This is a genomic window from Celeribacter sp., from assembly GCF_048270365.1.
Taxonomy (GTDB): Bacteria; Pseudomonadota; Alphaproteobacteria; order Rhodobacterales; family Rhodobacteraceae; genus Celeribacter.
The window spans coordinates 57,672-112,951 of the sequence record NZ_JBLWTA010000004.1; the positions used below are offsets into that span (position 1 = coordinate 57,672).

The 55,280-nt window shown below is 56.1% G+C and carries 60 protein-coding genes and 1 tRNA gene (2 of these 61 cut by a window edge); 26 read left to right on the forward strand and 35 right to left on the reverse strand.

Features of this window, described 5'->3' with window-relative positions:
- The 8 genes from gyrB to mutM all read right to left on the reverse strand — a co-directional run.
- On the reverse strand, positions 1–1,425 hold the 5' portion of the coding sequence (gene gyrB / locus ACN0X0_RS06800) for a DNA topoisomerase (ATP-hydrolyzing) subunit B (RefSeq protein ID WP_417262497.1). Its footprint begins 1,011 nt before the window's first position; 1,425 of the gene's 2,436 nt are visible here — the first part of the coding sequence; the start codon lies at positions 1,423–1,425; the stop codon falls past the left edge of the window.
- Between the two features lie 113 nt (positions 1,426–1,538).
- The gene (locus ACN0X0_RS06805) at positions 1,539–2,159 is read right to left on the reverse strand and encodes a LysE family translocator (protein ID WP_417278548.1); all 621 of its coding nucleotides are present in this window, start codon (positions 2,157–2,159) and stop codon (positions 1,539–1,541) included.
- Positions 2,156–3,265 (reverse strand): DNA replication/repair protein RecF, encoded by a 1,110-nt coding sequence (recF, locus tag ACN0X0_RS06810; RefSeq protein ID WP_417278549.1) that lies wholly within the window; start codon positions 3,263–3,265, stop codon positions 2,156–2,158. The genes ACN0X0_RS06805 and recF overlap by 4 nt, the downstream gene beginning before the upstream one ends.
- A gap of 34 nt (positions 3,266–3,299) precedes the next feature.
- Positions 3,300–4,418, reverse strand: a complete 1,119-nt coding sequence (gene dnaN / locus ACN0X0_RS06815; protein ID WP_417278550.1) for a DNA polymerase III subunit beta — start codon at positions 4,416–4,418, stop codon at positions 3,300–3,302.
- Between the two features lie 177 nt (positions 4,419–4,595).
- A complete protein-coding gene (gene dnaA / locus ACN0X0_RS06820; protein WP_417278551.1) occupies positions 4,596–5,990 on the reverse strand; it encodes a chromosomal replication initiator protein DnaA in 1,395 nt (464 codons plus the stop codon).
- A gap of 797 nt (positions 5,991–6,787) precedes the next feature.
- Complete coding sequence (gene rpsT / locus ACN0X0_RS06825) at positions 6,788–7,051, reverse strand: 30S ribosomal protein S20 (protein WP_417262492.1); 264 nt, start codon at positions 7,049–7,051, stop codon at positions 6,788–6,790.
- Between the two features lie 177 nt (positions 7,052–7,228).
- Entirely contained in the window at positions 7,229–8,005 is a 777-nt protein-coding gene (locus ACN0X0_RS06830) for an enoyl-CoA hydratase (RefSeq protein WP_417278552.1), read from the reverse strand.
- 59 nt (positions 8,006–8,064) lie between these two features.
- Complete coding sequence (gene mutM, locus ACN0X0_RS06835) at positions 8,065–8,916, reverse strand: bifunctional DNA-formamidopyrimidine glycosylase/DNA-(apurinic or apyrimidinic site) lyase (protein ID WP_417278553.1); 852 nt, start codon at positions 8,914–8,916, stop codon at positions 8,065–8,067.
- Positions 8,917–9,003: 87 nt separating this feature from the next.
- Between mutM and ubiE the strand changes: the two genes are divergently transcribed.
- A complete protein-coding gene (ubiE, locus tag ACN0X0_RS06840; RefSeq protein ID WP_417278554.1) occupies positions 9,004–9,753 on the forward strand; it encodes a bifunctional demethylmenaquinone methyltransferase/2-methoxy-6-polyprenyl-1,4-benzoquinol methylase UbiE in 750 nt (249 codons plus the stop codon).
- Positions 9,753–11,288, forward strand: coding sequence for a 2-polyprenylphenol 6-hydroxylase (ubiB, locus tag ACN0X0_RS06845; protein WP_417278555.1), 1,536 nt, complete (start codon positions 9,753–9,755; stop codon positions 11,286–11,288). The genes ubiE and ubiB overlap by 1 nt, the downstream gene beginning before the upstream one ends.
- Here the strand turns inward: ubiB and ACN0X0_RS06850 are convergent.
- The 3 genes from ACN0X0_RS06850 to ACN0X0_RS06860 form a co-directional block, all read right to left on the reverse strand.
- Positions 11,275–12,126 carry a phosphotransferase gene (locus ACN0X0_RS06850; protein ID WP_417278556.1) on the reverse strand — a complete coding sequence of 284 codons (852 nt, stop codon included), beginning with the start codon at positions 12,124–12,126 and terminating at the stop codon, positions 11,275–11,277. The two genes, ubiB and ACN0X0_RS06850, sit on opposite strands and share 14 nt — an antisense overlap.
- Positions 12,127–12,195: 69 nt before the next feature.
- Positions 12,196–12,888: a flagellar hook capping FlgD N-terminal domain-containing protein gene (locus tag ACN0X0_RS06855; protein ID WP_417262486.1), complete on the reverse strand. Its 693-nt coding sequence runs from the start codon at positions 12,886–12,888 to the stop codon at positions 12,196–12,198.
- A gap of 12 nt (positions 12,889–12,900) precedes the next feature.
- A complete protein-coding gene (locus ACN0X0_RS06860; RefSeq protein WP_417278557.1) occupies positions 12,901–15,009 on the reverse strand; it encodes a flagellar hook-length control protein FliK in 2,109 nt (702 codons plus the stop codon).
- Between the two features lie 152 nt (positions 15,010–15,161).
- On the opposite strand from ACN0X0_RS06860, the gene ACN0X0_RS06865 reads away from it, so the two are divergent.
- From ACN0X0_RS06865 to ACN0X0_RS06890, 6 genes are all read left to right on the forward strand, one after another.
- Complete coding sequence (locus tag ACN0X0_RS06865; RefSeq protein ID WP_417278558.1) at positions 15,162–15,404, forward strand: rod-binding protein; 243 nt, start codon at positions 15,162–15,164, stop codon at positions 15,402–15,404.
- Positions 15,391–15,744, forward strand: a complete 354-nt coding sequence (locus ACN0X0_RS06870) for a hypothetical protein (RefSeq protein WP_417278559.1) — start codon at positions 15,391–15,393, stop codon at positions 15,742–15,744. Before ACN0X0_RS06865 ends, ACN0X0_RS06870 begins: the two co-directional genes overlap by 14 nt.
- 228 nt (positions 15,745–15,972) lie before the next feature.
- Entirely contained in the window at positions 15,973–17,487 is a 1,515-nt protein-coding gene (locus tag ACN0X0_RS06875) for a flagellin (protein WP_417278560.1), read from the forward strand.
- A gap of 86 nt (positions 17,488–17,573) precedes the next feature.
- Complete coding sequence (gene flaF / locus ACN0X0_RS06880) at positions 17,574–17,945, forward strand: flagellar biosynthesis regulator FlaF (protein ID WP_226551495.1); 372 nt, start codon at positions 17,574–17,576, stop codon at positions 17,943–17,945.
- Positions 17,946–18,353, forward strand: coding sequence for a flagellar biosynthesis repressor FlbT (gene flbT, locus ACN0X0_RS06885; protein ID WP_417278561.1), 408 nt, complete (start codon positions 17,946–17,948; stop codon positions 18,351–18,353).
- Entirely contained in the window at positions 18,350–19,147 is a 798-nt protein-coding gene (locus ACN0X0_RS06890) for a DUF1217 domain-containing protein (RefSeq protein ID WP_226551498.1), read from the forward strand. Before flbT ends, ACN0X0_RS06890 begins: the two co-directional genes overlap by 4 nt.
- Positions 19,148–19,154: 7 nt before the next feature.
- Here ACN0X0_RS06890 and ACN0X0_RS06895 read toward each other — a convergent pair whose 3' ends face one another.
- Positions 19,155–20,477, reverse strand: a complete 1,323-nt coding sequence (locus tag ACN0X0_RS06895; protein WP_417278562.1) for a FliI/YscN family ATPase — start codon at positions 20,475–20,477, stop codon at positions 19,155–19,157.
- Positions 20,478–20,557: 80 nt separating this feature from the next.
- Between ACN0X0_RS06895 and ACN0X0_RS06900 the strand changes: the two genes are divergently transcribed.
- The 9 genes from ACN0X0_RS06900 to ACN0X0_RS06940 are packed head-to-tail and all read left to right on the forward strand — an operon-like array spanning position 20,558 to position 25,165.
- On the forward strand, positions 20,558–20,947 hold the full coding sequence (locus ACN0X0_RS06900; protein ID WP_417278563.1) for a FlgB family protein: 390 nt from the start codon (positions 20,558–20,560) through the stop codon (positions 20,945–20,947).
- Between the two features lie 12 nt (positions 20,948–20,959).
- Positions 20,960–21,352: a flagellar basal body rod protein FlgC gene (gene flgC, locus ACN0X0_RS06905; RefSeq protein ID WP_226551509.1), complete on the forward strand. Its 393-nt coding sequence runs from the start codon at positions 20,960–20,962 to the stop codon at positions 21,350–21,352.
- Positions 21,353–21,380: 28 nt separating this feature from the next.
- On the forward strand, positions 21,381–21,677 hold the full coding sequence (gene fliE, locus ACN0X0_RS06910; RefSeq protein ID WP_417278564.1) for a flagellar hook-basal body complex protein FliE: 297 nt from the start codon (positions 21,381–21,383) through the stop codon (positions 21,675–21,677).
- A 3-nt stretch (positions 21,678–21,680) separates the two neighbouring features.
- Positions 21,681–21,947 carry a flagellar biosynthetic protein FliQ gene (locus tag ACN0X0_RS06915; protein ID WP_167601100.1) on the forward strand — a complete coding sequence of 89 codons (267 nt, stop codon included), beginning with the start codon at positions 21,681–21,683 and terminating at the stop codon, positions 21,945–21,947.
- Positions 21,947–22,663 carry a flagellar hook-basal body complex protein gene (locus ACN0X0_RS06920; protein ID WP_417278565.1) on the forward strand — a complete coding sequence of 239 codons (717 nt, stop codon included), beginning with the start codon at positions 21,947–21,949 and terminating at the stop codon, positions 22,661–22,663. Before ACN0X0_RS06915 ends, ACN0X0_RS06920 begins: the two co-directional genes overlap by 1 nt.
- A gap of 14 nt (positions 22,664–22,677) precedes the next feature.
- On the forward strand, positions 22,678–23,463 hold the full coding sequence (gene flgG / locus ACN0X0_RS06925; protein ID WP_226551524.1) for a flagellar basal-body rod protein FlgG: 786 nt from the start codon (positions 22,678–22,680) through the stop codon (positions 23,461–23,463).
- Positions 23,463–23,894 carry a flagellar basal body P-ring formation chaperone FlgA gene (gene flgA, locus ACN0X0_RS06930; protein WP_417262536.1) on the forward strand — a complete coding sequence of 144 codons (432 nt, stop codon included), beginning with the start codon at positions 23,463–23,465 and terminating at the stop codon, positions 23,892–23,894. Before flgG ends, flgA begins: the two co-directional genes overlap by 1 nt.
- A gap of 14 nt (positions 23,895–23,908) precedes the next feature.
- Complete coding sequence (gene flgH, locus ACN0X0_RS06935) at positions 23,909–24,634, forward strand: flagellar basal body L-ring protein FlgH (protein WP_417278566.1); 726 nt, start codon at positions 23,909–23,911, stop codon at positions 24,632–24,634.
- Positions 24,635–24,646: 12 nt separating this feature from the next.
- Positions 24,647–25,165, forward strand: coding sequence for a flagellar basal body-associated FliL family protein (locus tag ACN0X0_RS06940; RefSeq protein ID WP_417278567.1), 519 nt, complete (start codon positions 24,647–24,649; stop codon positions 25,163–25,165).
- Between the two features lie 6 nt (positions 25,166–25,171).
- On the opposite strand, the gene ACN0X0_RS06945 is transcribed toward ACN0X0_RS06940, so the two are convergent.
- The 9 genes from ACN0X0_RS06945 to ACN0X0_RS06985 all read right to left on the reverse strand — a co-directional run bounded on the left by ACN0X0_RS06945 (position 25,172) and on the right by ACN0X0_RS06985 (position 34,520).
- Positions 25,172–25,546, reverse strand: a complete 375-nt coding sequence (locus ACN0X0_RS06945; protein ID WP_417278568.1) for a hypothetical protein — start codon at positions 25,544–25,546, stop codon at positions 25,172–25,174.
- The gene (locus ACN0X0_RS06950) at positions 25,543–26,634 is read right to left on the reverse strand and encodes an EscU/YscU/HrcU family type III secretion system export apparatus switch protein (protein WP_417278569.1); all 1,092 of its coding nucleotides are present in this window, start codon (positions 26,632–26,634) and stop codon (positions 25,543–25,545) included. The genes ACN0X0_RS06945 and ACN0X0_RS06950 overlap by 4 nt, the downstream gene beginning before the upstream one ends.
- Positions 26,634–27,410 (reverse strand): flagellar biosynthetic protein FliR, encoded by a 777-nt coding sequence (locus ACN0X0_RS06955; RefSeq protein ID WP_417278570.1) that lies wholly within the window; start codon positions 27,408–27,410, stop codon positions 26,634–26,636. Before ACN0X0_RS06955 ends, ACN0X0_RS06950 begins: the two co-directional genes overlap by 1 nt.
- On the reverse strand, positions 27,407–29,497 hold the full coding sequence (gene flhA / locus ACN0X0_RS06960) for a flagellar biosynthesis protein FlhA (protein ID WP_226551538.1): 2,091 nt from the start codon (positions 29,495–29,497) through the stop codon (positions 27,407–27,409). The genes ACN0X0_RS06955 and flhA overlap by 4 nt, the downstream gene beginning before the upstream one ends.
- 148 nt (positions 29,498–29,645) lie before the next feature.
- Entirely contained in the window at positions 29,646–32,030 is a 2,385-nt protein-coding gene (locus ACN0X0_RS06965) for a hypothetical protein (protein WP_417278571.1), read from the reverse strand.
- A complete protein-coding gene (gene motA, locus ACN0X0_RS06970) occupies positions 32,027–32,896 on the reverse strand; it encodes a flagellar motor stator protein MotA (RefSeq protein ID WP_417262469.1) in 870 nt (289 codons plus the stop codon). The genes ACN0X0_RS06965 and motA overlap by 4 nt, the downstream gene beginning before the upstream one ends.
- 76 nt (positions 32,897–32,972) lie before the next feature.
- Complete coding sequence (locus ACN0X0_RS06975; RefSeq protein WP_417278572.1) at positions 32,973–33,608, reverse strand: MotE family protein; 636 nt, start codon at positions 33,606–33,608, stop codon at positions 32,973–32,975.
- Positions 33,605–34,009 carry a hypothetical protein gene (locus ACN0X0_RS06980; RefSeq protein ID WP_417262467.1) on the reverse strand — a complete coding sequence of 135 codons (405 nt, stop codon included), beginning with the start codon at positions 34,007–34,009 and terminating at the stop codon, positions 33,605–33,607. The genes ACN0X0_RS06975 and ACN0X0_RS06980 overlap by 4 nt, the downstream gene beginning before the upstream one ends.
- Positions 34,010–34,019: 10 nt before the next feature.
- Entirely contained in the window at positions 34,020–34,520 is a 501-nt protein-coding gene (locus ACN0X0_RS06985; RefSeq protein ID WP_417278573.1) for a flagellar basal body-associated FliL family protein, read from the reverse strand.
- A gap of 127 nt (positions 34,521–34,647) precedes the next feature.
- Here ACN0X0_RS06985 and fliF point away from each other — a divergent pair, with 127 nt between their 5' ends.
- The 4 genes from fliF to fliP all read left to right on the forward strand — a co-directional run bounded on the left by fliF (position 34,648) and on the right by fliP (position 37,944).
- Positions 34,648–36,291, forward strand: a complete 1,644-nt coding sequence (gene fliF / locus ACN0X0_RS06990) for a flagellar basal-body MS-ring/collar protein FliF (RefSeq protein WP_417278574.1) — start codon at positions 34,648–34,650, stop codon at positions 36,289–36,291.
- Positions 36,292–36,425: 134 nt separating this feature from the next.
- The gene (locus ACN0X0_RS06995) at positions 36,426–36,929 is read left to right on the forward strand and encodes a flagellar biosynthesis protein (protein WP_417262464.1); all 504 of its coding nucleotides are present in this window, start codon (positions 36,426–36,428) and stop codon (positions 36,927–36,929) included.
- Positions 36,922–37,200 (forward strand): FliM/FliN family flagellar motor switch protein, encoded by a 279-nt coding sequence (locus tag ACN0X0_RS07000; protein ID WP_226551581.1) that lies wholly within the window; start codon positions 36,922–36,924, stop codon positions 37,198–37,200. The genes ACN0X0_RS06995 and ACN0X0_RS07000 overlap by 8 nt, the downstream gene beginning before the upstream one ends.
- Positions 37,201–37,206: 6 nt before the next feature.
- Positions 37,207–37,944: a flagellar type III secretion system pore protein FliP gene (gene fliP / locus ACN0X0_RS07005; protein ID WP_417278575.1), complete on the forward strand. Its 738-nt coding sequence runs from the start codon at positions 37,207–37,209 to the stop codon at positions 37,942–37,944.
- A 137-nt stretch (positions 37,945–38,081) separates the two neighbouring features.
- Here the strand turns inward: fliP and ACN0X0_RS07010 are convergent, their stop codons facing one another.
- The 9 genes from ACN0X0_RS07010 to ACN0X0_RS07050 all read right to left on the reverse strand — a co-directional run bounded on the left by ACN0X0_RS07010 (position 38,082) and on the right by ACN0X0_RS07050 (position 47,847).
- The gene (locus tag ACN0X0_RS07010; protein WP_417262462.1) at positions 38,082–39,185 is read right to left on the reverse strand and encodes a flagellar basal body P-ring protein FlgI; all 1,104 of its coding nucleotides are present in this window, start codon (positions 39,183–39,185) and stop codon (positions 38,082–38,084) included.
- Positions 39,185–40,192, reverse strand: coding sequence for a flagellin (locus tag ACN0X0_RS07015; protein WP_417262461.1), 1,008 nt, complete (start codon positions 40,190–40,192; stop codon positions 39,185–39,187). Before ACN0X0_RS07015 ends, ACN0X0_RS07010 begins: the two co-directional genes overlap by 1 nt.
- Before the next feature lie 2 nt (positions 40,193–40,194).
- On the reverse strand, positions 40,195–41,652 hold the full coding sequence (flgK, locus tag ACN0X0_RS07020; protein ID WP_417262460.1) for a flagellar hook-associated protein FlgK: 1,458 nt from the start codon (positions 41,650–41,652) through the stop codon (positions 40,195–40,197).
- Between the two features lie 29 nt (positions 41,653–41,681).
- Positions 41,682–42,977 (reverse strand): flagellar hook protein FlgE, encoded by a 1,296-nt coding sequence (locus ACN0X0_RS07025; protein WP_417262459.1) that lies wholly within the window; start codon positions 42,975–42,977, stop codon positions 41,682–41,684.
- 90 nt (positions 42,978–43,067) lie between these two features.
- Positions 43,068–43,916 carry an OmpA/MotB family protein gene (locus ACN0X0_RS07030; protein ID WP_417278576.1) on the reverse strand — a complete coding sequence of 283 codons (849 nt, stop codon included), beginning with the start codon at positions 43,914–43,916 and terminating at the stop codon, positions 43,068–43,070.
- Between the two features lie 255 nt (positions 43,917–44,171).
- A tRNA-Thr gene (locus ACN0X0_RS07035) sits at positions 44,172–44,247 on the reverse strand.
- A gap of 67 nt (positions 44,248–44,314) precedes the next feature.
- Entirely contained in the window at positions 44,315–45,805 is a 1,491-nt protein-coding gene (locus ACN0X0_RS07040) for a heme biosynthesis protein HemY (protein ID WP_417278577.1), read from the reverse strand.
- Between the two features lie 15 nt (positions 45,806–45,820).
- Positions 45,821–46,996 carry a hypothetical protein gene (locus ACN0X0_RS07045; protein ID WP_417278578.1) on the reverse strand — a complete coding sequence of 392 codons (1,176 nt, stop codon included), beginning with the start codon at positions 46,994–46,996 and terminating at the stop codon, positions 45,821–45,823.
- Between the two features lie 83 nt (positions 46,997–47,079).
- Complete coding sequence (locus ACN0X0_RS07050; RefSeq protein ID WP_417278579.1) at positions 47,080–47,847, reverse strand: uroporphyrinogen-III synthase; 768 nt, start codon at positions 47,845–47,847, stop codon at positions 47,080–47,082.
- 81 nt (positions 47,848–47,928) lie between these two features.
- Here ACN0X0_RS07050 and ACN0X0_RS07055 point away from each other — a divergent pair, with 81 nt between their 5' ends.
- The 3 genes from ACN0X0_RS07055 to ACN0X0_RS07065 are packed head-to-tail and all read left to right on the forward strand — an operon-like array spanning position 47,929 to position 49,595.
- Positions 47,929–48,897, forward strand: a complete 969-nt coding sequence (locus tag ACN0X0_RS07055; protein WP_417278580.1) for an NAD(P)H-dependent glycerol-3-phosphate dehydrogenase — start codon at positions 47,929–47,931, stop codon at positions 48,895–48,897.
- A gap of 3 nt (positions 48,898–48,900) precedes the next feature.
- Positions 48,901–49,176 carry a YciI family protein gene (locus tag ACN0X0_RS07060; protein ID WP_226551606.1) on the forward strand — a complete coding sequence of 92 codons (276 nt, stop codon included), beginning with the start codon at positions 48,901–48,903 and terminating at the stop codon, positions 49,174–49,176.
- Entirely contained in the window at positions 49,173–49,595 is a 423-nt protein-coding gene (locus ACN0X0_RS07065; RefSeq protein WP_417262450.1) for an EVE domain-containing protein, read from the forward strand. The genes ACN0X0_RS07060 and ACN0X0_RS07065 overlap by 4 nt, the downstream gene beginning before the upstream one ends.
- 275 nt (positions 49,596–49,870) lie before the next feature.
- Here the strand turns inward: ACN0X0_RS07065 and ACN0X0_RS07070 are convergent, their stop codons facing one another.
- The 3 genes from ACN0X0_RS07070 to ahcY form a co-directional block, all read right to left on the reverse strand.
- Complete coding sequence (locus ACN0X0_RS07070) at positions 49,871–50,212, reverse strand: DUF2853 family protein (protein ID WP_226551609.1); 342 nt, start codon at positions 50,210–50,212, stop codon at positions 49,871–49,873.
- Between the two features lie 154 nt (positions 50,213–50,366).
- Entirely contained in the window at positions 50,367–51,062 is a 696-nt protein-coding gene (locus ACN0X0_RS07075) for an extensin family protein (RefSeq protein WP_417278581.1), read from the reverse strand.
- Positions 51,063–51,121: 59 nt separating this feature from the next.
- Entirely contained in the window at positions 51,122–52,510 is a 1,389-nt protein-coding gene (gene ahcY / locus ACN0X0_RS07080; protein ID WP_417262448.1) for an adenosylhomocysteinase, read from the reverse strand.
- A gap of 161 nt (positions 52,511–52,671) precedes the next feature.
- Between ahcY and ACN0X0_RS07085 the strand changes: the two genes are divergently transcribed.
- Positions 52,672–53,274 carry an HD domain-containing protein gene (locus tag ACN0X0_RS07085; RefSeq protein ID WP_417262447.1) on the forward strand — a complete coding sequence of 201 codons (603 nt, stop codon included), beginning with the start codon at positions 52,672–52,674 and terminating at the stop codon, positions 53,272–53,274.
- Between the two features lie 270 nt (positions 53,275–53,544).
- Positions 53,545–54,438 carry a LysR family transcriptional regulator gene (locus ACN0X0_RS07090; protein WP_417278582.1) on the forward strand — a complete coding sequence of 298 codons (894 nt, stop codon included), beginning with the start codon at positions 53,545–53,547 and terminating at the stop codon, positions 54,436–54,438.
- Positions 54,439–54,560: 122 nt separating this feature from the next.
- On the opposite strand, the gene ACN0X0_RS07095 is transcribed toward ACN0X0_RS07090, so the two are convergent.
- A complete protein-coding gene (locus ACN0X0_RS07095) occupies positions 54,561–55,115 on the reverse strand; it encodes an ActR/PrrA/RegA family redox response regulator transcription factor (protein ID WP_219783301.1) in 555 nt (184 codons plus the stop codon).
- 85 nt (positions 55,116–55,200) lie between these two features.
- A protein-coding gene (locus ACN0X0_RS07100) for an SCO family protein (RefSeq protein WP_417278583.1) crosses the window boundary here: on the reverse strand, positions 55,201–55,280 show its 3' portion. It continues 550 nt past the right edge of the window; the window shows 80 of its 630 coding nt (coding positions 551–630); its start codon lies beyond the right edge, outside the window; it ends in the stop codon at positions 55,201–55,203.

A 55,280-nucleotide genomic window follows, 5' to 3' on the forward strand; every position in this document is an offset into this window, starting at 1 on the left:
CATCCGGTCAAACCGCGCCCGCTCGACGTTCAGGATTTTACCTTTGAGCGGCAGGATCGCCTGTGTCTGACGATCACGTCCGGTCTGCGCCGAGCCACCAGCAGAGTCACCCTCCACGAGGAAGACTTCGGTCTTGGACGGATCTTTTTCGGAGCAATCCTTGAGTTTTGCGGCGTTGAAATCCATGTCGAGCGCGGATTTACGGCGCGTGAGTTCGCGGGCTTTGCGCGCCGCTTCACGGGCCAGAGCCGCTTCGACAATCTTAGAGACGATCATCTTCGCCTCAGCCGGGTTTTCGTCCATCCATTCGGTAAGCTTTTCGCTCACAAGGTTCTCGACCGCAGGCCGCACCTCGGAGGACACCAGTTTGTCCTTGGTCTGGGACGAGAATTTCGGGTCCGGCACTTTGACGGACAGCACACAGGTCAGACCCTCACGCGCGTCATCGCCCGTAAAACTCACCTTTTCCTTTTTGCCGATCCCATGCTCTTGCGCATATTTCGTGAGCGTCCGGGTCAGCGCCCCACGGAAGCCCGCCAAGTGCGTGCCGCCATCGCGCTGCGGAATGTTATTGGTGAACGGCAGGACGTTTTCGTGGTAGCTGTCGTTCCACCACATCGCGACCTCGACCCCGATGTCGTCGCGTTCGCCGGTCACGAAGATCGGGTCCGACATCATCCCCGTTTTGTGACGGTCGAGATATTTGACGAATTCCTTCACGCCACCGTCGTAATGCAGCTCGGTCTTGAGCGGCTCTGCCGGGCGGTGGTCCTCGAGAATGATGCGCACACCGGAGTTCAGGAAAGCCAGTTCGCGCAGGCGTTTTTCCAGCGTCTCGAACGAGTATTCGAGGTTGGAGAACGTCCCCTCCGGGTCAGAGGTTTTGGCCGACGCCAGAAACCGCACCTCGGTCCCGGTCTCATCGCCCGCGTCCCCGATCACTTCGAGATGCTCGGAGGTTTCGCCTTTGACAAACTTGGCCTTATGCACCTTGCCATTGCGCCAAACCTTAAGCTCGAGCCACTCAGACAGCGCGTTCACAACCGACACACCCACACCGTGTAGACCGCCGGACACCTTATAGGAGTTGCTGTCGAATTTGCCGCCCGCGTGCAGCTGGGTCATGATGACCTCGGCGGCGGACACACCCTCTTCCTGGTGCATATCGGTCGGAATGCCGCGCCCGTTGTCGCGCACGGAAACAGAGCTGTCCTTGTGAATGATCACGGTCACATAATCGGCATGACCGGCCAAAGCCTCGTCAATGCCGTTGTCCACAACCTCGTAGACCATGTGATGCAGGCCAGAGCCATCATCCGTATCCCCGATATACATCCCGGGGCGTTTGCGAACGGCCTCCAAGCCTTTGAGAACCTTGATGGAATCTGCACCATATTCGGAGGGCTGCTGTGGCGTTTCGGACATGCGGTTTTCCCTATTCTTGCTTGCCTATTTTATACGCGAGCGCGCCGGGGATGTCACGCGAATGACACGGAAAAAGAGCGGGAAAACGCCGGACCATGCCGCCCGGATTCGGATCACACGAAGGGCAGGATCAGAGCGACGAAAATCAGCAGAGATCCTGCGGAGATATTCATCCGGCGCAGGGCCTTTGGCGAGGTCATGATTTTGCGCACCGCACCGACGGAAGCCCCCAAAATGAGGTTGCCGACCAGAGGGATCACAGCGGAAATCGCACAGATCGCGACGATGTCAGAGACGGTCAGGCTGGAGAGATCAAAGAAGCCGGGCAGAAAGCCCATGTAGAACAGGATCGCTTTCGGATTACCCAAAATCACCACCAGCCCCGCGACAAATCCGGCCCACATGCCGGGACGTGTCAGGCGGCTGTCGGCGGCGATTTGTTTGTCGGCATTGCGGATCAACAAGGCGCCCATGAGCAAGAACATCCCCACCGCAACCCAACGCAGGACGGTCAGAAACCCGTCGAATTCCGAGACGATCCAGGACACCCCCAAAATCGCCAAAAGCGACCAGAGCACATCCCCGATCACCACCCCCAACGCCAACGGCCAAGCCGCATTGAACCCGCCCGAAAGCGCACGCGCCAGCATCGCCAGCCACACCGGGCCGGGTGTCAAAAACAGGATCAAAAGCGCAAAGGCATAAAGCCCGAGATCGCCGGGAGTGATGGTCATATCCGTTCTTTCACACTGGAGCTTCCGCCCTCGTCCAACACCTCATAGGCGGCGGCGCGGGGACCGAGTTCCGCAAATAATTCCGGCCCCGTGCCGGTCATAAAAGCCTGCGCGCCCAAGGCGCAAATCTCATCGTAAAGCGCCGCGCGACGAGCCGCGTCAAGGTGCGCGGCCACCTCATCGAGCAAAAAGATCGGCGCAGCCCCGAAATCTTCGGCCAGCGCACGCCCATTGGCGAGAATAAGCGAGATCAAAAGCGCCTTTTGCTCCCCCGTAGAACATTGATCCGCAGGCACGCCTTTGGCGGCGTAGACGCCCTCAAGGTCGGCACGATGCGGTCCAATCAGCGTTCGCCCCGCCGCAAGATCGCGGGGACGCCCCTCTTGAAACGCCGCCAAAAGATCGCTCTGAGTTTCTGGCAAATCCATCCCGTCAGACGATTTCAACGTGAGCGCCGCCGAGGGAAAAGCGGTCTCCGCCCCCTCCTGCGCCTGCGCGATGCGCTCAAGCGTCGTAAGACGATACTTCATGATTGCCGCACCATGTTCGGCCATTTGAGCCTCAAGTGCTGCGTACCAATGCGCATCCCGCACCATGTCTTTGAGCAGCCGATTGCGCTCTCGCATCGCCTTTTCATAGGCCACAACGACCTCGGCATGACGCGGCTCGAAACTCATCACCATCCGGTCCAGAAACCGCCGCCGCCCTTCTGGCGCTTCGATCCAAAGCCTGTCCATCGCGGGTATCAGCCAAACCACGCGCGCGACACGGCCCAAGGCCACCTGCGCCGCCGCCTTGCCGTCGATCTTCACGGACCGAGACGTGCCACTTTCCGCCCAGGTTTCCAGCTCATGAAATTGATGCAACGAATGCAAATCCGCACGGACTTTCCAACCCAAAGCCTCAGGCTTGCGCGCAATCTCGTCGGGACTGGCGCGCCGTAGCCCGCGCCCCGGCGACAAAAGCGACACCGCTTCGAGAATATTGGTTTTCCCCGCGCCATTCGGCCCCCAAATGGCGACAGGCCGCCCGTCCAACTCGAGACGCGCGGCCCTGTGGGAGCGGAAATGCGACAGGCTCAGCTCTTCTATGAACAGGCCGCCCATCGCACTTCTCTGTCTTCATTGCAGCAAAAAATACTCAAACCCGCATCGGCATGACGACGTAGACGGCGGAGGTGTCATTGCCTTCGCGCATCAGGGTCGGATCACCCGAGGAGTTGAACAGGAACACCGCATTCTCGCGATCGACCTGCGAGGCAATCTCAAGCAAGTATTTGGCGTTAAAACCAATTTCCAGACGCTCGTCGTTATAGGCGACGGCCAATTCTTCTTCCGCCGCGCCGCTATCGGGGGCGTTCACAGAAAGCGTCAGCTTGTCTTCGTCCAGTGTCAGTTTGACGGCACGGGAGCGTTCGGAGGACACGGTGGCCACACGGTCCACGGCCTTGGCGAACTCGGCAGCATCGACTTCGAGCTTGCGGGTATTTCCGACCGGGATCACACGAGTGTAATCGGGGAAGGTGCCGTCGATGACTTTGGAAGTCAGGGTGATCTCCGGCGTCGCAAAGCGAATTTTCGCCTCGGACACGGAGACCGCGATCATCATGTCATCATCGTCGAGCAGTTTGCGCAATTCGCCCACGGTTTTGCGCGGCACGATCACGCCCGGCATCTCGGAGGCCTCAGGCGGCAGATCGGCGTCGATGCGTGCAAGACGGTGACCGTCGGTCGCCACACAGCGCAGCGCACGACCGTTTTCGCTGTCGGCGATATGCATGTAAACGCCGTTCAAATAGTAGCGGGTTTCCTCGGTCGAGATCGCGAATTTCGATTTGTCGAACAGGCGACGCAGGACCGGGGCGGCGATGGCGAAATTGCTGTCGTATTCGGCGGAGGCCATGACCGGGAAATCTTCTTTCGGCAAAGTTGCCAGCGAGAAGTTCGACCGGCCCGCTTCGACGGTCAGACGGCCATTTGCGCCATCGTCAGTCAGCTGAACCATCGCGCCGTCCGGAAGTTTGCGGACAATCTCGTGGAGCGTCACGGCGGACACGGTCGTCGCCCCCGCGCGTTCGACCATGGCGGCACATTTGTCCACCACCTCGATGTCCAGATCGGTCGCGCGGAAGGAAACGGTGTCGCCCTCGGCCTCGATCAGAACGTTGGCGAGGATCGGAATGGTGTTCCGGCGCTCGACAACAGATTGCGCCTGACCGACGGCTTTCAATAGCGTGCCGCGTTCGATGCTGATTTTCATACCACCCTCGTATGTCTCATGAGCCGGGGCGTTGAAGGTAAACGATCCATCGCCGGGCGCAATAGTTTGTTTGGTTGTGACTGTGTGGTGAACGAACCGGATCGTCAAGAGACGCAGACACCGCCGAGGACGATTGTCGCGGCGGTGCAGCGTTTTAGACTCAGGCTTCGGCCCAGATCAGGCCTCAAGCGTGCGGCGCAGCATTTCCAGATCGTCGGCGATCTGGCTGTCGGTGCCTTTGAGCTCTTCGATCCGCTTCACGCCATGCATGACCGTGGTGTGATCGCGGCCCCCAAAACGGCGACCGATTTCCGGCAAGGAGCGCGTGGTCATGTGTTTCGCGAGATACATCGCCACCTGACGCGGACGGGCAATCGAACGCACCCGCTTCGGGCCGATCATGTCAGAGAGACGAATGGCGTAATGTTCGGAGACTTTGCGCTGGATCTCTTCGACGGTCACCTTGCGCTCGGAGGCTTTCAGGATGTCGGCGAGACATTCTTGCGTCAGGTCGAGATCGATCTCACGACCGACGAGCGAAGCAAAGGCAAAGAGCCGCATCAGCGCGCCTTCGAGCACACGGACGTTGGTCGAAATGCGGTGCGCGAGGAATTCCAACACGCCGTCTGCGAATTTCAACTCCGGGTATTGCGCGCGGTAGCTTTCCGCCTTGGTTTGCAACACGCCGAGACGCAATTCGTAGTCGGTTGGGTGCAGATCGACGACAAGACCGCATTGCAGACGGGATTTGATCCGGTCCTCAAGGCCCTGGATTTCCCCCGGCGCGCGGTCGGCGGAGATGATGATCTGTTTGTTCTGATCGACGAGGGCGTTGAAGGTGTGGAAGAACTCTTCCTGCGTCGAATCCTTGCCCGCAATGAATTGCACGTCATCGACCATAAGCACATCGACAGAGCGGAAAATCTGTTTGAAGTCAATCATCTGACGATCCCGCAGCGCCTGGACGAAGCGGTACATGAATTGTTCGGCAGAGAGATAAAGCACGCGCAGGGACGGGTCGCGGTCGCGGATTTCATGGGCGATGGCGTGCATCAGGTGGGTCTTACCGAGGCCAACACCGCCGTAGAGGAACAGGGGATTAAAGGTCACCGGGCCACCTTCGGCGACACGGCGCGCGGCGGCATGGGCCAGTTCGTTCGGCTTGCCGACAACGAAATTGTCAAAGGTGAACCGCGAGTCGAGCGGCGCACCGGGCAAATCATCTGCGGGCGCGTCCTGAACCTGTGGCTCCGCAGGTTTTTGCGACGCCGGAGCGGCGGCTTTGGACAGAGGCTTAGACTCAGGCGCCTCGGCGGCAGACGCGGTCTGGTGCGGTTCGACGCGGAACTCCACTCGGGACGCGGGCGCATTCGCGGCCTTGAGGTGAATCAGAATGGTTTCCGAAAAATTGCGCGACACCCAGTTCGCCATAAAGCTCGTCGGGACGGAAAACACCGCAACCCCGTTATCCACTTTTTTCAGTTCGAGCGGCTCGATCCAGTTTGCGTAGTTGTTGCGGCCCACGCTTTCGAGAAGTTGCTGCTTAACACGTCCCCACGTATCGTTTTTCATTTTCTATTTTCGACCCATTATCGATATTCGTTATCGTTTTTATTCACGCCAACATATCGCTGACGACGGACCTTTGCGGTGTCCCGCATAGATCACGGCTCGTGCTTTTCGAGTCATCCTGGGCAGAAGGGACGGATAAAGCCATCGGCCACGCGGCTCCCTCACAAGTCGCATGATTGCCGATGCCGGCCCTAAATAGATCGCACCACGCCCGATGCCGGTCACTCATCAAAGACCTCACTCTTCGATGTCACGGCATTCCAGACGACGGCACGGGTGTTTTGGACAGACCAGACCTTTCCCTCGCATAAATCGGCGAGATCAGGACCGGACAGCTTTCCCCCGGATACCCCTATCCGAGAAACAGCCTCAGGATCGCGCAGCAAAAACATACCCAGGGGAGCGGCAGAGCTTCCCTGTAAGTCTGTATGTCTCAGCGACACGATTCCTGAATGTCCCCCCAAGACGACGTGAATCGCATGGGCAAGCTAGCAACCCCGCTGGGAGAGTCGCAATCGATCTTCTCGCTTGACTCTGTCTTTACGAAAACCGAATCCAAATTCTTCAATAACCACCCCTGTTAGCGTGGCGAATTTGCCTCATATACCTCGGCTCGGCGTCCCGGTTTGATTTGGGGAATTGCCCTGACAGGCGGGGATTTGCTAGCCGCGATTCCCCACAAGATTCGTTTGTGCAAGCTGCATAAATTTGCCGCACATCGCTCTGATTTTGACATGAAAAAACGCGCTCTGAGGCGCGTTTTCCTATTCTTATCAAGTCTCTGGACTGATCCGGACTTAGCCGATGGCTTTGACGCGAGCGGCCAGACGGGAGATTTTGCGCGAGGCGGTGTTCTTGTGAACGACGCCTTTGGTCACGCCGCGCATCAGCTCGGGCTGAGCGGCTTGCAGAGCGGCTTTCGCTGCGGCCTGATCGCCGGAGGCGATGGCTTCTTCGACTTTGCGCAGGAAGGTGCGGATGCGGGACCGACGGGCTTTGTTGACGTCGTTGCGACGGTCGGCCTGACGGGCGCGTTTTTTGGACTGGGGCGTATTTGCCATGGGATATTCCTCTTCGAGGTCGTGTTACAATTTCGATTGCGCGAACGGCCTCGCCACCCTTTCGGGGAGGATCATCATAGCCTAAGCGGGCTCCACACGCATGTAAGGCGTCCCTTTAGGCGAGAATCGCGCAAAAGGAAAGCCTGTTTTTCACTTCTGGCCCGATCAGAGCCCAGATCACTTGTCCCGGAACTGCGGCGCGCGTTTTTCGGCGAAAGCGGCCATGCCCTCTTTCTGGTCTTCGGTCGCAAAGAGGCCCTGAAAACTCGTGCGCTCGAACCGGATGCCTTCGGCCAGCGTCAGCTCATAAGAGCGTTTCACCGCCTCTTTCGCGGCCGCCACGGAAATCGCGCTCTTCTCAGCGATCTTGTCGGCAACGGCGAGCGCCTCCTCAACCAGTTTCTTGGCGGGCACGACACGGGAGACAAGGCCCGCGCGCTCGGCCTCTTCGGCCTCCATGAACCGCCCGGTCAGGATCATCTCCATGGCTTTCGATTTGCCGACAAACCGCGTCAGACGCTGTGTGCCACCGATGCCCGGAATGATGCCAAGGTTGATCTCCGGCTGGCCGAATTTGGCATTGTCAGCGGCAATGATGAAATCGCACATCATCGCCAATTCGCATCCCCCGCCCAGCGCATAGCCCGCCACCGCCGCGATCACCGGCTTGCGCGTCGCGTTGATGCGGTCGGCGTCATCGGCAAAGAGCCGTTCGTTGGCCATATCGGCGTAGCCTTTCTCCGACATCTCTTTGATGTCGGCGCCGGCGGCAAAGGCCTTTTCCGATCCGGTGATGACGATGGCGCGCACCTTCGGGTCGAGATCGGCCTTGCCCAAAGCATCGGCCAATTCCGACAGCAATTCGGAATTGAGCGCATTGAGCGCCTCCGGTCGGTTCAGCCGGATCAGTTCGACACTGTCCTTGATCTCGATAAGAAGCGTTTTATAGGCCATTGCGCCCTCCGGTTCTGGTCGTGTCTGGAAGTCCTAACAGCTACGCCCCCCGGATCAAGTCATCTTTGACAGCTTGGGCAAAAGAAGCTGGATCGCCCGGATTGGGTGATCCTTTTGACAACAGATGCACAATCCGGCGTCACACAGGGGTGGCCTTCGCGTCCGTAGACCCGGAAATTATGTTGGAAATAGCCAAGTTCGCCGTCGGCCTGACGAAAATCTTTGAGCGACGATCCTCCAGCCTCAATGGCCTCCAGAAGAACCTCCCGGATGATCGGAACGAGTGCGGCAATCCGCGCGTCAGAAATCCGCGACACTTTGCGCGCCGGATGGATGCCCGCGCGGAACAGCACTTCGCAGACATAGATATTGCCCAGCCCCGCGACGACATGTTGATCCAGAAGCGCCGATTTGATCGGGGTGTTTTTGCCATTCAGCTTGGCGACCAAGTGATCCTCGCTGAAGGCATTGCCCAGAGGTTCCGGCCCGAGTTTGGCCAGCAGAGGATGCGTCTCTTCCTCCCCGGTCGCCATCATATCCATCGCCCCGAAGCGCCGCGGATCGTTGAAGGTGACGCGCGCGCCGTTTTCCATGTGAAACACCACATGGTCATGCTTTTCCTGTGCTGGGTGATCATGCACGAACTGCCCCAAGGGATCGCCAGACACCGTCATCCGCCCCGACATGCCGAGGTGAATGAGCAAGGTTTCCTCTGTGTCCAAATCGGCAAGTATATATTTCGACCGCCTGCGCAGCCGCTCAACCCGCGCACCCGTAAGCCGTTCGGCCATCCGCTCCGGGAAAGGCCAGCGCAGATCGGGCCTATTCACGTCCGCCTGCGTGATCCGCACCCCCGCCATCGAGGGCTCCAACCCGCGACGAACCGTCTCGACCTCTGGCAATTCCGGCATTTTGCCCCCTTCGCTTTGCGACATCCGATTGTCACGCCCGATGTGAGCCCTATAAGAAGGGTAAGTTTCGAGAAAGGTTCAAGAGCGATGAGCGAGAACGGCAAAACCACCCATTTCGGTTTCAAAGATGTGGCCGAGGATCAGAAAGCCGGGATGGTGCATGGGGTGTTCACCTCCGTCGCCTCGAAATACGACATCATGAACGATGTGATGTCGATGGGCATTCACCGGGTCTGGAAGGACGCGATGATGGATTGGCTGGCGCCGCGCCCCGATCAGCACTTGCTCGATGTGGCCGGCGGCACGGGCGACATTTCATTCCGCTTCCTGAAACGCGCGCCGGGGGCGACCTCCGTCGTTTTGGACATGACCGAGTCGATGCTGGTCGAGGGCCGCAAACGCGCCGAGGCCGAACAGATGGCCGAGAGCCTGCAATGGGTCACCGGCGATGCGATGAAGCTGCCGTTCGAGGACAATCAGTTCGACGTTTACACGATCTCCTTTGGCATTCGGAACGTGACCCGCATCCCTGATGCGCTCTCCGAGGCCTACCGGGTCTTGAAGCCGGGTGGCCGGTTGATGGTGCTGGAATTCTCCCAGCTCCCGAACCCGATGATGCAGAAGGCCTACGACCTCTATTCCTTCAACGTCATCCCGCGCATGGGTCAGGCGATTGCGGGCGATTATGACAGCTATCAGTATCTGGTGGAGAGCATTCGCAAGTTCCCGGATCAGGATACATTTGCGCAGATGATCAAAACTGCCGGATTTTCCAACGTTAAGTATCGTAATTTGACGATGGGCATCGCAGCCCTGCATTCCGGGTGGAAACTCTGATGCGCGGTCCTCACAACATTTGGCGGCTCATCCGCACCGGCGCGACCATGGAGCGCACAGGCGCCATGACGCAGGCAATGGATGCGCTCGATGCGCCCAAAGCCTTTCGCGTTTTGGCGCGCACCGTGGTCTGGCCGTTTCAATGGTTGGGCTATAAGGGCGACCCCGAACAACCGCCTTTAACACGTGCTTTGACCGCTTTGGGGCCCGCTTATATCAAATTTGGACAGATTTTGTCGACGCGTCCCGATGTCGTCGGCGCCGATCTTGCCAAGCAGTTGCAGGTGCTGCAAGACCGGATGCCCGCCTTCCCTCGGGACGCCGCAATCAAGACCGTTGAGGCCGAGCTTGAAGCCCCTATTTCCGAGCTGTTCTCCGAGTTTTCCGAACCCGTCGCCGCCGCCTCCATTGCGCAGGTCCACAAAGCCGTGCGCGCCGACACGGGTCAGGCCGTGGCTGTCAAAGTGCTCCGCCCCGGGATCGAGCGCGCCTTTCGCACCGATGTGGACGCTTTCTATCTGATCGCCTCGCTGATCGAGAAACTCTCCCCCGCTTCGCGACGGCTGCGCCCGACCGAAGTCATCGCGCATTTCGAAGGCGTAGTGCATGGCGAGTTGGACCTGCGCCTGGAGAGCGCCTCCGCCTCGCAATATGCCGCCAATACGGTGGGTGACGAAGGTTTCTCGGTGCCTGCCGTCGACTGGGGCCTGTCGTCCAAACGCGTGATGACGCTCGAATGGGTCGACGGCATCACCGCCTCTAATGTCGATGAGATCACCGCCGCCGGACATGACCTGTCGGTCCTCGGGCCCCGCGTCTTGCAGATGTTCCTGACCCACGCGCTACGCGATGGTTTTTTCCACGCAGACATGCATCAAGGCAACCTCAAGATCGCGCCCAATGGCGACATCATCGCGCTGGATTTCGGCATCATGGGCATGCTCGATGAGTATACACGACGTGTTTATGCCGAGATTTTGTACGGTTTCATCAAAAAAGACTACAAACGCGTGGCCGAGGTTCATTTCGAAGCCGGCTATGTTCCCGCCGACCAGGACGTGGATGAATTTGCCCGTGCGCTCCGTGCTGTCGGTGACCCGATCTTTGGGATGGACGCCACGCGCATCTCTATGGCGCGGCTTTTGTCCTACCTGTTCGAGGTGACTGAGCGCTTCGGGATGCAAACCCGTACCGAGCTGATCCTCTTGCAGCGCACGATGGTGGTGGTCGAAGGCGTGTCGCGCTCGCTCGATCCGCATATCAATATTTGGGAAGTTTCCAAGCCGGTGGTCGAGGAATACATCAAGGCGAACATAGGCCCGCGCGCCCTGACCCGCGATTTGTGGAACACCGCACGGGTTCTGTCGCGGTTTGGACCGCGCCTGCCGCAATTGGCAGAGGCGCTTTTGATTGCTCAGAGCAAAGAGCCGGAAAAACCTACCAAACAACACAATCGCTGGCAGGTGCTCTGGCTCCTTTTTGGGGGGGCTGTCTCCGCAGGCCTCGGCGCCGCAGCCATTCTTATATTCGGCTAAGCTCAGCCTCAAAGGCGCGGGCATAGACGGCCTCGCCTTGCTCCACTTTCCACGCGCAATAGGCTGCCATGCGCCAATGGTAAAAAGGCTTGAGCGACAGATAGCGTTCGATAGTGGATGCGTCCGGATAGGCCTGAAGAGCCGTTAATTCGTCCGCTGGCGTAAGAGCGCCTGCTCCGTAGACGACATGCATGGCCGGGGAGAGCGCAATTGCGAGATCCGCAGTGGCGTCCCCGATCGCCGGGCATTGCCAATCGATCAGCATCCGCTTTTCTCCATAAGCCAGGACATTGGCCGGGACCGGGTCGCCGTGGAGAAAAACACTCGGCCCGGCCGGAATGTCTCGCGGCTCTGGCGCACATCGGTCCAACTCTTTGACGCCTTCGCCCCTAAGGCCCGCCAAAATCTTTCGGCCTTGCTGCAAAAGAGCCTTCGGCGTGCTCGCAAGGCGCCTCAGTTTCGGTGCCCGGACCTGATGAAGCCTTGCAAGCGTTCGAATTGTCTCCGCATCCGTGCAGCGCAAAGGCGCACCCACAACATATCGATAGACAATGCATATGCCGGCGCCTGTCGTAAAAGAGGTCTGAAAGTCGGGCGCAAGACCGGTGCCGACCAAAGCCTGAAGCGCCGCACTTTCTGCGGTTGGATCATTGGGAAAGAGGCGATTTGATCGGCCAGAATCAAACAACTTGAAAACCCAGGAGCCCTCTTCCGTCTTCAGACACCAAGACCGATTGCTGCGCCCTCCGGACAAGATGATCCATGTTTGATCCGCCCCGAAACTTTGCCGCGCGAACGCCCGCAGCTCATCTGGCGGACCGTCTGGATGTATAGTCAAAGTTGGCGCCCCCGGAAACAGATCGCCAAACTTAACGTCACCCTAAGAGGATCATCAAGAGGCTCTCAGCTAGTCTGAGTCTCGCAATGCGGTCACATCCGAAGACCCGATCTCATTGCCGCCTTCGAGCACAAGGACGATATCTCCATTATCGGCGCGGGCCTCGATGATTTTGGAATAGCTTTCAACCGATGTCGTCGAAAGATAATCATCGTTGAAATAATTCTCGATCTCAAAGCTGTAGAGCCCCGCACCTACCGGTGTGCCGCCATTCGCGGAGCCTGACCACTCGAATGTCTTTTGCTTCGGGTCGATTGGAACTTCTTGCACCACGTTGCCGCTCGCATCACGAACGATCAAAACGGCCGAGTTAGCCGCCGTCGCGAAGTCTCCCGACAAGGTGACCGGCGAGCTGCCATCAAAATACGCCGCCGCTTCACTGCGCGCTTCCTGGCCGACCCAACCGGACAATTGCGAAAAGCCCATCAAGCTAAGCTGAGAAGACAATTGTTCCAAAAGATCATTGGTCAAAACCGCCTGTTCAACCTCGGAGAAGGTCGCGAGCTGTACGGCATAGTCCGTCGATTCGATCGGATTGAGAGGATCCTGGTTTTGCATTTGCACCGTCAGCATCTTCAAAAACGTTTCGAAATCCGAGCTCATCATAGAGCTGGCGCTCGAACTTTCTGTGGCGGACGCGCTTGATGTGCTCGTCGATGCAGTGGTCGTAGCAGCGCTTGCTGCGGCAATCGTGTTGGTCATCAAAGCCTCCTGTTAAAGCCTAATATCCATTCCGGACGTCCCGCCCAAAGTCAGGCGAACCGGGTCAGGTCGTGTGTCGATGTCACCGCCAGAGCTCTCTGCCGCCCCCAGATCACCGAAGCCAGTGAACCGGGAAGAATCGCCCTGCTGCGTGCCCTGATCAAAGCTTTCAAAACTGAACCCGCTGTTGGCATATCCAAGGTCTTTGAATTCCGCAGCGAGGCTATCGATGTTGCGACGCAAAAGATCGAGTGTTTCAGGGCGCTCTGTCGCGATCACCACTTGCATCGCACCGTTTTCAGAGACGTGGAACGACAGGCGCACTTTGCCCAGTTCTTCCGGCGTCAGCGTGATTTCTACCGGCTTATCAGGCAATTGCCTTGCCGCATCCGCGAGTTGCATCGCGACCCGATTGGGGAGTTCAATGCGATTGGCGGCACTGGTCGGTGACGCCAGATCGCGCGCAATCTGATGGTCTCGGGATGTACCAGACAGACTGGTAAGCTCGTCCAACCCCTCCGAAATTTCCGGCTTTTCTTCACTGACCGAAAGTGACTCGTTTGCCGCGACTGCAACTCCCGCGATCGCAGGGGCCCCAGAGGTCTGCATCACAGCTTGGGCACGTGTGTCACGCACAGCCGTCGTGTCAGCATCCTCGCCAGCTGTGGTTTCTTCCGCCGAATTCGGCTGTGCATCGCTGAACTCTACAGGCTGGTCGCTAGACGTTTCGGTTTTGGTTTCCGCTTTGGCATCCAAAGGTTTGGCGGCTGTTTCAAGTCTCTGCTCCCGCAGCTCTTGCTTGGTGTCGCGCGGTTCGGAATCAGGCTGCTTCGCCCCCTCATTCATGCCCTGTGTGTTCAAGTCATCCGTCATCTCATTAGACATTGCGCTTTCAGGGAATGCATTCAATGTCGCTTGAGACACGACAGTGCTCGCCGTCTCCTTGGACGGTGTTTGAGAGACGCCTGACGCATTGGCGTTATGCTCCTGTTCAGGCTTCGCAATCAGATTGTCAGATTTTTTTCCCAACGATTCATTTGCCGGCCCCGTCCCCGTCGTTTCTACGGCTGAGGTCTGGTTCCCGACCTCAATTTTATCGACCGGTATCTCAGTTGCCTTTGATGCAGCTGTGGGCGAACTATCTTTCACAAAGGCCGCAGAAGCATAGGCCACCCGTCCCTTATTCTCTTTACGTTCTGTGTCTGAGGGCTGGCCAAAAGTCGTCCCCTTTTCACCCTCTGGCAAAGTGGAAGGTGGGGCAGAATCAGACGCGATCGCGTTTGTTTCAGGCTCGACTGTATCAACGCGCGCACTCTCTTTGCCCACCGTTTCACTTACAGCATCAGTCTCAGCACGTGCGTCTACAGGCATTCTCCCGGGCCCAGAGATCAAATCGACTGCCGTGCTATCCTGACGCCTAAAGGAGGGCTCATTTTTGGTGGCGATCATCGTGACAGAATCGCCCTCGGGGACCATTTTCTCTTCGTTGGTCATCGCGGGCGCTGCAGATGACACGTAGATCGATAGGACGCCCGGCGTCACTTCCTCGCCGCTGTCGCTCAGATTTTTGGGCGCAGCAGACGGGACGATAAGATCAGTCCCTGTCAGCGCCATGTCGGAAAGATGATCGTCAAAATCGAGAGTCTCACCTTCCTGTTTTACATCACTGTCGGCATCATCAGGCGCGTTAGCATCTGTGTCCGATACGACCTCAACGTTCAAAGTCGGCGCAATATCTGCCTCTTGTTCGGTCAGATTTTGCACGCCAAATACGTTTTGAAGCGTAGATTGTCCCTGCTGATCAAATAGGATTCTGGTTTGCGGAACAGGTGTCAGCGGAATGGCAGTCGCTGTTTTGGCATCTGCCGATGAAGGCACCACAGGACCTGTCTTAGACGAATTTTTACTGGTGGAATTTCCACGTACAAACACGTCTTCAAAAGACGTCTTGCTATCTTTTGCCACCGAGTTCTTCCCCGCGGCATCGGGCAAGGCCATCTGTGCAGAGGCCTGCTCTCTTTTCGCATCGACACGATCAACAGCCCCCGCAACAGAACGAAGCTGTGAACCGGCAACATCCGTCACCTGAAAGTCAGAGTTTAAAAATTGCATTTCTTGCATCCGGGATTTCTTTCGCCGTGATGCCAATATCCATGCAGAGGGTTACCGGTTCTTTACCGAATTGCGGTTAGGAGTCGAAAAATACTTCGAATTGGAGCGACCCCATGTCTTTGACATCCATAAATCCAGTCACGACACCTCAGACTCCGCAGATGAAACATGAGGAGAAGATGCAAGAGGCGGCCGACAAACTTGAGGCGGCCTTTCTTGCAGAGATGTTGAAGAGCGCAGGATTCGGCCAAACGCCGGAGACCTTTGGCGGCGGCTCCGGTGAGGATCAATTTTCATCTTTCCTCGTCCAGGCGCAGGCCGAAAAAATGGTCGAAGCCGGGGGAATCGGTCTTTCGGAACAGATTTTCAACGCTCTAAAGGAGAAATCACATGGCTCTTCTTGATGCTTTTCGCCCGGTTTCGGCCCTTACAGATTTGCTCGATAAGGAAAAAGAAGCGCTCCTTAAAAGCGATTTCTCTACTCTTCGGGCACTGGCCAAACCTAAAGAGAATCTGATGGCAATGATTGCCAAATCTCAGGTTCCCGCAGAGTCACTCAACGCATTGCAAAAGCACATTGAAGGCAACCAGCGCCTTCTAATGGCCTCCGCCAAGGGGCTTCGGATGGCGCGTGAACGGCTCAGCTCATTGAAATCGCCCTCGTCCGATTTCAACACCTATGGACCGGCGGGCACCACCACCTCAATGGTTCGTAAGTCATTAACCATGAAGAGAAAAGCCTGAGCAGATGCCCCATTTTTGCCTCAAATTGAAAGCATCTATCCTAGGCAGCTTAGGAAACTTTTAGCCTTTAAGCTTCAATGATCAGAGTGCATCCCGAGGGGGTGGCACGGTCGACCGGAAAAGGTCATCCGTAATCAGTCAGAATGACGATCCTGAAACCGCCCGTGGGGGCGGATCTCGAAACTCATGCGGCGCAAAATGCGTCCCTAGATCAAAGGAAATTATGCTATGTCCAGCATTCTGACCAACAACGGCGCAATGGTTGCGCTGCAGACCCTGAATTCCATCAACTCCGATCTCTCCAAAACCCAAAGCATGATCTCCACGGGTAAAGATGTTGCTTCTGCGAAAGACAACTCTTCCGTATGGGCCATCTCCAAAGTGATGGAATCGGATGTTGCTGGTTTCAAAGCCATTTCTGACAGCCTTGCACTTGGCGAATCGACCCTCGCCGTCGCATCCCAAGCTGCTGAAACCGTGACGGACCTGCTCACCGACATCAAAGAAAAAGTCGTCGCTGCGCAGGAAGAAAACGTTGACCGCGACAAGATTCAAACGGACATCGACGCCTTGATCGGCCAGGTGAAATCCGTTGTCGGCGCGGCTCAATTTAACGGCCTCAGCCTTGTGGAAGGCACCGACGACGTAAATGTGCTTTCTTCGCTCGACCGCGCCTCCGATGGCACGGTGACGGCGTCGGATATCACAGTGTCGCGCCAGGATTTGTCCACGAGCGCCGGTACATATGGTAGCGGAACTTCGCTGGCCTCCAATGCCACGGCCTCGGATACCGCAGTTTCCAATACGGCCAACACTGCCGTTGTCACTGTGGGCAACACATGGGCGGCTGACGACGTTGCAACCCTGAGTGTCGCAGGTGTCGAGGTGAGCTTTACAGCCACCGGCACCGCTGTAGCAGACGTCGCTGACGGACTTGCAGGGATGATCAACGGCCTTGGCCTTGAGGGCATTACCGCAACCGGCAACGGGGACGGCACCCTGACGATCAGCTCGACCAACGCCTTCGAAGATGTGGCCGTAACATCCGGTGAAACCACGGCTGGGGATGGTGATGTCCTGATCACCGCGCTCAACGGCACAACAGGTCTGAGCGACACCTCTGGCTCCATCGACGAACGCGCTGAAAGCGTTGCTTTCTCGACGTCCGCCGCCGTGAAGGAGGGTGACGGCTACAAAGTGACCGTCGGCGGCAGCTCCTACAACTACGTGGCGGGCAAAGGCGAGAGCATGGAAGACGTCGCCCGCGGTCTGAAAACTGCGATCGACTCTGCTGGCCTTGAGGATATTTCGACCACTGTGAGCAAAGACGCCGACACCGGACAATGGTCTCTGAAAGTTGACAACGACGGATCTTCTCTGGCGTTCTCCGTGACCGGCAACGAAGGCGGTGAAGCCTCCGGTGGTCTGTTCGGCCTCGACAGCATCGATGTCACCACGAATGCAGGGGCCGACGCTGCCCTCGGCAACATCGAAACCTTGATCAACAACTCGATTGATGCTGCCGCATCCTTTGGTTCTGCCCAAGGTCGGATTGAAACTCAGTCCAGCTTTATTTCCAATCTCACCGACGCTCTGACCTCCGGGATCGGGTCCATGGTGGATGCGGATATGGAAGAAGCTTCGGCCAAACTTCAGGCCCTTCAGGTTCAGCAGCAGCTGGGTGTGCAATCGCTCTCGATCGCCAACCAAGCTCCGCAAACCATCCTGTCGCTCTTCGGCTAAGAGCATTTTCCGGGCGCCTAAGCGGCGCCCGGATTCCTCGCGGAAAAACCGCGCGTTGAAATTCATTGTCACCGGAAGGATACGACGTGAACGCTCTTCAAATGGCCCGAACGGCCTACTCGAATACCGCCGCCCCTATCAGGACGCCACGCGGCACAGAATACGAGGCAATTGCCAGAATTACGCATCGCCTTCGTGAAGCCGCCAAAGACAAGAAACTGTCCTACTCCGCCTATGTTAAGGCGCTTTATGACAATCGTCGCCTTTGGACCCTTCTTGCGACAAATGTTGCTGAGAAGGACAACCAGCTCCCCAAAGAACTCCGTGCCCAGATATTCTACCTGGCACAGTTCACCGCAAAACACACATCAGACATTCTTTCCAAGAGAGCCGACGAGACGGCCCTGATCGACATCAACACCGCCATCATGCGTGGCCTGCAACGTGAGGGCCAATAAATGAGCGGTCTTGTCTTAAAACTTGGTCCCAAAGAGCGTGTTCTGATCAACGGGGCTGTCATTGAAAACGGCGACCGTCGCTCCCGCCTCTCAATTGTCACTCCGAACGCGAATATCTTGCGTCTGAGGGATGCAATCCATCCTGAAGAGGTCAATACACCCGTGAGACGCGTGTGCTATATCGCTCAGTTGGTTCTGTCAGGAGATGCTGATCCCAAGGATGCCAAAATTCAACTGATGCGTGGCGTCGAGCAACTCAGCCAAGTTCTGACGGATGCGGATAGCCGGAAAATTCTCAATACGGCCACATCAGACATCCAAAATGAGCAGTACTACCAAGCGCTCAAAACGCTTCGCAGCCTTCTCCCGAGAGAAGAGCGGCTCCTATCTGCGGCCCAATACCAATGAGTTATCAACCCATTGTCCCATTCAGCGGCTACGCTGGATGGGTTGTCCTCCAAAGAACCAAAGACACGCAGCAAGCTGCCTTCAACAACTCCGCTGAGATTCAACGCGAAGCAGATTATTTTCGGGAAAACATCTCGAAAATCAATTCTGCTGAGGAGCTCGTATCCGATTACAAGCTCCTCAAGGTGGCGCTTGGTGCATTCGGCTTGGATGACGATATCAACAATAAATTCTTTATTGAAAAAGTGTTGGACGAAGGCACTCTCGATAAAAAATCCTTGTCCAACAAGCTCTCTGACAAACGGTATTTTGAGTTCTCAAAGGCGTTTGGCTTCGGAGATTTTGACATACCGAATACTGTCATGAGCACGTTTCCGGATGAAATTCTCTCTGCGTATCAGGAAAAACAATTTCAGATTGCTGTCGGCAACCAAGATCAGAATATGCGCCTTGCCCTAAATCTCGATGATGATTTGGCCGCATTGGTTGAAAAAGACACGACTGACAATGGGCGCTGGTATTCGATCATGGGCAACGAAGCCCTGAGAACTGTTTTTGAAACCGCACTCGGGTTGCCAAATTCGATCAGCGGTCTGGATCTCGATCAGCAGCTTACGAGCTTTCGTGACAAAGCAAAACAATACCTCGGAAATTCTGAAGTGTCGCAATTCGCGGATCCGGAAAAGAAAGACGAGCTCGTTAAACTCTTCCTCATTCGTTCGGAAATCAATGCCGGTTCAACCGGAACATCAGCAGCCTCCAATGCTCTCGCACTTTTGACAGGCTCCTTTTAAAGGGGCGTCACGTTGTCTGTGCTGTAAAACAGGCCGCCAACCTTTGAAAACTTTGCTGCGTTCCGTCAGGTTCGGATTGAGCAAGAAACTGATCCAGTCGCGGCCATGTTTCGATGGCTTCATCAATTGCCGGATCTGTGCCGGCCGAATAAAGCCCCGCCTGAATCATCATTTCAGATCTGTCAAAAACACCAAGCAAACGTCGCGCTCTGGAAATTAGTTCGTTTTCTTGTTCGCTTGCTGCGTGCGGCAAAGCGCGCGACACGGAGCGGAGCAAATCAATCGCCGGGAAGCGTCCCCGCTCGGCGATTTGGCGATCAAGGACGATGTGACCATCGAGAACACCTCGCAGGATATCCGCAATAGGCTCTTCCATGTCCGAGCCTGCAACCAGCACGGAAAACACCGCCGTGATATCCCCCATATCACCAACACCAGGGCCAGCTCGTTCGCACAGCGTTGTGATCAGGTGGGATGTTGAGGGGGGGAAGCCGCGCAGGGAGCTCGACTCGCCTGTTGCCAGCGCAACCTCGCGGTGCGCTTCGGCGAAACGCGTGACAGAATCGGCGAGAAAGAGGACCTGTTTTCCTCGATCGCGAAAATGCTCTGCCACAGACATGGCTGTCCAAGCGCAACGACGACGAACCATCGGAGATTGATCTGACGTCGCAGCCACAATGACAGATCGCTTCAAGCCAGTTGGCCCCAAAACTCTGTCGAGAAACTCACGCACTTCACGACCACGTTCCCCGATCATCGCAATCACGACCACATCTGCCTGCAAGCCAGTGGCGAGCTTTGCCAGAAGTGTCGATTTGCCAACCCCGGAGCCCGCAAAAAGACCAACACGTTGTCCGCGGACGATGGGCAAAAGCGTGTTGAACACGGCCAGACCACTTTCCAAACGCCCACCGAGTTGTCTCCGCTCCGTGGGGTTCAACGGCTGCCCCCGTAAGGCGCGCGGTTTATTTCCTTGGAGAATTGGTTTTCCATCAAGAGCTTGACCAAAAGGATCAATCACCCGACCGATCCAGCTGTCATCTGGCGCGACGTGGTTTTTACCCACGTGCGAGACAGCATCCCCAATGGACAACCCATCCGGGCCGCCGTCCGGTAAAACAGTGACGGTTTGTTTGTCGAGCTGAAGCACTTCGCCGCGGCGGATGTCTTTACCATGCCCGATCTCCACGAGATCGCCCAGCGCCGCGATGTCACTCAGCCCCGACACGGTTAACACACCGCGCGACACTTCGATGACTCGGCCCACGGAATGCACCGGTTTGACCGCTGCAACCTCGGACAAAAGCAATTCGAATCCAACTCCGCTCATGAAGACCTCCAGTTTCGACAACTCTTTCTAAAGGAATCAGGGTTAAGCCTTGGTTGAGATAACTCGGAGGAGAAGCCCCGATGTTCGAGAATTTGGATATTTTCAAAATGGCGAGCGGCATGGCACGACATGCTGTGACCCGCCAGGAAGTGATCGCGAAAAACATCGCGAATGCGGATACGCCCGAGTATCGCGCAAAGGATATCGCATCCTTTGCCGATGCCTATGACACCACATCTTCTGACACGAAGATGCGCACCACGCGTGCCGGGCACGTGCTTGATTCTACGGCAACACCTTCTGGCTACGATCTGTTCGATGCGCCGGGCGCGACCTCTCCCAACGGCAATACGGTGTCTCTTGAAACCGAGATGATGAAATCGAGCCAGGTGCGGCACGAACATGAGCTCGCGCTCTCTGTCTACAAAAGTTCGATGAATATTCTGCGCACCTCAATCGGTCGCAAATAAGGAGGGAAGTGAATGTCTGATTTGCAAAATATTCTTAACCTGTCCGCCTCGGGCATGCAGGCTCAGTCCAATCGGTTGCGCTATGTGTCCGAGAACATCGCGAACGCAGACACACCCGGCTATCACCGTAAAACCGTTTCCTTTGAAGAGGTTGTCGATCAAGGCGCCAAAACCGGCGCGGTGGAAACCGGCCCGGTGGAGCTTGATGCCTCACCCCTGAGGGAAGTTTACGACCCCGGTCATCCGCTTGCCGGAGAAGACGGGTTTTACGACAGCTCGAATGTCGAGCTCATGATCGAAATCGCGGACGCGCGCGAAGCGCAACGCAGTTACGAGGCGAACCTCAAAGTTTTCGATCAGGCCCGACAAATGTCCTCATCATTGCTTGACCTACTGCGTCGGTAAAACGCCACGCATCATTTAGGAGACCAGAATGGATATCCGATCAGCATTTGCAGCCCAAGGCTACGCCGCCACACGCCCGGCGACCGCGGCACAACCCAAAACCAACGAACAGGCCGCCGAGAACCCTCTCGGCAAGGCCGCCGCGAGTTTTGCGGACACCCTGGCCCAAGGCGAAGAGGTCGCGCAGGCGACCATGGCCGGCAAAGCCGACAGCCAAGCGCTTGTTCAGGCCTTGGCACAGAGCGAGATGGCGATCGAAGCCGCCGTTACCGTGCGTGACAAGGTGGTCGAGGCCTATCAGGAAATCCTTCGGATGCCGGTGTAAGCCATGGATGAACTGGTCTTTTACGACACTCTGAGACAGGGACTTTGGATCGCGACGATGATTTCGACGCCGATCCTTGTCGTCGCGCTGCTCGCCGGTATCACCGTCGGTCTGTTTCAGGCCCTGACGAGCATTCAGGAAATGACGCTTACCTTCGTGCCGAAACTGGTGGCGATCCTGATCGTCTTCTGGATGTCGATGGGCTTCATGACCGAAACCCTGACCAGTTTTTTCCAGGACCGCATCATTCCCTTGATTGGAGGTCTGTGATGGACAGTGCAGGATATACCACACTCACACGCATGGTCGGTCTCAATCGCGAGCTTCAGGCCATTGCGAACAACATCGCGAACGTCTCGACGACTGGTTTTCGCAAAGAGGGCCTGCTGTTTTCCGAGCACATCAGCGCACTCGGCAAAGACGAGGACAGCCTGTCGATGGCGAATGCCAATGTGCGGCTGACCAACAACGCGCAGGGACCTCTGACGCCGACCGGAGGCACCTATGATCTCGCGATTGAGGGCGACGGGTTCTTTCTGGTCGACACCCCGGATGGCCAAGCATTGACCCGCAACGGCGCGTTTACCACCAATCAGCAAGGCGAGCTGACGACCCATGACGGGTATCAGCTTTTGGACAATGGCGGGGCGGCGATTTTCATTCCGCCGGATGCCCAAACCGTCGCCGTGGCCGCCGATGGCACGCTGTCTGCCGATGGTGTGCCGCTGTCGCAAATCGGCCTCTACATGCCGGAAGACCCGACCAGCATGACCCGCAACAATGGTGTCCGCTTCTACACCGACGGCGGGATCGTCCCCCAGGAAGAGGCGGTGATTTTGCAAGGCTATGTCGAAAATTCGAACGTCAATGCGATCACCGAGGTCGCCCGGATGATCGAGGTGCAACACGCCTACACCCTGGGTCAAAAATTCTCTGAGCAAGAAGACGAGCGGATCAAATCCGTCATCTCGACGCTCGGTCGTTAAGAAAGGAGACTGACATGCGTGCACTCCAGATTGCAGCCACGGGCATGAGCGCCCAGCAGATGCGCGTGGAGACCATTTCGCAAAACCTCGCGAACATGAACACCACCGGGTACAACGCGCGGCGCGCCGAGTTCGCCGATCTGCATTATCAACAACTGGCCCGGCCCGGCACGATCAACTCTGCGGATGGGACCATTCTGCCGACCGGCGTTCAGCTTGGTCTGGGTGTGAGGCCCTCTTCTGTCACCGTGGAACTGGCGCAAGGCTCGCTTTCGCCGACCGGCGGCGATCTCGATGTCGCCATCGAGGGTCTCGGTTACCTTGAAGTGACCCTGCCCTCCGGACAATCCGCCTACACGCGTGATGGTGGGCTGAAACGCTCTGCCGATGGTCTGATCGTCACCTCGGATGGGCATCCCGTGGTGCCCGACATCACGATCCCGGATGATGCGCGCGCTATCTCTATCAACGCCGACGGCGAGGTCTACGCCTATTTCAACGACTCGGTCGAGGCTGAACTTTTGGGTCAGTTCACCATGGCCGGTTTCTCAAATGCCAAGGGTCTGGAGGCCATCGGGTCCAACCTGTTTCTGGAAACCGAAGCCTCGGGGCCTGCGAATGTCTCCACCCCCGGTGTCGACGGGCTGGGCACGTTGCGGCAGGGCTATCTTGAGGATAGTTCCGTCGATGCCGTGCGCGAAGTGACCGAGCTGATCGAGGCCCAGCGCGGCTATGAGTTGAATGCCAAAGTTATCACCGCCGCTGACCAGATGCTCTCTGCCACCACGCAAATCCGATGATCAGATTTTTCCTCATACTCACCTCTCTCTGGCTCGCATTGCCAGCAAGCGCAGAGACCGTCGTCGCGGCGCGCACCATTCGTGCGCAGACCATTCTGAGCGCATCAGATCTCGCCATGATCGACGGCAATGTGCCCGGCGCCATCGCCACGATTGACGAGGCGGTCGGGCTTGAGGCGCGGGTCATGCTTTACACGGGCCGTCCGATTTCTCAGGCGGATATCGGGCCTGCCGCCATCATCGACCGCAACCAAATCGTGCCGCTTGTCTATAATCACGGCGGGCTGACCATCTCCGCCGATGGCCGCGCCATGAGCCGCGCCTCCGTGGGCGACGTGGTGCGCGTCATGAATCTTTCTTCAAGAACAACCGTTTCTGGCGTCGTCGCGCCAGATGGATCCATCCATGTCGGCGGAATTGCCGCACATTAATCAGGACTTATGCCATGCGTCTTCATCTTTTCCTGCCCGCTTTTCTCGTTCTGTCGGCGTGCTCCGATCTCAAAGAAGTCGGTCGTCTTCCCGAATTCACCCCGATTGAAAGCTCCTCCGAAACCGCAGCGATGCGTAATCCGTCCTTGCCCGATCAAATCGCGCCGCGCAGCCCGGCCGATGGCGCGTCGCTTTGGAACGCCTCTCGCCAATCTTTGCTTGGGGATCGTCGCGCCATTGAACGGGGCGACATTTTGACGGTCGTGATCGAGATCGATGACAGCGCCGAAATGTCGAACACCTCCAATCGCGGTCGCTCGGGTTCTGAAACCATGGGGATTTCCTCGCTGTTTGGCCTTCCTGAGCGGATCAATGAAGTCCTCCCGGATGGTGCGAGTATGGGGTCTGCCGTGGGCACCAATTCCAACTCGTCCTCGTCGGGAAATGGCAGCGTCAAGCGCAATGAAAAGCTTGAGTTGATGGTCGCAGCGACAATTGTCGATGTGCTCCCAAACGGTGTTTTGCATATTCAGGGCACCCAGGAAGTGCGGGTGAATTACGAAATTCGTGAACTTCTGGTCGAAGGCTATGTCCGACCGGAAGACATCTCCCGGCAAAATGAAATCACCTATGACAAGATCGCCTCCGCACGTATTTCCTACGGTGGCCGTGGTCAGATCACACAGATGCAACAACCTCGATACGGCCAGCAGGTTGCCGATATCGTCTTGCCATTCTGACGGGAGGATCGCGTGATTAAGAAACTCCTCCCCATTCTATTGGCGCTTGTCGGTCTTGGTGCTGGCGTCGGTGGCGGGCTGATGCTTCGGCCCGACCCCGAAATTGTCCAGATTGATCCCTGTGGCGATGTTGGTGCAACCGACCCGAACCATCCGCAACCGGATGCCCATGGCGATGAAGACCATACCGACGAGGAAAATGCAGCCTTCGAGTATGTGAAATTGAACAACCAATTCGTGATCCCTGATCTCGAAGGGGGACGCGTGGTCGCCATGGTTGTTCTGTCGCTCAGCCTGGAGGCCAGAACCGGCGCGCGCGAGACGATTTATGCGCGTGAACCAAAACTTCGGGATGCGTTTCTTCAGGTGCTGTTCGATCACGCCAACACGGGCGGGTTCAAAGGCGCCTTCACAGACAGCAGCACGATGAACGCTCTGCGGCATGCGCTTTTGGAAGTTGCGCAAAAAACCATTGGGCCGGACATCAACGATGTGCTTGTGATCGATATCGTCCGTCAGGACATCAACTGAGACACTTCAAAGAGATTTATCAATGCGCTCGGCCAATTTGCCGAGCGCATCTTTTTTGCCGAATGCCTTGCGCGTGCGTTCAAGCTGCACTTCGCGACGTTCCGCCACCTTCGCGAGCTCTTGCATGAGCTGCCGTTGTTGCTTTGCAGCCCACCTGTCCCAGGCGCCATCTACGCCCATCAAACTGGCCATATCGAAATCAATCGCCCCCCCGACGCATTCCGCACGCTGCTTGCGGCTGGCTTCAAGCTCAGCCAGCCTAAGCCGCAAGGGCTGCTCTTCACGTTTGATCTCAGACAGCTTTGCTAGCTCTGCGTTCAGAGAAAGCTCGGCGACCTCTTGCAGGCGTTTCAAATTTTCCAGCTGCTTTTTTACTGTCATCGTCCGAACTGCGCTTTCATTTTCTGACGCATTTTTTCGGCAAAACGGATGGAGGCTGCGACGGCCCGGTAATGTTCGGGCAGGATTTGCTCGCCAATCTCGACTGTCGCGTAAAGTGCCCGCGCGGTCGGCGGATCGCGATGAATCGGCACGCCGTTTTCATTGGCCGCCTCACGAATGCGCGCGGCAATCTCATCAACACCCTTGGCGACACAGACCGGCGCACCGCCTGTCATGCGATCCCATTTCAGTGCCACCGCGTAATGCGTCGGGTTCACGATCACCACATCTGCTTTTGGCACTTCCGCCAGCATCTGATTCATCACAATCTCAATGCCTTTTTGCCGGCGTTTCATTTTGAAATGCGGATCACCCTCTTGCTCTTTCGCCTCATCCGTCAATTCCTTGCGCGACATCCGGTGTTTGCGCATATGCTCACTGTACTGGAACAGGTAATCGACGCCGCCAATCAACAGCGAAATCATCAGCACGATAACCATAAATCCGACCGTCAATTCGGCCAAAGTTGCCGCAACGATCCCAGGGCTCAGGGACATCGTGGACATGATGAGCGGGAGTTTGGTGTAGAGATAGACACCCAAAACCACGGAATAGATCGACAGTTTGAAAAAGCTCTTGGCAAATTCAAAAAGCCCGGATCGGCCGAATTTATTTTTCGCATTCGAGAGCGGAGAAATTTTCGACAGTTTCGGTTCGATTTTGCTCGGGGCAAAAATCAGCGACCTCGTCGCAAAAATGACCAAAAGTGCCAAAACGGCAGGCACAGCGAACCATGGCAAAAGCCCGGCCCCAATCTCCTGCATCACCCCCATGGTCCAGGGTTTTCCGGACCCGCTAAACCATGCTTCAGCATTCAAATCGGCATTGCCGAGCATGGATTGAAGGGCAGTCCCCATTTTCTGAAGGCTGCCCGCACCGAGTGAAACGGCAGCCGCAATAAAGCCAAAATAGGCGGCGGCTGTTGTCAGATCGTTGGAGCGGGGTATCTCGCCCTTTTTGCGCGCATCATCGAGTCGCTTTTGTGACGGCTCATATTGCTTGTCGTCGTCATCATCTCCCTCAGCCATCAGCGAGCCTCAAACGGATTGAGAAGCAGCTGGGCAAAACCCGCTTGCCAGATCTCAAGCAGGATTGGCGCGGTCGCAAAGAGAAGGAGCAGCCCTCCCAAAGTGATTGCAGGTGCACCGACGAATGCCACCATCAGCGACGGCATCGCACGGTTAATGACACCGAGCGCCACGTTGTAGATGAGAGATGCAATGACAAAGGGTGCAGCCAAACTGAACGAGAGAGCGAAGGCTTTGGAAATATGATCCACCCCCCACATCATGACATCTTGCGGCGGAAGGAACTGGCCCGCGGGGAAATACCAATAGGACAAGATCAGAATTTCTGCGATGCGCACATGCAATCCAAGCATCACCGCAAGCGCGAGGCCGGCCACGAAGAACAGGTGGCCAATCGCGGGCTGTGCCTCGACCGCACCCCCGCCGAAAATTTGTGACAGCGACGTGGATTGCGCCACCATTGTTCCCGCGATTTGCAACACCATGACGAAGAGTCTGAGGATCAATCCCAGCAACAGGCCGGAGATTACCTCGGTTGCAACGGCGCGCGCGAGACTTTGTGGGGACGCGGTGAGATGCTGTATTTCCGAAACGACGGCAGGAAAAACGATGGCCGTGAAGGCAATCGCCAAAACAAGACGCACGCGCTCGGGGATGGATTGCTCTCCGAATGCGGGCACGACGGCCATCATCGCGCCCACGCGAAGAAAGACAAGAAACGCAGCCAACAACCCCGCTTGGCTCAGTTCGAGAAGCTCTGCGAGGCTTTCGGTCATGCCGGTACCAATCCAACCAGAGACGGTTTCGCATCCGTGCCAATCTCTTCAAAAGAATAGACAGGGTTTTGGATGCCTTGGGCGGACAGAACCGTACGAAGGAAACGGCGCCTGCGCGTTGAGGTCACGATGCCAGGATAAATCCCGCTTTCCCCGGCCTTGGCAATTTTATCCGCCATGGTCTTGGCAAGCTTGTTGAACTGATCCGGAGGCAGAGCGATGTCGGAATGCCCTCTCTCGCCATCGATTTGATAGGTCGTGAATCTTTCTTCCCATTCCGGTGACAATTGCAATAAAGGCAGCGTTCCGTCATCGCGCTTGATTTCAGAGATGAGCTGAAAGCCCAGCCGTTGACGCACATGTTCGCAAATCGACTCGGCATTCGCATGGGAACCGCGCGCCTCGGAAATGGATTCGAGGATCAGCGCCATGTTGCGAATGGAAACACGCTCCTCCAACAGAAGGCGCAACACGGAGAGCAATAGATCCATAGGAACACGATCAGGGATAAGCTCGTTGAGGAGTTTTTGATTGGCTTCGGCTCTGGATTTATCCGTCAGATTGGTCATTTCATCGAGCAGTCGCCGCAAGGATTTCATAGTCAACAAGCGCGGAAAATTGCGTTTGATCACCTCGAGCAAATGCGTCGCAAGCACCTCGGTGGCGCCGACGACCGTGGACCCCATCAAAGCCGCATCCTCTTTTTTCGAGGGATCAATCCACCGCGCGGGTGCGCCGTAAACAGGTTCGGATACATCCTCACCCAAAGGCAGCGTGGAGGCGTCGCCCGACACCAGCGCCAGAACCTTATCCTTGCGCAAGCGGTCCTTGGCCTGCTCGACCCCCTGAATGCGGACGACATATGTACCCGACGGCAAACTTGGATCATCAGTCAGCCGAATTTCCGGCAAGATAAGGCCAAAAACACTGGCCACATGGTTGCGCATATTGGCGATACGCGCATCCAGTCCGGTTTGCTGATCCAGAACCATTGCCACGAGATCGGGCGCGAATTCGACGTGAATGTCGTCCAGATCGAGCACATCTCCCATGGATTCGCGTTCTTCTTTGGGGCGCGGCTCAGCGGCCTCTTTCTTTTCTTGTTCTTTTTTTTCCTCTTCGTTCTTGCGGGAGACGAAATAGGCACTGGCGGCAAGGGCGATTGCGCCGCCAATAAATGGAATGAACGGCAGCCCCGGCACGAATGCAAAGAGCGCCATCAAAAGGGCAACTGTGTAAAGCGCGGGAGGATATTTTCCCAGCTGTCGAAACAGCGCGAGGTCTGCAGATCCGCTGGTTCCGCCTTTCGCAAGCAACAGCGCCGCTGCGATGGAGATGATCACAGAAGGAATCTGACTGACCAAACCGTCGCCCACGGTCAGAATTGCATATGTTTCGAAAGCTTTTCCCAAGGGCATACCGTGAACCGCAATTCCGATCACCAACCCCATGACGATATTCATCAGTGTGATCAGAAGCCCTGCGACAGCATCCCCTTTTACGAATTTTGAAGCACCGTCCAAAGACCCGAAAAATGTGGTTTCCGCCAGTTCTTGTTCTCGCCGCTGTTTGGCTTCTTCATGTGTGATCGCGCCAGCCGAAAGGTCCGCATCAATGGCAAGCTGTCGGCCAGGCATCCCGTCCAAGGCAAAACGCGCGCCGACTTCCGCCATGCGCCCGGCACCTTTGGTGATCACCATGAAGTTCACAATGAGGAGAACCGTGAAGACCACCAACCCCAAGAGGACGGAGCCGCTCATCACAAAACTCGCAAAGCCCTCGATCACATTGCCCGCGGCAGATGTGCCTGTGTGCCCCTGTCCGATGATGAGTTTGGTTGAAGACACATTCAAAGACAGGCGCAACATGAGGCTGGCGAGAAGGATGGTCGGGAAGGCCGAAAAATCCAAAGGTCTTTCAATGAAGAGCGTCACGGTAAAGATCAGGATCGCGAGCGCAAAGCTCGCCGCCAAACCGAGGTCCAACACCCATGAGGGCACGGGCAAGACCATCATGACGATCACAACCATCAGTGCCAGCGCGAGCAAGATTGTTGGTTTGAAAAGACTTGAAATATTGAAATTCATGATGCCCTCACGCGCAAACAGAGAGCGGCTAACATGAAAATTTTAAGCTTTATGATACGCATTTTCTCACTCGCCGCATTTCTTGCTGCAACTCGAGAATACGGCAGACGTGGTTTACAAAGTGTTGACGCCAACCACAGTCAATACTTCAGTTTAGCATGGACTCAAGCACACTGCGTGTTTCACGACTGGACGAAAGCATGTCTTCGACAGACGATAAAGTTGGTGCAGCCCCATTATTTTCGTCGACCATGTCTATTGGCCGGCTCATGACATCTGCAAAATCGGACATTCCGGTTTTTTGAGATTGCCCCAAACTCTCCCAGTCCTCCGCCATTATAGAAAAAGTATCTCGCTCAGGATTGGACGGATTGTCCCCCAAAACGCGTGCAGCGCTTTCAGGATCATTCAAATAAAAATACGCTTTGGCAGCAATATTTCTCGCCTCTTCACCTTCAACCTGAGTCGCATATCTGAGTGCGGCCTCCGACTCTCCCATACCCAGAAAAGCCTTTGCCAAAATCAATTTCGGCGCATCCTCATCTTGCTCCGAATAACCGGCCATGAAATCCAAGGTTAGATCAAAGAAGCCCATGTCCAGCAAACGCTCAGACGCCTCAACGCGCGCTGCATTTGTAAGCTTCTCCGCCAGAATCTCCTCGCGATGAGCAAGGATGACTTTCAAAAAAGTTGTATCATTCGCATTGCCCGCCAATTCTTCCAAGGCCTGTGATACAAGATCATTTTTTTGATCATCGGTGAATTTATGCTCCGGCTTCAATGCCAAGACTTGCCGCAGAGCAATATCGGCCCCTCCCGAATAAATTCGGGCGAGAAGGGCAGCATTTTGTAATGTGCCTTCGTAGGAATTCCCGCGAAATTCTACTGCCAGTGCTTCCGCATTTTCCGCCAATCTTTCGTCGATTTTTGCACCTCCTGAGACCTTGGTCAAAATGAGCTCGACCAAGGCTTCTGGAGCTGTATCTCCATTTTCATCAACAATATTTTCGAGCTTCTGGACCCCTTCATCCAGATTGCCGTCAGCCAGTTCAAGCTCTGCATCTAGAAGGTCAAAGGCATCGCCGTGATCACCTTCTGTCCGCAAGATTGCATTTTGGATATATTTGGCGCTGTCCATGTCATTGATCGCCATAAAGCGCTCTGACAAAGATGGCCCAAGATGGCGGCGGAGATGAATCGGAAGCGCCGAAAATGTCGACAAGACGCTATCCAGATTATAGGTCTCCCAAGTATTAAAGTCTTTCTTTGCGATCACAGACCAGAAAGCGACCGCACCATTACAACCAAACTGCTTGTCCAAGCGTCCTGGAGCATCTGTATATCCTTGGTCCATGATGTCAGACATTGCAGAAAGAATGTCATGGCCCTCAACGGTCACGCCAAAATCTTTCAGGACCGATTTTGCTTCCGCACCGAACGTGAGGTAGAGGTAATATTGCGCCAGGCGCTTCACACCATCAGGGTTGGGGAGATCAAATTCTCCAATCGCCGCAGCGCGCCTTTCTGGTAGATTTAAACCCTCCTCTAAGGGCTGCCCCCAGTCAGTGATTTGAACGAGTGTGTTGTCCAGACAGACTGTGCCATGCCCATCCGTCAAATTTTGTCCAGATTGGTTATTTTGCTCGCGATCGATTGAGGACTGAATACGAATATGGGAACGCGCTTGCACCGGCTCCTCTGTGATGGTCGCAGCCTCTTCTGCAACCTGTGCCGGTGTATCTTGCCCCTCATGATAGGAGCGCGTTTCCTCGACCACTTTTTCGGTTTCGGACACATCCGGGTCCAGAAGTCCCTGCGAGACAGCGCGCCCAATCTGTTCAAGCAACTGTCGCTCCAACTCATCGACGCGCTCTGACTTGATCTCCATTTGTTGATCGAGGGAATCGATGAATGCGCTTGCAGAGGTATTGGGGGCGTTATCTTGCTCGGCCGTTTTAGACATAATGATCGGAAGTTCCACCGGATCATTTTCAACAATCCAATCATCGTTCACAGACGAGAATCGGTCATCGCCATCGCTTGAGGCCAATGTATCTTTTGTCGCAGCCTGATTTTCCGTTTCTGGAAGAGTTTCCTCTACAGGTGCAGGCTCCGTGACGGAAACATCAGCGCCTGGTTCAGAACTCAAATCAGCCTCGAACTCAGACACGGTCGATGGCGCGCCGTCTTTAACGTCAATCACAAGACGGCCAGCACGCAATTCAAACACGTCTGCATGAACATTTTCAGGAGTGGTTAATCTCACATAGCCTGGGCCAACCTCGATATCCTTGATACGATCACGCGGAATTTTCTGGAAAACTTCGCCAGTCTGAAATGTAAAATCTTCCGACTCGGTTCGAAATTCATACTGCCCGCCTGAGCGACCGAATTCCCAACTGACCTCAGAGGGAAATTGCATCACAAGTCGCGAAAAGCCGGCATGCTCCCCTGAGCGCACATCAATGACTTCTGCCAGCAAACCATACGGCAAAACGACAAAACCCAAGATCAAGCCAAGAATTCGGATCATGCGGCCTCCGATTTCACCTCTTTGAGCGCTTCCTCCAAATCGGAAAAACTCGGTCGGTAGTGACCAGGTGTATTTTGACGCCCGACTTCGATGCAGATGTTCGTTGCATGATTGTGCAGGTTGGCCACGAGAACTTCTCGGATGAGCTGATAAAAATGCCCATCTTCCTCGATGACATCCTTCATCTTGCCAGCAAAAGGACCCACGATCCCGTAGGCAAGAAACACGCCCAAAAAGGTCCCAACGAGAGCACCGCCAATCATTTTACCAAGAATTTCTGGAGGCTGGTCAATCGAGGCCATCGTTTTGATCACCCCCAAAACAGCGGCCACAATGCCAAGCGCTGGCAAACCGTCACCAACAGCTGCCATGGCGTGCGATGAATGCAGCGCATGATGCATATTGGTTTCCAGTCGCTTTTCCAAAACCTCTTCGACCTGATGCGGATCATCGTAATTCATGGAAGCAGACCGTAGCGTGTCACAGGTCAAGGCAATTGCTTCCTTATCAGCAAGGATTTTAGGGTATTTCGTGAATATAGACGAGTTTTCAGGTGCTTCGATATGTTCCTCGAGCCCGACCGGATTTTGCCTGGCCAAGCGAATCAATTCGAAAAGAAGGCATAGCAAATCCTTGTAATCTTCCGGTTTCCACTTTGGACCTTTGAAGACCTTGCCGATATCTTTGAGCGTGTGCTTGATCCCCGACATATCGTTCGAGATCACGAAAGCACCAGCCGCCGCCCCACCAATCATCATGAACTCAAAAGGCAGAGATTTCAAAATGATACCGAGCTTACCGCCAGCGGCAATATAGCCGCCGAACACCATAATGAAGATCAGCAGAATTCCAACGATACCGATCATGTTCTCATGTCCTTATGTCTTCGGTTCAAACAAGATCAACCTGTCACAAACCTCTTAAGAAAGTTTGCCAAACGCCCTATTCACTCGGCGCTTTCGCATTTCGACCAGCCAAAATAACCGAGATTGTGTAGGCTGTTTCCGGCTTCAAACCCGCCATGATCGCCCCAGCAGCATCAGACCGCATTCGTCCAAGAAAACCTGCGGCAAAATCGGGCGACATTGCCTCGAAGAGAGCTGCCGCTTCTTTCGGTTTCATCGATTCGTAAACCGCCGTAAGCTTTGACAAATCGTCTTCCGACGCCGTTTGTGAGCGCGTCATCGTGGCTTGAAGCCGCGCTTCCGCATCCTCCAAGGCAGACAGGTTTTCCAACACTTCTGCGCGCGCCAAATCGATCGACTTCATCTTTTGCGCGATCATGAGCTCTTTCTCTTCGACGTCTCTTTCGCGCTTCAAAAGAGCTGCGATCAGTGCTGCAGATTCCTCATCGGTTTGACAAATTTCCGATGACTGCCCCAGGTTTTCAGCAGTTTCTGTATGCGAAAGCTCGGACATTTCGCGGGCAATCGCCGCACCCGTTCCTGAGACCAAACGAATGGCTGCGGAGGCGACAAATATCATTGCAAGCACCCAAAGTGCGCCGCGACCCGAACGAAGTCGGCGTTTCACTTTGGTTTTAGGCTGAACCTTTGGGGATTTTTTTGCCTTTATCATTGTGCAGCCTCCACGCGACGTCTCTGGCTGAGAAACAAGGTTTCGCCTTCAGGCTCCTCTTTGGTTTCCCGCCATTCCGCTTCTGCTTTCGGATTGGGTTTGACCGGCTCAGGGGCTGCTGGCAGGTCATGCATGGAGGCAATCAAAAGCTCCATACGGCGCGACACATCTTCGGCTCTCTGGGTCAGATCCTCCAATTTCGCAGCGGACATCCCCGCCGTTTTCTGCGCCTTCGTCAATGTTTTCGTCATGTCGTCGACCTGCGCGGACAGCACAGCAATGGCACCACCGACGCCTTTTTCCAGATCCGTAAAGCGGCTCAAACGACGCGCCAGGACCACGCAATAGACAGCGACAGCCAACGTTCCGGCGATCATGAGGATATCTGCGATCAGTTCCATTTCCGGGCCCTCAATTTATAACAAATTCCATGATGAGCACATCCTTGACGCGGCCCTCTCCGGCCACGATTTGAAGACGTCTCAAAATCTGCGCGCGCAAACGCACCAGAGCCGAAGGGTTTTCCAAGTCCGCCACATCGACCGCCCTCAGATACCCGTTCAGCACGTCCATGACGCGCGGCAGCAAGGTGATCACTTCCTGCTCATATTGCAGCGGCACTTCGAGTTGCGCTTGAAACCGCAAATGCCGCCCACGGCCCGTCGTATCGATCAAGTTGACGATCAGCGGCTCTACGGACACGAAGGCCACGCTTGGCAGCGGTGCCATCGGTTCTTCGTCGAGAGCCGCGAGGTCTTCATCCACGTGCTCCGTTTCGGGCGCAAAGAGCATACCCGAATAGACGGCGAAAAAACCGCCACCGCCCAGAACCAACATCAAGACCACCCCCAGGATCAGGGGGAGTTTCGATTTTTTCTTCGGTTCTTCTTTAAGCTGTTCTTCTTCAGCCATGGGTCCATCCAGAAATTTTTGTTCCGAATCTGTTTTATCCCGAAGGTAGCTAACCGATTGTTAAGGCTGATCGGACATTTCTAAGAACAGGCGGGGGCAGAAGCCCGCACATTCAAGGAGTGTCGTCTTGCAACAGATTCTTTCTGTGTGGTCCAATTTAGATCCCAAACGTCGTATCATCGTCGTCGGCGCAACCGTGCTGATGTTTGCTGCGATCATTGGCTTGTCCCGCATGGCGACGAAACCGTCCATGTCACTCTTGTATTCCGGGCTGGAGACCAGCGCTGCCGGCGAGGTGGTTCAGTCCCTCGAGGCGCAAGGCATGGCCTATGAGATTCGCGGTGGTGCGATTTTCGTGCCTGCCGACGCCCGCGATGAATTGCGCATGACTTTGGCCTCAGAAGGACTGCCTGCGAATTCTACGGGTGGCTATGAGTTGCTTGATTCTCTTTCCGGTTTCGGCACGACGTCACAGATGTTCGATGCCGCCTACTGGCGGGCCAAAGAGGGTGAAATTGCACGAACAATCGTTTCTTCTCAACAGATTAGAACAGCTCGCGTCCACATCGCCAATCCGTCATCTCAACCCTTCAAACGCGAAATCGCCGCGTCTGCTTCCGTGACAGTGACCGCCAACAGTGGTGCGATTTCTGCCGAACAAGCCAAAGCGTTTCGGTATTTGGTCTCCTCCGCCGTCGCAGGCCTGTCGCCAGAAAACGTCTCGATTATTGATGGTCGCACGGGCGTCGTCGTGAGCGGTGATGATCCAGCGACGGGCACGAGCGGCAGCACAGATCGTGCCGATGAAATGCGTCAGAATGTGCAGCGCCTGCTCGAAGCCCGGGTCGGTGTCGGCAAGGCCGTTGTCGAAGTTTCGGTGGAAACAGAAACGGATCAGGAATCCATCGTCGAACGCCATTTCGACCCGGAAAGCCGTGTCGCGATCAGTTCGGAAACCGAAGAACGCAGCACCTCTTCGCAAGATAGCGGGGGTGGATCTGTCACGGTGGCCTCCAATCTGCCCGATGGTGCAGGTGCGACAGGACGTGATTCGAGTTCGAACAACAGTGAAACGCGTGAACGCGTGAATTACGAAGTGTCCGAAACCCGTCGCGAAATTCAACGCGGTCCCGGTGCAATCAAACGCCTGACTGTGGCCGTTTTGGTCGATGGCCTCAGAACGGTTAACCCGGATACCGAAGAAGTAACTTGGGCTCCGAGAAGCGCCGAAGAGCTTGAGGCTCTGCGCGATCTGGTGGCATCCGCCATCGGGTACAATGAGGAACGGGGTGATCAGATTACGCTCAAAACCATGGAGTTTGAGCCTGTTCTCGTGGAAGGCACCGAGGCGCAAAGCTCTCTCATGTCCGCGATGAGCATTGATCTGATGTCCATCATTCAACTGGCGGTGCTGGCTGTCGTCTCCCTTATTCTCGGCCTCTTTGTCCTGCGGCCGATCTTGGCCAAGCCGTCCATCGGCCTCCCTGCGCCGGTCGATGCCTCTATCGAAAATATGTCTGAGAATATGCCCGCCACGATCCCCGTACCCGACCTTCCACGGCCAACCGCGCCCGCTTTGACCGGTGAAATTTCCGATGGCGGTTTCGAATTGCCGACAATGGGCGTCGTCTCCGATTTCGATTTCGGGGACGACGAGATCGGTATGCCGAGCGATCCGGTAAAACGCCTCAGAAAGCTTATCGAAGACCGCCAGGATGAAACGGTTGAGATTCTGCGTGGCTGGATGGAAGACACTGAGGAGACGGCGTAATGACCTCTTTATTCCCGCTTGAGGACTTTGGGGCAGCCCCCAAACCGAAACCGAAAGCCCAAAAAGCTCAGGATGTCCCGCCGCAACCCGCTCCGCCCGCTGGACCTTCGGAAGAAGAAATCGAGGCCAGCCGTATGGCCGCCTATGAACAGGGGTACAAAGCGGGTTGGGATGATGCGACGCGGGCCGAAGGCGAAGATCAATCGAGAATCGGGGCTGAATTTGCGCGCAACCTTCAGGATTTGGGCTTCACATTTCATGAGGCCCGTTCGCATGTCATGAAGGCGCTTGAGCCGCTTTTGACAGAAATGGTGAGCAAGGTCCTACCCAATCTTGTCAACGAAACGCTGGGCCAGACCATTCTCGAAGAGCTTTTGCCAATGGCCGAAGATGCCTCGGATGCGCCGATACAAATTGTTGTTTCTCCCGCATCACGCCCAGCAATTCAGCGTCTCATTGACGACTCGTTAACCATTCCATTGGACATCATTGAAGAACCAAGTCTCGCCGAAGGTCAGGTGTATCTGCGCATGGGCGAGCTTGAGAAAAAGATCGATATGGATTCCGCCGTCGAAAAAATCGGCAAGGCCATCAATGCGGTCTATGCCCTGAATGAGGAGGCCATGAAACATGGTTGAACAGACTGAAGACACTGCCGCGAACCCGTTTTCTCAGGTTCCCATCGAGATCACGATTTCTGTCGGCAAAGCCAGGCCGCTCGTGAAGGATTTGCTGAAACTGCAAAGCGACAGCATCCTCCCTCTGGATCGCAATATCGAGGACCCTGTTGAACTTTATGTCGGTGACAAACTGATTGCGCGTGGCGAATTGCAGGAGCTGGAGGGCGGGCAAGCCGGTCAATTGGCCGTGCGCCTCATCGAGGTTGCCGATCTGAAAAACGGATTGTGAGCACTCATGCGGCTTTCTGCACCTCTGCTTTTGCTGGCAATCAGTTTTCTATTGATCGGGGAAACCGCCAGCGCACAGGCCATCACGCTTGATCTTGGTGACGACGGTTCACTGGCCACCCGATCCATTCAGCTTTTACTACTGATCACGGTCCTGAGTATCGTTCCCGGGATCGCCGTCACACTGACCTGTTTTCCCTTCATCGTGACCGTTCTCTCGATCCTGCGTCAGGCGATCGGTCTGCAACAGTCGCCGCCGAACATGTTGATGATCAGCCTGGCGATGTTTCTGACCTATTTCGTGATGGAACCGGTTTTCACGGAAAGCTGGACCATCGGAATTCAGCCTTATGTGAACGGCGACATCCCTCTCGAGCAGGCATTCCAGCTTTCGATCGATCCCTTTCGCGGCTTTATGTCCAACCGCATTGATCCCGATACCTTCCAACAGCTTCAAGAGCTTCGCACGGATATCAGCGACGTAAACGGCGTCACCCGCGATGCGCCGCTTTCCATTTTGGTTCCGTCCTTTCTGCTCTCCGAAGTCGAACGCGCCTTTCAGATCGGATTTCTGATCTTCCTGCCGTTTCTCATCATCGACCTTGTTGTCTCAGCCATTCTGATGTCCATGGGGATGATGATGGTGCCACCGGCCATCGTATCCCTGCCCTTCAAACTGGCTTTTTTCGTGGTCTCCGATGGCTGGGCTTTGATCTCAAGCGCACTCGTTCGTAGCTACTTTTGAACAGAAGACTTACAAAAACGATCACTAAAAAACGCGCTCCATGACGGGGCGCGTTTTTAGTTTCTAACCTTGGCTGAGCGACTCCTTGCGACGCTCTCGACGGCGGCACAGCTTTTCAGCTTCTAACCCCGTGCGCATTACCGCACCAGGAACTCGGCATGCAGGGCTCCGGCCGCCTTAATGCTTTTCAGAATATCAATCATATCGCGCGGCGACACGCCCAGCGCGTTCAGGCCTGCGATCACCTCGGACAGAGAGGTGCCCTCATTAATTTCCGCCAACCCGATGCCGGGCTCTTCTTGAATAGAGGCCTGCGTTCTGGGGACGACCACCGTCCCACCGTCGGAGAAAGGATTGGGCTGCACCACAAGCGGCTCTTCTTGGATACGCAGGGTCAGGTTGCCTTGACTAACGGCCACACGGGAAATTCGCACATCTTCCCCCATCACGATCGTGCCGGATCTCTGATCCACCACAACACGCGCTTTACGCTCCGGCTGCACAGAAATGTTTTCCACGCGTCCCAGAGCATGCGCAGGGGACAGTTCTTTGGTCGCCTTGATATCCAAAACCACCGTACCTGCGTCGAGCATACGAGAGACCACACGGCCGAAATCCTGATTGATCGCATCTTCGATCCGCTCTGCCGTCGTAAAGTCGGGGTTGCGAAGCGCCAAGCGCACAGATTTGAGCTGCGTGAAATCAAAATCGATTTCACGCTCAACACGTGCACCAGAAGGAATAACGCCAGAGGTCGGCACGCCTTGCACCACAGAAGCACCAGCTCCCTCGGCAGAGGCGCCACCGGCAATAACGGTGCCTTGGGCAACGGCGTAAATCTGACCATCCGGTGCATTGAGTGGCGTCATGATCAGCGTGCCCCCCAAAAGACTTTTTGCATCCCCAATCGCCGAAACCGTGACATCAATTTTGCCCCCTGTCCGAGAAAACGGCGGCAGGGTCGCGGTGACAAAGACGGCAGCGACGTTTTTGGGTCGAAACTGCTCTCCCGTCACATTCACGCCGAGGCGTTCCAGAATGCTGGACATGATTTCTTCGGTGAATGGCGCATTTCGGATGCCGTCACCCGTTCCGTTCAAACCGACCACAAGGCCATATCCGACCAGATCGTTGCCACGTACCCCATCGAATTCAACGAGATCCTTGATCCGAATGGGGTTGGCTGCGGCGGGAAGAGCCAGCAAAAGCGCGAAGAAGAGAGAAGAGAACAATTTGAACATCAGATGTAATCCGCAAGGCTGAGTTGGGACATACGCGCGGTCAGCGTGTAAATGAGTTGGAGTTGGGTTTCGGTTTGCGTGAGCATGGAGGCAGCCTCATAGGGGTCTGCCGAAATGATTGCTGACTTCGCCGTTTCATAGGAATAGGTCATGGCCTTGTTGGACAGGTTTGCCTCTTCGATACGCGCTTCAATCGAGCCGACCTGCGCCTGAAGGTCGGCCAAACCGGCCTGAGCGCCCATGAGGGTCTCGCCTGCGCTGCGCAACAGAGATGCTTGCGTCCCGACCTCACCGTCAAAAACGCCTTCATCGACAAGAGAGGCCAAAGCCAAGCCTTTGAGCGTTTCACGGATGGACATGTCTTCGGCAGTGATATCCAGTTTGACCTTTTCATTCTCGCCGAGCGAAAATGGCGACAAAGAATTCGCAGAGCCTTGATAAGCGGTGGTCTCATAACCGCCACCACCGGACATGAACCAATCATCGACAATGGTTTCCACGTCAGCCGCGGTCAAGGCGCCGGCAACCGCCGTCATCAGTTCACTCATCATGTCATCGGCAGTGATGAGTGCCGTTTTTCCTGTTGCCGCTCCGCTCAAAAGCGACCGATCTCCGATCCGGGCATTCAAAGTGGATACGACCGCATCAAACCGTGTTCGCGCGTCTTTTGCAGCGACTGAAACACTGGTTGCATCAGCGTTTGTCGAGGCGGTCAGCAGGCTGGAAGAGAGGTCTTCAACATGCGAAGAAATCGACCCAAAGCTGGATTGCAGCGCGGTCGCGAACAGGTCCGCCTCCTGGATCGCAATGTCATAGGAGCCCAGAGTTCGGAGCGCGCGTTCAATGGATGCCAGGGGTGAAAAATCACCAGAGACTGCCGCAGACAGGTCTTGCTTTTCACCGCTGGCGACCTCGTAATTATACCGGTCGAGATCTTGCTTGGTTTGCGTGGTGAACCGCATGTTCCGGAGTGTCGATGCCATATCACCGAAAGAAATCGTGCTCATCGTCAAATCCCCATCAACTGATCCATGAGCGCCTCAATCGTCGAGATCACCTTGGCATTCGCGGCATAGGTTTGCTCGATCACGAGGAGCCGCTGCATCTCCTGATCTGTGTCCACGCCATTTTCCATTTCAATAGCTTCAAGCGAGTCGCGGCGGGCTGAGGCATAGGTCAGATCCGCCGCCGCGTTGAGTTGGTTGGTTTCCGCGAGCGAATACATGTCCGCCGCAAATCCCAGCGCCGAACGCTCAATACCGGTCAAGCCACCCGAAGACGCGACACGAGATTTTTGCAGCGCATTGGCCAGAGAATTCAGGATGGATGCATCCCCCTGATCGCCCTCTGCCACGGCACCAAGCCCGTCACGCAGTTTCCACAGGTCGCCGCCCTGATCCGGGTCAACCAACGCATTTACAGAAATGCGCCCAGCCAAGCCCTCTTCGTTCAAAACATCAAAGGCCACACCGCCATCGGTGAAGAGACCCGCATCGCCGATCGCCAGAGTGGAATCCGCATCAGGGGTTTGGAAACGTTCGATCAGATCACGCGCGAGAGCGTCCAGCTCTGTTTGGGCCTGAGGTGCCAAAACATCACGAATTTCGAACAAGCCTGCGAGTTTGCCCCCCGCAATGGGGCCTTTTTCCGTATTCGTCGGCATGTCGAGACCGTTGATCGTCAAGCCTGACAAAGCACCGCCGGAAACAGTCATATCGGGTGTGATGATCGGCGTCTGTGTGAATCCAAGTGTTGCCGCTTTGGAATCGACGAGAAAGGCACCGCCGTTGGTGTAAAGCGAAATCATCCCGTTGTCTTTTTCGACTTCATTCACGGGAATGAATTCAGAGATTTGATCCACCAAGGTTTGACGTTGATCCATGAGACCATTGGCATCGTAGCCCTGAGTGACCTGTTTCTGGATCGCGACATTGAGATCGACAACCTGTTGCAGCGCGGAATTCAGGAAATCGACGGTCTTTGCGATTTCCTTATCCGCAGCCATACGGGTGTCCATGATGCTGTCGGAGGCATCGTTGATTTGCGTTGCCAAATCGCTGGCCGCATCCAGAACAGTCGCCAGCCGAGCCTCGGAATCCGGGCGGCTGGCGGCTTCGATCAAAGCCGTTTCAAGGCCGGTGATCCGGCCGGCGATGGAGTCCTTTTCATCGGCCTGGCCCATGGCTGCGGCGTAGGAGTCGTAGAACTCCGCCCGGGTATTTTCAAGTGCCGCCTCTGCACCCGCATAACGACGCTCGCCCGTGACGACAGGATCATGATAACGGGTGACCCCGACGACTGAAACGCCGGAGCCATATCTACCCAACTGCTGGGACGTTAACTCGATTTCCCTCTTGCCATAGCCTTCCGTCATGGCGTTGGCGACGTTGGAGGACACGACATCCGCCGCGCGCGACACAGCATTCAGGCCACTCAAGGCATTTGAAAGGGCCGAAGAGATACTCATGTCTAACCTCCTATTCTGTTACCAAAGCCTTATCGTTTGATATTCGTCGTCTCCTGCAGCATCTCATCGACCGTCTGGATAACCTTCGCATTCGACGAATAAGCTCGTTGGGTTTGGATCAGATCCGTCAGTTCGGCCGCCACATCCGTGGCAGAGCCTTCACGCGCAAAGCCTTCGATCGTTCCTGTCGGACCGTCCCCCGCATCCCACAGGAAGAAGGAGCCCGAATCCGGCGACACCTGATAGGTTTGGTTGCCCAGAGAGGTCAGGCCATTGGGATTCGGAACGTCCACCAGCGGGATTTGATAGATCACGCGGGTAAAGCCGGTATCGTAGGTTGCCGTGATATAGCCGCCGTCGTCGATCTCTACCGAAGTCAGGTTACCAACGGGCGAACCGTCTTTGGTGATCGACGTGGGCGCAAACCCGTCAGACAGCTGGGTGAGACCATTGGTGTCGCCCGGTTTGCCGATGGTCATTTCAATCGGGCCACCCGCGACGGTCAGAGCCAGAGTGCCCGCCCCAGAATCATAGGTTGCGCTCACGGGGTTGTTGACGGTCGGCGTCACGGTCGAAAGCGTACCGCCAGCGCCGCGCGTATCATCGAACACGAGATCATATTCGCCAATAATGGCACCGCCGGAAGCAGTATCGGTGATCGTCATGGTCCAGCTGTTGGGCGTAACAAGATCAGGGGTAAAAGTGATATCCAGCGCCTCGGACGTACCGAGGTTGCCGAAATATTCAACAGAAGCCGGCAATGCGGTGGTCGCACCCTCTGCGGGCAGGTTTACACCAAGGTTAATCTTGGTGGTCGGGTCACCAGCGGTCTGGTTTGAATTGATGACCACGGGTTCAAGCCCGGTCATCGTATCGCGGGCATAGGTGGCGATGGAACCATCTGCCTCAGCCGGCCAACCCAGCAAAACAAGGCCGGAAGAGGTCTTCAAAATGCCATCCGCGTCCGTATGAAACGATCCGGTGGTGGTCATCATCAGGGGCTGATCCCCCATATTGCCATCCAGCGACACTTCGGTGGTCACCGGAAGGAAACCACCATCTGCCACCGCAATATCGGTCGCGTTCGATGTCGAAATCAGCGGGCCCTGTTCATCGATCATCCGAGTCGTACTCGCACGCACGCCGCCTGCGGTATAGGTGCCCGTGTTTGCAGAGTTCGAGATCACGAAGGATTCGAAATCCGTGGAGGCACGTTTGTAGCCGTATGTCCCGGAGTTGGCGATGTTATCGGAAATCGTAGCAAGCCGCGTGGCGTTTGCGGCAAGGCCGGCAACACCGGCATTGAGAGAGGAAGAAATCGACATAGGGGTAGCGCCTTTCTGCTGCTGAGACCCAAAAACTGATCTCAGCATGCACAATGAGGCTTAACGGCTCCCTAACGCTTAAAATGCGATCTATTTCTTTATCTGTTTTCTCAGCAAGACGATCTCCACGCGGTTGTTGCGCGCCGCCATCGGATTACCAACGGCAGGTTTACGATCCGCATAGCCCGTCACTCGCTGAATCCGTGCGGTCGGTGTCCCGTTCCGCTCCAACAAGAGCCGCACCTGATCGGCCCGTTTGGTAGACAGATCCCAGACCGGATTATCCGCAACAACAAGAGGTTGGGAGCGAACATAGCCCGTGACTGCAATGTCATTGCGTACAATTTTGAAAACCTCGGAGAGCATCTCGACCAAGAGCGTCATCACTTCGGACGGCTCTGAGGATTTCGAGGAGAACAGCGGCTCATCTTCCAGATCGTGCAGCTCGATGATCAAACCTTCATCCGTCACACGGGTCACGATATGACGCATCGCCTCATCTGCGGCCATGCTTTCGCCACTGAATGCCGTCAAAAGCTCCTGTACCTCTGCAAAAGCCTTGGCCTCAAGAGCCTCCGCAGTGTCCTCATCTTCCGTATTTTCGGATTTCGCCGCACCGCTGTCGCTGGCACTGTGCGTGTTCGACGCCCCTGTCCCGTTTTGTGACAGAGTTTCCTCGGTAAACACGGAATCCCCACCGAAAGACCCATCTCCGCCGCCAGAAATGCGGTTCACCGGGATGGTCGGATTGAAGTAATCCGCAAGCCCTTTGCGCTGTTTTTCCGTCGTCGCATTCAACAACCACATCAAGAGAAAGAAGGCCATCATCGCGGTCACGAAGTCGGCATAGGCCACTTTCCAAGCGCCGCCATGGTGGCCGCCACCTGCAATGACTTTCTTTTTCTTGATGATAATCGGAGCGTTGCCTTTGCCGCTCATACCACCACCTCATTATTCACCCGAAATCAGGGATAGCAGTCAGGGATAAACACCAGCTTAACTTCTAAAATTGAAAAGATATTTTCGCCAAGCGGGAACAACCGCAAACGTATTCTCATACGCAGGCTCTGAGCGCCAAATACCACATTGGGCAACAATGCGACCTTTACGGAAATATCGCGGTGCAGATGAGAGGAGAATTCACGAACCGAAACTGGCCTCAAATCGCGATCCGCACAGTAGGCCAATTTAAAATGGTGCCGGTGATAGGACTCGAACCTACGACCCCATCATTACGAATGACGTGCTCTACCAGCTGAGCTACACCGGCACCTTTGCCGAAAGCGCGCTTTCGGCGTGAACGGGTCTTTATCACCCTCTTTCAGAGGTGTGTAGCCCTAATTTGCACCCTTTTCCGTTTCCTTTTCCTCTGCAGGGGTCACATCGAACATTGTGGCAGTTTCTTCCACCTCATCCTCATCGGAATCATCGGGCTCAACCACGGGTTCCGGCATCGCGCCGACGATCATCGGCAACATTTCCGTGCCTGCGGGCATAGCCACCTCGGAGTGAGTCGGTTTACGCCAGCTCAGCGTGTCAAAGCCACCGCATTGATCACAGACAGGCGCCCATTCCGCATGGATGGTCTGGCAATTGTCACAGACCCATTGCGGGCCGCGCGGCGCCGTCAGCGCCCGTGTCAGCCAGCCACGCACCACGACATCCTCGGCGCCTTCGCCACGCTCAATCGCGGCCAAAATCGTGAGGCTGCGTGCCGTCGGGTTCATCTCCGCCAGATCGCCCAGCGCCCGACGTGCCGCCGGGAAATCTTCGGCGGCGATATAAAGCTCGGCGGCGAGCATTTGGCTTTCCGGGTTTTCCGGATGCACCTTGGTCAGAGCCCCGAAACGTTTGATGCGTTGCTCCGGCGTTTCCTTCGGTTCGATCCGCGCGAAAGCGGCCGCAAGGTCCGGGTGGGGCTGAGCCTCCCAGGCCTTCTTGATCACGCGCGCGGCCTGACGTTGTTTGCCTTCCGCGACATATTCGTCGGAGGCCATCACCGCCGCCGGGATCAAATCCGGGGACTTTTTGTTGGCTTCAATCGCCGCCTCTCGGGACTCGATGCTGGCGCCTTTCTCGAACACGCCTTTCGCCTGCGACAGAGCCAGAACTGCGTCGCGGCGTTTGTGCACATCGCGCGGAATGGCGCCATGTTTGAGCTTGGCCGAAAGTGTACTGCGTGCCGCCACCCAATCGCCTTTTTCGGCCTGAAGACGGAGGAGAATATCCTGCGTCTCGACATGTTTCGGCTTTAGAGCAAAGGCTTTCTCGGCCAGTTTAAGCGCCGTGTCCGTATCGCCCTCGTCGAGCTTTTGCTTCATGATGCCTTGAACGCCCACAAACCGGGTGCGTTCGTCGGTCACCAATTGTTTGAAGGCCCGTTCAGCCGTCAGTTTATCGCCATTCATGACCGCGGCCTGCGCCTTCAAAAGGTTCGTCAGCTCAGGTTTCTGAAGATATTTCTCCGCCTTAGCCGCTTTGGCCAGCGCCAGACGACCATCGCCAGAGGCCAGCGCCATCATGCCGTCCGTCACCACCTCGATCCCCTTTTTCTCGCGGTTGCGGTCAAAATAGCGGGAGATCGCGGTTTCATCGCCAAGCAAGAACCGCGCGACGGCAACCAAAAGGCCAAGCAGTTTCAGCGCCACATAAATCGCGACGATCAGCGCGATCAGGGCCAGTACCGCCTTGAGCGGGGTCAGGGTGATTTCGTAGCTGCCAAAGGCGATCTGCGCGCCGCCTTCGGTTTCCATCAAAACCGTGCCGCCATAGGCCAACGCCGCGACGAGAATGACGAAAACAACAATTTTCACTAGGGACCAGAGCATATTTTTTCGCCTTTCTTACTGACCGAGAAATTCATCAAGGGCCGTCATCAAATCCACCCGTTTTTGAGCGTTTGCAACCCACCCCTGCATCTCGGCCTTGCCTTCCTCGGGCAGGGCCTCAAGCGTGGTGATTGCCTTGGCAAAGAGGCCATCGCGCACGTCCTGTTCAGCACGCGACAGGATCGCATCCGCGTCGTCGCCCTCTTTCGGTTTGGTGGATCGCAATCCGATTTGAGTTTGCAGCGCAGTTTGGAACCAGCTTTGTTCCCCCGCGTCATAGGCCGCCCGCGAAGAGACCACCAAAGCGTCTCGCGCCGCCTCGGAGTAGCCCTCCTGCAGAGATGTCACGCTTGGGATGCCCTCCGCTGCCGCCTGCTGCAAAACTTCGGGGACATCGGTGTTCATCTCGGCCAGAACCTGATCGAAAGGCTCGCCTGCATCGACCAGCGTTTGAAGCCGGGCCTTTGCGGTGGAAATCCGCGCAGCGGTTTCTTCGGCGATGGATTGCTCTTTCGCCTCTTCCAATCGGGAAATCTCGCTATTGAGCAGATCTTGCATCTGCGCCAACTGCCGCTCGTAGGCTGCGGTGGCTTCGGGGGAGACGATGGCCTCTGCCACGGGGCGGGCCTCGATCTGGGTCATCCGCTCTTCGAATGTCGCAAGCTGCTCTGCGAGCGCGTCGTATTGAGCACTGTTATCTTGTGCCGCGATCTCGGTTTCCAGATCGGCCAGCGCGGCTTGTTGCGCCTCTGCGCGTTGCGTCGCCGCCGTCTCCAGGGCTTGGATTTGTCCTTCGAGAGCTGTGATCTGTTGTGTCAGCTCTTCGGTATTTGCGCCGGGGAAAGGCCAGCCCTCCGGCTTGAGAAACTGCGCGCCGGCATAGCCAAGTGCGGCGCAGACAACCCCGCCCAAAACCATAGGCACAAAGCCGCCGCGTTTCACGACCTTGGTAACAGGGGCAGGGGGTGTGACCTCAGGGGTTTCCTCCGGCTTGTCTTCTGACACCTCATCAACAGTGTAAATCTCTGCCGCTTCAGCCTCCTCACTGGGCTCCTGCGGAATATCCTCCACCTCCTCGGTGGTCTCGGTTTCCTCGATGATAGTGTCTTCTGCTTTTTCGTCGGGCGTATTCTCCGCAACGTCGGCCGTCACAGCATCCTGATCCTGCGGGAGTTCCGTTTTGTCACTCACAGTTTCCTGCTGGGTTTTCTTATCACCTGACACGTGATCCACCTTTCGAATCCAGAACCTATTCTTCCATTTATCTTCAGAGCCTAGACCCTGTGACCGCCCCTCTCAAGCGGTGATCCCCGCAACTGCGACGCAATGGCGTGCTGCATGGCTTCCCCATCGGGATGATCCACGCAGAGGCTTATCTTGGGATGTGGGCCATCCCATGCGTCAAGACAGGCCTGTGACAGGCCGATCAGGGTCAAATCGCCTCTGAAATCCTCAAGCAGCTTTGCGGTAAGCGATGCCGATCTCGGCGAATACAGAGGTACGATGAGGGACATCTCTGCCTGAATGGCCTGCCGCTCCGGCGCACTCCATTGTCGTGGGTTTTGCTCATATACAACACAAGAATATGTCTCTAATCCAGCTAAACTCAGCCGTTTTGCGATCTCGCCTCGCGTATGGCGCCCGCGCAAATGGAGTACATGCCCAACGCCATGACCCGACAGGTTTGCGACCAGTTCATCTGCGTTGGAAAAGACGTCTCGAACGTCGTGCCCCTGTGCCATCGCCGCCTCTCGCGTGGCTTTTCCCACGCAATAGGTCGGCATACCTCGAAAGGGGGCCGCGGCTGACACAGCGTGGCGAGATGTAAGCACAAGATGATCAAAATTCCGATCCGCACATTCGAACGGCAGCGCGACGATCTCCATAACGGGCGCGAGAATGCAGCGCACATCAGGGCCCAAAGCCTCAAGCGCCAGCGCGAGGCGTTTCGCATCCTCTTTCGGGCGTGTGATCAGAACGGGTGAGGTCAAAATCGGTCTCGGGATTGTCTGGCTCCTCTCACGGTGATACCTCCCAAACATGGGTTGAACAACATGTCCCGCCCGTGTTCTGCGCGGTTCATCGCGCGCAGGCTTTGAAATAACCGTGGGGAGAGACAGGTCGTGAGTGAGATTTCGGTCCTTGGCGCCGGTGCTTTTGGAACCGCTCTGGCCATCTCCCTGGCCCGAACGGGACGCGACATTCACCTTTGGGCACGCTCTGAAGGCGCCGCATCAGAGATGCAAAAGCGCCGCGAAAACACAGGGCGACTGCCGGGAAAACCATTTCCAGAGAGCCTGCACGTCACCTCCGATCTCCCCCAAGCCACCAAGGCCCCGATCCTTTTGCTCGCCGTACCCATGCAACAGCTTGCGCGCTTTGCAGAGGAAAATAAGACCCTATTCCAGCACAAAACGCTTGTTACCTGCTGTAAAGGTGTCGATCTTTCCTCGGATCGCGGACCTCTTGCCGTGCTCGAAGACACCGTGCCCAGCGCGACAGTCGCCATTCTGTCAGGACCATCATTCGCCGTCGATATCGCCGACGGCTTACCCACCGCTTTGACGCTGGCCGCGCGCGACAACACGCACGTCAAAGAGCTGCAATCGCGCCTGAGCACCGACAATATTCGTCTCTACTCGAGCCTCGATCCTTTGGGGGTCGAGTTTGGCGGCGCGCTCAAGAATGTCATCGCCATCGCCTGTGGCCTCGCCATCGGCGCCGGGTTTGGCGAAAGCGCGCGCGCAGCCCTCATGACCCGCGGCTTTGCCGAGATGCAGCGGCTCGCGTTCAAACTTGGCGCCGATCCTACGACGCTTTCAGGCCTTTCGGGATTTGGCGATCTGGTTCTGACCTGCACCTCCGCGAAATCCCGCAACTATTCGCATGGGCTGAAACTCGGGCAGGGGGCGCAGATCGATCCATCCGTCACCGTCGAAGGCGTTGCGACCGCAAAAGCCGTTGTGCATTTGTCGCAAACGCTCGGTGTTGATATGCCGATTACAAGCGCGGTCACGCAGATTATAAACGGGACTGTGTCCATATCCGAAGCGGTGGAGATGTTGCTCTCCCGCCCATTGAAAAGGGAATAACCTATGAAATTCGCAGTTATCTGTACCGACAAACCCGGCGCTCTCCAAATTCGCCTCGATACGCGGCCGGACCATGTCGAATACCTCAAGAGCTGTGGCGTGGTCGAGCAAGCTGGTCCGTTCCTCAATGACGCAGGCGAAATGTCTGGCTCTTTGGTCATCATCGAGGTCGAAGATATGGCCGCCGCACAGGATTGGGCTGCGAATGACCCTTACGCGAAGGCCGGGCTCTTTGCAGATGTCCGCATCGAGGCCTGGAATCGGGTGATTGGCGGATGAGCTACTGGCTTTTCAAATCCGAAGCTGAAGTGTGGTCCTGGGATCAACAGGTCGCAAAAGGCGACGTTGGCGAGGAATGGGACGGCGTGCGCAACTATCAGGCCCGCAACAACATGCGGGCGATGAAGCTGGGCGAGCGCGGCTTTTTCTACCATTCGCGCAAGGAAACCGAGATCGTTGGTATCGTCGAGATCTGTGCCGAGGCGCATCCCGACAGCAAGGCCGATGACCCGCGTTGGGAATGCGTGGACATCAAGGCGGTGCGCCCGTTCACGAAACCGGTGACGCTTGCCATGTGTAAGGAAGACCCGCGCCTCAAAGATATGGTCTTGGTGAACAACAGCCGCCTGTCGGTTCAGCCCGTCACAGACGAGGAATGGAAGATCATCTGCGAGCTCGGCGACACCGATCCGTCCTGATTTTAGCGTCTTGAAAATAAAAGGAGGGTTCCGACCCCCCGGAACCCTCCACCACCCCACGTGCTCCCTAGCACCACACGTGTTCGAATTTAAAAGGGTCCAGGCCATCCTAGCCGGTAAGTTCAACCTAGGGGTTTTCTCGATTCCCTGCAAATCCGAAGTAATTCGGGTTGGAAGTGTTTTTGAAACCTCCGCTTAACACATGGCACCCGACATGAGAAAAGCCGCCCCGATTTGCGAGGCGGCTTGGCAATTCAAGACGTTTTCAGAACATCTTAGCTGTAGACAGCTTCTTTGCCGAAGTGCTTGACCAGAAGATAGTAGAACACGGCGCGGTATTTGTTGCGCTCGGACTGGCCATAGGTGTCGATCGCGGATTTGATCGCATCCATCAACTCAGGGCCATCGGCGAGACCGAGTTTCTTGATGAGGAAGTTGGTCTTGACGGTTTCAAGCTCGCTCTCTTGAGAGGCAGCCACCGTGGAGGCATCGTCGTTGTAGATGGCCGGACCGCAACCGATGGTCACTTTGGTCAACAAATCCATATCCGGCTCCATGCCGCATTTGGTTTTCAGATCCTCGGCATATTTAGCGATAAGCTCGTCACGTTTTCCCATTCGCAGTCTCCAACCTTGTCCTTTAACAACATCATAATTTGGCCCAATTGTGGCCTGAGGGAACGGTAGTGGCATATCCGGAGTGAAGAAAGGACAAATTTGAACCAATTCTCACCGCAACCAAAGCGTTTTGTATTTCTCTGATCAAAACGTTTTAACGACAGGCGCCCCAGCCGCGGGACTGCAGGTGGAAATGATCTGCGTGCAAGCTGTTGTACTCCGGCGAAAGCGTTGTCGCGAACCATGTGCAGGCACTCTCCCGCGCCGCGCGCAGAAAGGCCGCTTTCTGCGCATCCCCGTTCCAATCGGAAATCAAGCGCATCCGCGTTCCGTCCGACAGATCAAACCCCGTAATGTCGATGGCCTCGCCTGTCGCATGCGTGCTCAGGCGAGAGGAAGTGCCGTTAGGCGTTCGGATAGGGCGACAATTGTAACTGCCGATCTGGCGCAGAACGCTGATGGACGTGCCAAAGATTTCTTCGGCAGCGGGTTGCAAACCATGGCGCTCCCACATCGCAGTGCGCAGCGCAATGGCGCAGCTGGTTTGCAACGGATCAATCCGACTTTCACCCACGCTTGAGAGCGTCACACGATCCTCGATCCCGCAACCTCCTGCGGCCTCGAGGGGAGCCATCGCCACGATACTTGCCGCGCCGTCCAGCGCAGCAAGGCAGCTGTCCAGCGAGCGTTCGGCACGGACAAGTTTCATCTTCGTGAACGGCGTCACATCGTCATGAACATGCAGCGGCACAAGCGGATTCCAGCCGCGCGGCAAAGGCGAGTTTGGCTGGGTCAAAATCTGCCAGCCGATATAGGCAATGCCGCCCAAAAGCAAAAAAACAAGCGCCACCCACAATCCTGCGGGTGGCGTCTCATATGGTTTCTTGGAACGCATCTCAGGCCAGCACCTTAGTAGCGGTAGTGCTCCGGCTTGAAAGGACCTTCGACCGACACACCGATGTAGTCGGCCTGTTCCTTGCTCAGCGTCGTCAGCTTGACGCCGATACGACCCAGATGCAGGCGCGCCACTTTTTCGTCGAGGTGCTTCGGCAGAATGTAGACGTCGTTCTGGTAGTTTTCGCCATTGGTCCAAAGCTCCATTTGAGCCAAAACCTGATTGGTGAACGAGGCGGACATCACGAAAGACGGGTGACCTGTCGCATTGCCGAGGTTCAACAAACGCCCTTCGGACAAGAGGATGATCCGGCTGCCCGAGGGCATTTCGATCATATCCACTTGGTCCTTGATGTTGGTCCATTTGTGGTTCTTGAGCGCCGCGACCTGAATTTCATTGTCGAAGTGGCCGATGTTGCCGACGATGGCCATATCCTTCATCGCGCGCATATGCTCGATGCGGATCACGTCCTTGTTGCCGGTCGTGGTGATGAAAATGTCCGCGTCACCCGCGACCTCTTCCAAAAGCACAACCTCAAAGCCATCCATCGCCGCCTGAAGCGCACAGATCGGGTCTGCTTCGGTCACTTTCACACGCGCGCCAGCGCCCCGCAGGGACGCCGCCGAGCCCTTGCCCACATCGCCATACCCGCAGACGACAGCCACTTTGCCCGCCATCATCACGTCGGTTGCACGACGGATGCCGTCGACGAGCGATTCTTTACAGCCATATTTGTTGTCGAATTTCGACTTGGTCACCGAGTCGTTCACGTTAATCGCAGGGAAGGGCAGTTGACCCTTTTTCACCAGATCGTAGAGACGATGCACGCCGGTGGTGGTTTCCTCGGAGACGCCTTTGATCTGATCGCGCATCTTGGTGAACCAACCGGGGGTTTCCGCCATACGTTTCTTGATCTGCGCCTTGATCACCACCTCCTCGTCAGAGGTCGGCACGGCGATCACGTCCTCGCCGGCTTCGGCCCGCGCGCCAAGCAGGATATAGAGCGTCGCATCGCCACCGTCGTCGAGGATCATGTTCGGACCATCGGCGAACTGGAAGGATTTATCGAGATAATCCCAATGTTCTTCAAGGCTTTGGCCCTTCACGGCAAAGACCGGAATGCCCGCCGCCGCAATCGCCGCCGCTGCGTGATCCTGGGTCGAGAAGATATTGCACGACGCCCAGCGCACATCGGCGCCCAGATCGACCAGCGTCTCGATCAGAACAGCGGTCTGGATCGTCATGTGCAAAGAGCCGACGATACGCGCGCCTTTAAGCGGTTTGCTGGCGCCATATTCTTCGCGGAGCGCCATGAGCCCCGGCATTTCCGTTTCCGCGATATCAAGCTCCTTGCGCCCAAAATCCGCGAGAGAGATGTCTTTGACGATATAGTCGGTGGCCATGGATCGTGGCTCCTGCATAACATGGTTAACTTGGGCGCTGGTTATCAGCTTGACCCCGTCCTTACAACGCAGAGCCATTGATTTCGGGTTAAGGTCGGAAAAAATATGGAAACGCCGTTAAGGCGGAGTTACCTAGTTCTCCAAACAGACATGAGGACGACATGGCTCAATCCCGCACTCAGCCCCGTGCATGGCAACGGATGCTTTCCGGCCGCAGGCTCGACCTGCTGGACCCGACACCGATGGACATTGAGATCGAGGATATTGCCCATGGCCTGGCCTTTGTGGCGCGTTGGAATGGGCAGACCTCGGGCGATTACGCCTATTCGGTCGCCGAACACTCCATTCTGGTCGAGGAGATTTTTCGCCGTCTCTATCCCAATGAACCGATCAAATGGCAGCTTGCAGCGCTTTTGCATGACGCCCCGGAATATGTGATTGGCGATATGATTTCACCGGTCAAAGCCGCGATTGGGCCCGATTACGGCGAGTTGGATGATCGGCTGACCGCCGCGATCCACATTCGCTTTGGCCTTCCTGCGAAAATTCCGGTGACGATCAAGAAAAAGATCAAAAAGGCGGATAAGGTATCCGCTTGGCTGGAGGCCACACAGATCGCCGGGTTTTCCATTGAGGAGAGCAACAAGCTCTTCGGCAAAATGAACCCCGATTTGGTCGGCGATCTAAACCTTCACCTACGCCCACCGGTCGAGACCCGCAAAGCCTTTACCGCGCGCCATGCGGCGTTGATGGCGGCACTTTGACCTGTGAAAAACCGCTGAGCTTTTCAGGCATTGCCCTCAGCTTGGCAAACCATGCTGCGCGGGCGGTTTGTCGTGCGAGGCGCCGGTTTGCCATAAAAGCACGGCGATGATGCAGCTCGGGTGAGTGTGCATCCTGCGCAGACATAAGTTCCGTGGCCATGATGTGTAACATTGGTTTTCTCCCGAAAAGCTCGACACATCGGCGATCTACCAACTATATTTGATCTATCCCACTCAGGGATTTTTTCAAACTGTAAGAATATCTAACAGATGACCGAGATCGACTGGCGCCGTATACCCTCTCTTTCGAGCCTCAGAGCCTTTGAGGCCACCGCCCGTCTGGGCAGCTTCACAGCGGCAGGCGTGGCGCTGAACGTCACCCACGCGGCGATCACGCAACAGGTACGTGCGCTAGAAAAAGAGTTGGGGCTGACCCTGTTGCAGCGCGAGGGGCGTGGCATGGGTCTGACGGAGGCCGGTCGCCAATTGGCCGCGTCCCTGTCGGATGGTTTTTCGACGATTGCCGACGGAATTGAGCGCCTGCGCGGCACACCTGCCTCTCGCGGATTGCGCGTCACCTGCACGCCCGCTTTGTCCTATGCCTTTATCATTCCGCGGCTGGGCCAATTCTGGGACGCACACCCGGATATTCCCGTTTCCCTGACCCCCTCCGGTTCCGTCGATGATCTGAAGCGTCAGCACTTTGATTTGGGGATTCGAACCGGCAAGGGAGACTGGCCGGGTCTTGATGTCGAATATCTGTGGACCACCCGCGTCATTCTTGTCGCCAGTCCGATCCTGATCAACAAACATGGTGGCAACATGAACGACTTGCCGCTTAGTATCATGCCTTGGATCAAATCGCGGACCCAATACAATGACGATGATCTCTGCCGTGAATGTGGTTTGGAGCCCGGGCTCCTGCCTGCGATTTACATCGAGGGGCAGGCCGAAAGTGTTCAGGCGGTGATGCGCGGTGTGGGTCTGACCTTTGTCTCGGAGATCGCGGTTAGTGACGATCTGGCGAGCGGCGCTTTGGTTCGCTTGCCCTATGAGTTGAGCCAGAAGTTCACCTATTACGCCGCCACCCCGAAGGGCGTGGAGCGCAACTCAACCCGCGTATTCATCGACTGGCTCAAGACACTTGCGCCCAGCGCCACTTAAAGCGTTTCTCAAAAACTTGAGGCACTCAATTTTTGAGAAACGCAGCAATATCAATTCAGTGTGGCAACGTTTTCCGCTCAATCCGATTCAGATTAAACGAAAAACGCTTTAGCGCAGTGAGTTTAACGCGGCGAGCGTTTCGCCAAGATGCGCTGAAGCGTGCGGCGGTGCATGTTGAGACGACGAGCCGTTTCCGAAACATTGCGGTCGCAAAGCTCATAGACCCGCTGGATATGCTCCCAACGCACACGATCGGCGGACATCGGATTTTCCGGCGGCGGCGGCAACTCATCGCCCGTGGAGACCAGCGCGTGCACAATGTCATTCGCATCGGCAGGTTTCGACAGATAATCCGTCGCGCCGATTTTGACGGCCGCGACAGCCGTCGCAATGGCACCGTAGCCGGTCAGAACGACGATGCGGCTGTCCGGACGTTTTTCACGCAGAACTTCGACCACATCGAGGCCATTGCCGTCTTCCAACCGCAGATCGACCACGGCATAGGCTGGCGGACGTGCTGTGGCGATGGCTTTGCCTGCGGCGACGGACCCGGCCATTTCGACATCAAAACCGCGTTTTTCCATGGCGCGCGCGAGACGGCGCAGAAATGGCTCGTCGTCATCGACCAACAAAAGCGACTTATCTGCGCCCAGTTCCAAAATCTCGTCCGCGTCCATCCCGGATCTCCCGCCATCGCATAAATCTGATAATTCAGATGTGTTTTAGAACGCCTCTAAGGCAGGGTCAATTTTTACCCTGCTGTTACTCAGCGGCATCCATGAAACAGGCCACACGATCCGCCATCTGTTCCGGCGTGTCGTCGCGTTTGAAGAAATCGACAA

Excerpts from the sequence above, each read along its gene's own strand:
- ACN0X0_RS06805 (WP_417278548.1), bottom strand. The coding sequence starts at position 2,159 with ATGACCATCACTCCCGGCGATCTCGGGCTTTATGCCTTTGCGCTTTTG.
- recF (WP_417278549.1), bottom strand. The coding sequence starts at position 3,265 with ATGGGCGGCCTGTTCATAGAAGAGCTGAGCCTGTCGCATTTCCGCTCC.
- dnaN (WP_417278550.1), bottom strand. The coding sequence starts at position 4,418 with ATGAAAATCAGCATCGAACGCGGCACGCTATTGAAAGCCGTCGGTCAG.
- dnaA (WP_417278551.1), bottom strand. The coding sequence starts at position 5,990 with ATGAAAAACGATACGTGGGGACGTGTTAAGCAGCAACTTCTCGAAAGC.
- rpsT (WP_417262492.1), bottom strand. The coding sequence starts at position 7,051 with ATGGCAAATACGCCCCAGTCCAAAAAACGCGCCCGTCAGGCCGACCGT.
- ACN0X0_RS06830 (WP_417278552.1), bottom strand. The coding sequence starts at position 8,005 with ATGGCCTATAAAACGCTTCTTATCGAGATCAAGGACAGTGTCGAACTG.
- mutM (WP_417278553.1), bottom strand. The coding sequence starts at position 8,916 with ATGCCGGAATTGCCAGAGGTCGAGACGGTTCGTCGCGGGTTGGAGCCC.
- ubiE (WP_417278554.1), top strand. The coding sequence starts at position 9,004 with ATGAGCGAGAACGGCAAAACCACCCATTTCGGTTTCAAAGATGTGGCC.
- ubiB (WP_417278555.1), top strand. The coding sequence starts at position 9,753 with ATGCGCGGTCCTCACAACATTTGGCGGCTCATCCGCACCGGCGCGACC.
- ACN0X0_RS06855 (WP_417262486.1), bottom strand. The coding sequence starts at position 12,888 with ATGACCAACACGATTGCCGCAGCAAGCGCTGCTACGACCACTGCATCG.
- ACN0X0_RS06860 (WP_417278557.1), bottom strand. The coding sequence starts at position 15,009 with ATGCAAGAAATGCAATTTTTAAACTCTGACTTTCAGGTGACGGATGTT.
- ACN0X0_RS06865 (WP_417278558.1), top strand. The coding sequence starts at position 15,162 with ATGAAACATGAGGAGAAGATGCAAGAGGCGGCCGACAAACTTGAGGCG.
- ACN0X0_RS06870 (WP_417278559.1), top strand. The coding sequence starts at position 15,391 with ATGGCTCTTCTTGATGCTTTTCGCCCGGTTTCGGCCCTTACAGATTTG.
- ACN0X0_RS06875 (WP_417278560.1), top strand. The coding sequence starts at position 15,973 with ATGTCCAGCATTCTGACCAACAACGGCGCAATGGTTGCGCTGCAGACC.
- flbT (WP_417278561.1), top strand. The coding sequence starts at position 17,946 with ATGAGCGGTCTTGTCTTAAAACTTGGTCCCAAAGAGCGTGTTCTGATC.
- ACN0X0_RS06890 (WP_226551498.1), top strand. The coding sequence starts at position 18,350 with ATGAGTTATCAACCCATTGTCCCATTCAGCGGCTACGCTGGATGGGTT.
- ACN0X0_RS06895 (WP_417278562.1), bottom strand. The coding sequence starts at position 20,477 with ATGAGCGGAGTTGGATTCGAATTGCTTTTGTCCGAGGTTGCAGCGGTC.
- ACN0X0_RS06900 (WP_417278563.1), top strand. The coding sequence starts at position 20,558 with ATGTTCGAGAATTTGGATATTTTCAAAATGGCGAGCGGCATGGCACGA.
- flgC (WP_226551509.1), top strand. The coding sequence starts at position 20,960 with ATGTCTGATTTGCAAAATATTCTTAACCTGTCCGCCTCGGGCATGCAG.
- fliE (WP_417278564.1), top strand. The coding sequence starts at position 21,381 with ATGGATATCCGATCAGCATTTGCAGCCCAAGGCTACGCCGCCACACGC.
- ACN0X0_RS06915 (WP_167601100.1), top strand. The coding sequence starts at position 21,681 with ATGGATGAACTGGTCTTTTACGACACTCTGAGACAGGGACTTTGGATC.
- ACN0X0_RS06920 (WP_417278565.1), top strand. The coding sequence starts at position 21,947 with ATGGACAGTGCAGGATATACCACACTCACACGCATGGTCGGTCTCAAT.
- flgG (WP_226551524.1), top strand. The coding sequence starts at position 22,678 with ATGCGTGCACTCCAGATTGCAGCCACGGGCATGAGCGCCCAGCAGATG.
- flgH (WP_417278566.1), top strand. The coding sequence starts at position 23,909 with ATGCGTCTTCATCTTTTCCTGCCCGCTTTTCTCGTTCTGTCGGCGTGC.
- ACN0X0_RS06945 (WP_417278568.1), bottom strand. The coding sequence starts at position 25,546 with ATGACAGTAAAAAAGCAGCTGGAAAATTTGAAACGCCTGCAAGAGGTC.
- ACN0X0_RS06950 (WP_417278569.1), bottom strand. The coding sequence starts at position 26,634 with ATGGCTGAGGGAGATGATGACGACGACAAGCAATATGAGCCGTCACAA.
- ACN0X0_RS06955 (WP_417278570.1), bottom strand. The coding sequence starts at position 27,410 with ATGACCGAAAGCCTCGCAGAGCTTCTCGAACTGAGCCAAGCGGGGTTG.
- flhA (WP_226551538.1), bottom strand. The coding sequence starts at position 29,497 with ATGAATTTCAATATTTCAAGTCTTTTCAAACCAACAATCTTGCTCGCG.
- ACN0X0_RS06965 (WP_417278571.1), bottom strand. The coding sequence starts at position 32,030 with ATGATCCGAATTCTTGGCTTGATCTTGGGTTTTGTCGTTTTGCCGTAT.
- motA (WP_417262469.1), bottom strand. The coding sequence starts at position 32,896 with ATGATCGGTATCGTTGGAATTCTGCTGATCTTCATTATGGTGTTCGGC.
- ACN0X0_RS06975 (WP_417278572.1), bottom strand. The coding sequence starts at position 33,608 with ATGATAAAGGCAAAAAAATCCCCAAAGGTTCAGCCTAAAACCAAAGTG.
- ACN0X0_RS06980 (WP_417262467.1), bottom strand. The coding sequence starts at position 34,009 with ATGGAACTGATCGCAGATATCCTCATGATCGCCGGAACGTTGGCTGTC.
- ACN0X0_RS06985 (WP_417278573.1), bottom strand. The coding sequence starts at position 34,520 with ATGGCTGAAGAAGAACAGCTTAAAGAAGAACCGAAGAAAAAATCGAAA.
- ACN0X0_RS06995 (WP_417262464.1), top strand. The coding sequence starts at position 36,426 with ATGGCCGCCTATGAACAGGGGTACAAAGCGGGTTGGGATGATGCGACG.
- ACN0X0_RS07000 (WP_226551581.1), top strand. The coding sequence starts at position 36,922 with ATGGTTGAACAGACTGAAGACACTGCCGCGAACCCGTTTTCTCAGGTT.
- fliP (WP_417278575.1), top strand. The coding sequence starts at position 37,207 with ATGCGGCTTTCTGCACCTCTGCTTTTGCTGGCAATCAGTTTTCTATTG.
- ACN0X0_RS07010 (WP_417262462.1), bottom strand. The coding sequence starts at position 39,185 with ATGTTCAAATTGTTCTCTTCTCTCTTCTTCGCGCTTTTGCTGGCTCTT.
- ACN0X0_RS07015 (WP_417262461.1), bottom strand. The coding sequence starts at position 40,192 with ATGAGCACGATTTCTTTCGGTGATATGGCATCGACACTCCGGAACATG.
- flgK (WP_417262460.1), bottom strand. The coding sequence starts at position 41,652 with ATGAGTATCTCTTCGGCCCTTTCAAATGCCTTGAGTGGCCTGAATGCT.
- ACN0X0_RS07025 (WP_417262459.1), bottom strand. The coding sequence starts at position 42,977 with ATGTCGATTTCTTCCTCTCTCAATGCCGGTGTTGCCGGCCTTGCCGCA.
- ACN0X0_RS07030 (WP_417278576.1), bottom strand. The coding sequence starts at position 43,916 with ATGAGCGGCAAAGGCAACGCTCCGATTATCATCAAGAAAAAGAAAGTC.
- ACN0X0_RS07040 (WP_417278577.1), bottom strand. The coding sequence starts at position 45,805 with ATGCTCTGGTCCCTAGTGAAAATTGTTGTTTTCGTCATTCTCGTCGCG.
- ACN0X0_RS07050 (WP_417278579.1), bottom strand. The coding sequence starts at position 47,847 with ATGTTTGGGAGGTATCACCGTGAGAGGAGCCAGACAATCCCGAGACCG.
- ACN0X0_RS07060 (WP_226551606.1), top strand. The coding sequence starts at position 48,901 with ATGAAATTCGCAGTTATCTGTACCGACAAACCCGGCGCTCTCCAAATT.
- ACN0X0_RS07065 (WP_417262450.1), top strand. The coding sequence starts at position 49,173 with ATGAGCTACTGGCTTTTCAAATCCGAAGCTGAAGTGTGGTCCTGGGAT.
- ACN0X0_RS07070 (WP_226551609.1), bottom strand. The coding sequence starts at position 50,212 with ATGGGAAAACGTGACGAGCTTATCGCTAAATATGCCGAGGATCTGAAA.
- ahcY (WP_417262448.1), bottom strand. The coding sequence starts at position 52,510 with ATGGCCACCGACTATATCGTCAAAGACATCTCTCTCGCGGATTTTGGG.
- ACN0X0_RS07085 (WP_417262447.1), top strand. The coding sequence starts at position 52,672 with ATGGCTCAATCCCGCACTCAGCCCCGTGCATGGCAACGGATGCTTTCC.
- ACN0X0_RS07090 (WP_417278582.1), top strand. The coding sequence starts at position 53,545 with ATGACCGAGATCGACTGGCGCCGTATACCCTCTCTTTCGAGCCTCAGA.
- ACN0X0_RS07095 (WP_219783301.1), bottom strand. The coding sequence starts at position 55,115 with ATGGACGCGGACGAGATTTTGGAACTGGGCGCAGATAAGTCGCTTTTG.